Origin of the sequence: Nocardia sp. NPDC004604 (assembly GCF_040609795.1) — a bacterium.
In the GTDB taxonomy this organism is placed as follows: Bacteria; Actinomycetota; Actinomycetes; order Mycobacteriales; family Mycobacteriaceae; genus Nocardia.
Genome location: NZ_JBEXLC010000042.1, coordinates 1 through 56346, shown reverse-complemented (window position 1 = coordinate 56346; position 56346 = coordinate 1). Strand labels below are relative to the sequence as shown.

Below are 56346 nucleotides of genomic sequence, written 5' to 3'. Positions count from 1 at the left end.
CTGTCGAGAACGGTTCGTACACATCGGTTCGACCGTCATATCCATCGGCCAGATCGGTAGGTGCCGGACCCGCGTCACGTTTCGATCGGCCACGCCGGCCGCGCCCGTTCGCACGCTCGGCATCGGCGCGCTCGGCCCGTTCGACACCGTCGCGCAGCAGGTCGCCCGCCACGGTCTGGCCGGAGACGAGCTGTTGATCCTGACTGGCCAGTGACCACGCAGCGGTGGGGATGCCACCGGATTCGGGCGCGCTGTTGTTGGGTGGCACATGTCTTCGCGCCGACCACGCGGGCAGACCGCCGTCGGCCGGTCCGCGCGAACCGTCGCGGCGTGCGGATCTTCGCTGCTCGGATTCGGGATCGACCCCGCGATTCGCGGCTCGGTCGGGAGCCTGCGATCTCGATGGACCGTCCGGCAGCGGCAGCGGCGCCGACTCGGGCGCGAAGCCATTGGTGGACGGTGACCACGCGGTCGAAGGTCCGACTTCCGCCTCGGCCTCGGCCTCCGCGGCGCGCCGCCGGGCGGCTCGGCCACCGGTTCGCGATCCGTTCTGCTGCGGGGCGGGTGCGGCATCCGCACGGTGGCCGGTGCTGCGGCCTATATCGTGCAGCGGCCGGACCTCGGTGGTCTCCTCCACCGGTTCCGCGTGCCGGTGGCGACGACCGGTGCGTCCGGAGCCCGCAGCGGATGCGCCATCCGACAGCGGCGACGCGTACGGGTCCGGCGCCGGCGCATAGGGATCCGACAGCGGTGCCGACAACGGATCCGCGGGAGCCGAGTGCCGCGATGGCGCCACATCCCGGCTCGGCATTTCCCGCCCCGGCATGACCCGGCTGGACCATCCGGGTTCGGGCAATGGATCGGCGTCCGGAGCGGCATAGGCCGAAAGCGGGTCGTATGTGGTGATAGGCCCCGACATCGGCGAGTAGTTGGGCAGTTCGGGCGCCGGTGGTGCATACGGTTCCGGCGCGGGATACGACGCCGGTTCCGGCGCGGCATACGAAACCGGTTCGGGCGCAGACGTTTCGAACCCGGCGGAGCCGTAGCCGCCGGACTCGAATCCGGAGGACCGGTAGCCGGAAGCGTCATACCCGGTGGGTTCGTACGACGGTGGTTCGTATGCCGGTTCCTCAGCGGCCTCGGGTGCGGCATGCGCCGAATGGCCGCCACCGCCGCCGGCCGGAATGGCCGGGAGGTCACCGGTCAGCTCGGCTACCGAGATGCCGCGGCCACTCCGCCGCCGCCGACCACCGCCACCGGATGAGGCCGCGCCCTGCGCACCGTTGCGTGCCAGCAGCTCGGCAACCGATAGCTGCTTGGAATCCTCACTCATGACGACACCGTTTCGATCGGGCCCGATATACCGCCGCCGGGCACCGGCTTACCACCGGCGTCCACGACGACACCCGGCAATGCCCTGGCCCTCGGTCCACCGTTCATATCGGTATCCAGTTTGCGCAAGATGAGCCCTTCGCGCAGTGCCCAAGGACAAATCTCGAGGGTATCCAGCGATAGTGCCCGCATACTCGCCTCCGCGACCAATGCGCCAGCCACCAATTGCTGTGACCGATCGGAACTTACGCCTTCCAATTCTGCACGGTCCGCCGCCGTCATTCTCGAGATGAAGGCGATCAGTTGGCGCAGACCTGAGCTGGTGAGTGTACGGCGCACCCGCAGCCCGGCCGAAGAGGGTGCCGCTCCGGTGAGCCGGGCGAGGGACCGAAAGGTTTTCGATGTCCCCACCGCGAGATCCGGTTTACCGGACTCCATCAGCTGTTTCGTCGGCGTGACCAGTTCCGCGTCGAGCCAATCGCGCAGCACCGCGACGCGACGCTTACCCGGCGGATCCTCACGCAGCCATTCCCTCGTCAACCGTCCGGCGCCGAGTTGCAGCGAGAGTGCGGCATCGGGTTCCTCGTCACCGCCATTGGTCATTTCCAGTGAGCCGCCGCCGATATCGAGATTCAGGATCCGCCCCGCACTCCAGCCGTACCAGCGGCGCACCGCGAGGAACGTCAGCCGCGCCTCGTCGACACCGGAGAGCACCTGCAGCTCGACACCGGTCTCGGCCCGGACCCCGGCCAGGACTTCGTCGGAGTTCGTCGCCTCGCGCAGCGCGGAGGTAGCGAACGGCATCAACTCGACGCATCTGGATGTCTCGGCGATGCTGGCGAATTCGGCGACCGTCGCGATCAGGCGTTCGGCACCCTGGACGGTGATGCGGCCCTGGCCGTCCATGTTCTCCGATAGCCGTAACGTGGCCTTTGTCGAGCTCATGGGCATCGGGTGACCGCCACGATGGGCGTCCACCACGAGCAGGTGAACGGTATTGCTTCCGACATCGAGAACCCCAAGCCGCACATGAACACGGTACTGGGTGAACCGGCACTTTAGACCAGGCGACTGAGCTGTTAGCGTCCTGAGTGTGACGGTAGGCGCAGCAATGAGTGAGCGCAGCGAGCGAACCAGCAAGCACAGCGCGGCGCCGCGCACGACGGAGCCGAGTGCCAGCGAGGCGCAGTCGTGAGCGGCGCCAAGAGACCCCGACCAGCGGGGAAGATCGATCCGGCACCGGAGGTCGATCTCGACTTTCCCCGGGAATGGATCGAGTTCGTCGATCCAGCAAACGACGAGCATGTGATCGTCGCCGATCTGACGTGGCTGCTGTCGCGTTGGACGTGTGTCTTCGGCACTCCGGCATGCCAGGGAATTCTGAGCGACCGCCCCGATGACGGCTGCTGCTCGCACGGCGCATTCCTCTCCGATAAGGACGATCGCAAGCGCCTGACCAATGCTGTGAAAATGCTCACACCGCAGGACTGGCAGCTGATGGACGAGGCGACCGACGCCGAGGGCAAGATCACCAAGAAGGGCTATCTCGAGCTCGACGAGCTGGAGGACGAGCCTGCACTGCGCACCCGCCGATTCGACGGCGCCTGCATTTTCCTGAACCGGCCCGGCTTCGCGGGCGGCGTCGGCTGCGCACTGCACACCATGGCGCTGCGCAAGGGCATCGAACCGCTCGAGGTGAAGCCGGATGTGTGCTGGCAGCTGCCGATCCGGCGCACCCAGGATTGGGTGGAACGCCCCGACGGGGTGCAGATCCTGAAGACCACCATCACCGAGTACGACCGGCGCGGCTGGGGTCCCGGCGGTGAGGACCTGGATTGGTACTGCTCCGGCTCCCCCGACGCGCATGTCGGAGCCCGTCCGGTGTGGCAGTCCTATGCTCCCGAACTGAAGGAACTGCTCGGCGTACCGGCCTATGAGGAACTGGCCAGGCACTGCAAACGCCGGGAGGGGCTCGGACTCATCGCGATCCACCCGGCGACCGTGCACGCGAATCGGATGAAACCCGAAGCGAACATCACAGACCAGTCAGCGTGACATACGCAATCGCCCGCGAGGCGACAGTTGATTTCGTGCATACATGGGTAACTCCATGTACTCGCATCGAAATAGTGCGCGATGGATGTCGTTGTCAAGAGTTGTCAGCGTTGGGTGTCTTGGTTCCGTGAGCCCTCTGAGCTGCGGATACATTGAAATCCTGCCCCTGTTGTAGTTCGCGCCCTAGCCACCGCGCTCGGGCTCCCCGACGGGTCACATCCCACAGCTTGCACAAACACCTTGGCACCGAGGGCATCTCGGCCGGACTCGGCGTCATCAATGTCGCCGACCAGCTCGGCAACACCTCCCCCGTACTCCGCAAATCGTACGTGCGACGGCACCAGCCACACGCCGACGTGCCCCTTGCACTCTGAGGGTCAGGGGCGTGGACGCGATTGCTTATGTGGTCGCCGGGGTCGGCGCGCGCGTTCAGCCTTCACTCGCTCGATCATGTCCGCAGGAATGAACCGGATGATGTCGTCGCGGGAGGCGACAGCCAATTTCCGGAGAACAGATGATGCTTGTGCGTCGACGGTCCTGGTGGAGGTGCCGCGGCGTGCAGCGATGGCGCTGTTCATCCAACCAGCAGCCGCCAGTATGGCAACTTCTTGTTCGGTTTCAGTGAGGGTTTGCCAATGCGAGGGTGTCGGCGTTACGGCCGAATGCGCCGATAAGATCGCTTCGATGGGCAGTGTCCCCGCCGCCACCTGCAGTACTTCATTGCGTTCGGGATGAAGCTGGGAACCGCGCTTCTGCACTGCGGCGAAGCCTTTGGCGCCGATCAGGTCACTTGCGATCCTGATTGCGCTCTCGGTCTCATCCGAAGCCGGGATGAGCCCGTCATTCTCTACCCCCAGGCGTGCCCGGAGGGTAGCTACCCCGCCGACGATCAGACCGATTTCGCTCGCTAGGGCGGTGAGCCGACGTTTGTCGGTATTGCCCGCCGACGTGAGGTCGGCGATCAGATGCGCTGTACCCCAGACGTACACCGTCGCGGCGAAGATGACACCCCAGTGGTCGCAGACATCGATTTGATATCGGAGTGCTCTGCGCACGAATGGCAGTGCATCGGTGAAGCTTTCGTATTTGATCAGGGCGATCGCCCACACGACCTCAGCCCAGGACTTCGCCCACATCGCCCCGGCCTCGGTGATGTGTTCGAGGTGGCGGTCCGCGATCTCGAGCGCTTCTCGTCGTGACCCCAGGATAACCGCGGCGATTGCTTCGAAGAGTGAGGACAGCGCTTCACCGCCTGCGTCGCTTTGCGCGCGGTATTTCTCGCGGGCACGCGAGAACACAGTTATTGCTTGCGGGTCTGCCTGGACGGTCATCAGTTCCAGGCCCCAAGCGAATTCGACAATGGCCGGCAGACCGAGGTCTGTGTCGGGGTCTCGGCGCCAGCGGCGTCGAGTATCGGGCTCGGGTATGCAGGCGGCGACTGCTTGATCGAGCATGCGTTCGGCCTGATCGCGGCGGCCTTCCCACAGGGCGATCCATGCGATCTGGGCCATCGCAGTGATCTGCAGACCGGTGGGGCGTTTGGTTCGGGGCAGGGTGCGGTGCAATGCGCGTTCGTCCCACCGGCGGGCGGTCGACAGCGAGCCGGCGACGAAAGGTGTGCGCAGCCCGATGAGACCGGTGGCGATTTCGAGGCCGACTTCGGACTCGTCGGGCGCATTCAGGCAAGTCTCGATCGCCAGTTGGATGTTGTCCCATGCTCCACGTGCCCAATCCATCAGCGCCTGCTCGGCTGGACTGCACCAGTGTGTTTGCGCATACGCGATCTTGTCTCGGTAATACTGCTGGTGCCGACGGGCGAGGCGGGCAGGTTCGTCGGTTTCAGCTGTCGACCGGTCGACAAGGCGCTCCCTGGCGAACATGCGCAGGCTCTCCAGTAGTGAGTACCGCACCGACGCTGCCGTGATGTGCGCTGACACCAGCGACCGCGCCACCAGTCGGTCCAGCAGTCCGCGTATCTCCCCCCGTTCCAGGCAGACATCGCAGCCGGGGGTGTCGTCGGAGCAGACCGTTTCGATCGCTTCCAAGTCGGCCCCGACGGCTGTCGCCGCGGTGTCCGCAGTGTCCAGGGTCGGATCGTAGCCTGGGGCGAATACCGAAAGCCGGTCGAAGAGCAGTTTCTCCTTCTCGGAGCACAGCTCGTAGGACCAGCCGATGACGTCGCTGATGGTGCGGTGATGTTTGTCTATACCCACCCGCGGACCGTGCGCCCAATGTATGCGCGTGTCGTCGGCGTCGCCGCTCAGCTGGTGCAAGATCATCGGCAACGGCTCATAAAACATCCGCGCTGCCGCGAGCCGGATGTACAGGGGGTTTCCGTGCAAGTGCCGGCATATCCGGCGGACCACTTCCAGTTGTGCGGGCCCGGTGATCGAGTGGCCGGTCATCTCTGCTCGCTGCTGAAACAGCTCCAGCGAATGGTCGGTCGACAGTGGACTCACTTCGACCAAATACTCATCGATCCAGCCGATCTGTTCCCGACTCGTGGCCACGATGGTCAACCCGGGTGCTTCGTCCAGCAACCTGGCGATCACAGGCCCGACACCTGCCAACACATGCTCACAGTTGTCCAGCACCAGCACCGACTGGAGGTCGCGGCCCGCCCCGTCGCGGATAGTCAGCGCAGCCAGCACCCCGTCCCACTCCGAGGGCCCTCCGAAACCGGCGGACAGCACCGCCCCGGCGACAGCTTCTGCCACTGCCGCCGCCTCCGAATCTCGCGCTAGCCGCGCCAACCGCACCCAGAAAACCGGCGCGCGCCGAGCACGGCGCAAACGGCGTACCGCCTCTTCGGCGAGAGTCGTTTTGCCGATTCCTCCCAAACCGGTCAGCGTCACCAACCGAGCGGGCCCGAGCAGCAAACCGCCGATCCGGTCCAACTCACGCTCACGGCCGACGAAACCGATCGCCGGCGCTGGCAGGCCAGCCGAACCATCTCGATATCCTGCTGGCATATCCCCAAATTTAGCCCGGTTGCCACTCGATTACCACGATGCAATCCCCGGACCAGGGACCCGGGTCTGTCCGCGATCTTCTGGGCTGGATCGGCGGCTCAGAGGTTTGCTGCCGGGATATCGGGTCGATATCGGCAGCGGATGCGATGCCGAGGGCATGGCATAGGAAGGCCGCCAAGACCGACCGGCGAGTCGGCGTCGGGCAGCCAGGCCAGGGCCGCGGTGGTCGCTTCGACATCCGGGACCCTAAGGCAAAGCGGGCTGCGTGGCACCTGACCTGCCGCGGACTCGGAAGCAGCGCCGTCGCGCGGTGTGTGGCGACGAGGTGGGTGAGCCGGCCGGTGTCGCGGACGCGGAATCGGTTATCCGTGCCTGGTCCGGGGCTGTTTCCGGCCAGCAGGCGATCGGTTCCCCAGCACCCGCCGATCGAGTTTCGAGGCAGCCGACCCGGAACTAGTCGTTACCCGACTTCGTGGACGATGGCCTCGGCGCGCACTTGCAGGACTGCCTGCAGGACCATCCGGGACACCGACATGTTCGACATGTGCCCTTGCAGTGTGATCACCGCGTGCGCCGCGGCGCGGCGGCATTCCTGGAGCAGATCGACGAACGCTGGCGGAAGCATTGCGGTCTCCGGCAGCGGTTCGTGGAACACGGTACCCAGCTCGTAGCCGAGCGAGCGGGCAGCGGCCCGCAACGTGTCTTCACCCGAATCGCCGTCGCGATCACCGATCAAGTCATCACGTAAGTACCCGTAGGCAAGAGGTAATAGTGCAGTCGTCATAGAAGTCAGTTCCGCTTCTACCGACTACCGCAGACAACCACCTGCGCCAGCCGGATGGGTATGTTCGCCGCAGCTCGCTCGCAAAGCCGAGCCCGGCACTCGTGCCACTCGTATCCAGTTGATGACCGCGACCCCACTGAGCTTCGTTGCCCGACTCGGCTCCACGTCGTTGTGTACCGCAGGGGTCGCGATCGTCGCGCATGGGCATCAACCGCGCGGTGGAACGCTCCACTCGGACGCCCATGCCCGCCGACACCTCTTACCGTCGTCGCATAGGTGAACAGCGCGCATCGGCAAGGAACGAGTTTCTCCAGACCACTACCTAGGTACGGTCGGATCGCCATCACGTGACGGAGGTTTCTTCACCGCCGCTGACATATCACCTCGGCGTGGCAGTGCGCTGGGATGAGACCGGGGTCCCGGAATGTGAAGTTTGGACACTGGTCGAAACGCCGCAGGCTCAGTCGTGGTGAAGCGATCGGTCGGTACTGGGCCTGCGGTGTTTGCTCGAGCACCGGACCGGTAGGGCCTCCATATATGCCCTCCTCGCTGGCCCCGTCCAACCAGGCGAAACCAAAACACATCGCGTCATTCAGCACCCGCCCACGAACACGTCGGCCGGATTCTTGACGAGTAGATGGCAAATGGCCGCCGGATATGCGTTTAGGGGGCACATGGGTAACTCGTCGGGCACGCCCAGCGACCGGTCACGCACCCGACCGGATGCCCGCGACGTGATCTCGCGGCACCGACGACCGGCAAAAGATTCGGGGAGGCGGATGAGCGTGAGGTTTGCATAGCGGGCGATTCACCTACCCGCCATGCGAGCTTTACCCGGATGGGGTTGGATGTGCGGTCATGTTGAAGAAAGCACTCGCCCTGACCACCATCGCGCTCGGTGCCACCGTCGCGCTGACCGGGGCCGCACACGCGGAACCCAATGGTGACCCGGCCAAATACGCCGATTTCACCGCCGACTTCCTGCCCGCCAACACCCCCGAGGCGATCAACGCCCAGGCGAATGGCAAGAACCTGATCATGAGCCCGTATGGCATCAGCCGCACCATCGCCTGCCGCGGCACCAGCGCGGCCGATGTCTACGACTGCATGCAGGAAGACGATCTCGGCTGGATCACCCTGCGCAAGAACGACCTCCCCGGCCTCGGCCCCACCTGGGTTTACCTGCCCTGATTTCCCCCTGACGTAGCGTGCAGCCGAGGTTGTCGGGGCCTCGGCGGCTGCGCCCGTCATCAATTCGCGGTAATTCGCCGCCGTACGCCATGCGCCACCGCTGCGCGGCGGACGATCCGTACGGCTGGCACGCCTCGCTGGCGCCGATCAGGCCTCGAGCTTGTAACCGAGGCCGCGCACCGTCACCAAATGCTCCGGCTTGGCCGGATCGCCCTCGATCTTCGAGCGCAGCCGCTTGACGTGGACGTCGAGGGTCTTGGTGTCACCGACATAATCGGCACCCCAGACCCGATCGATCAGCTGGCCGCGGGTCAGCACCCGGCCGGAGTTGCGCAGCAGGTACTCGAGCAGATCGAATTCCTTGAGCGGCAGGGTCACCTGCCTGCCGTTGACATGCACGGTGTGGCGGTCGACATCCATCCGCACCGGTCCGGCCTCGAGCACACCGCTCTCATTGCCACCGTCCAGTTCATCGCCAGCGCCACGGCGCAGCACCGCCCGAATGCGGGCGATCAGTTCGCGTGCGGAGTACGGCTTGGTGACGTAGTCGTCGGCGCCGAGTTCCAGACCGACCACCTTATCGATCTCGCTGTCACGCGCGGTCACCATGATCACCGGGACACCACTGCGAGTACGCAACTGTTTGCACACATCGGTGCCACTCATACCGGGCAGCATCAGGTCGAGCAGCACGATATCGGCACCGGAGCGGTCGAATTCGGCGAGCGCGGATGGTCCGTCACCGACCACGGTGACCTCGAAGCCCTCCTTGCGCAGCAGGAACGCAAGCGGATCGGCCAGCGACTCCTCATCTTCGACGATCAGAACACTCGTCATCTGCGTGCCTCCACACCATTTGGTCTACCCGGCCCCGTGGGGCGCGGGTGTATTTCTCTCATGCTCACCACGGCGCCGTCGACCTCTTCCTCGCCGCCGGATTCGTGGTGGGCAGGTATTCGCAGGGTGAACGTCGACCCGGTGCCCAGCTTGCTCCACAGGGTGATTTCACCGTTGTGGTTGGCTGCCACGTGTTTGACGATAGCCAGGCCGAGCCCGGTACCGCCGGTGGCGCGCGAGCGTGCCTTATCGGATCGGAAGAAGCGTTCGAACACCCGCTCCTGGTCTTCCTTGGCGATGCCGATACCACGATCGGTCACCGCCATCGCGACGTGATCGCCGCGCAGTGAGCGGCTCACCGAGACATGGGAGCCGGTCGGCGAGTACGCGATGGCGTTCTCCACCAGATTGGACAGCGCAGTAACGAGCAGCGTTTCGTCGCCGAGCACCTCGAGTCCGCTCGGGCGATCGGTGCTGACGGTGATGCCAGCGGCCTCGGCGGCGGTGCGGGAGCGGTCGACCGCCTGCATCACCACCGTGTCGACGTCCACCACCTCGAGTTCGGGCAGCTTTTCCGCACCCTGCAGCCGCGATAGCGCAATCAACTCGGTGACCATCTTGCCCAGGCGCCGGGATTCGCCGAGTACCCGCTGACCGAAGTGCCGGACCGCCTCGGGATCCTCCGCCGATTCCAGCATGGCCTCGGCCAGCAGGCTCATCGCGCCGACGGGGGTTTTGAGTTCGTGACTGACATTGGCGACGAAGTCCCGACGGGTGGCCTCCATCCGCGCCTGCTCGGAATCGTCGTCGGCGAACAGCACGGTGAAGCTGGTTTCTTCGCGCGATAGCTGCCTGGCCACTCCGCGCACGGCGATCCGGCTGCGGCCGGGCATCGGATTTTTGGCGGTGAGATCGAATTCGGCGGACTCGCCGGTAGCGAGCACCTTCTCGACCGCCGCCCAGGCACGCTCGTCGAGCAGCCGATTGCGAACCAGGCCCAGCTCCTCTGCGCGCGGGTTGACCAGCACCACATCGCGGTACTCGTCGACGACGGCGATACCGCTCTCGGACGCGAGCACGATCAGGTCGAGGACCTGGGACATGGTGAGGCCGGAATCTGCCTGCCTGCGGGCGGCCTGCCTGGCGTTCATGAACGGGATAAGTAGCCCGCCGACTGCCAGGCCGACGACAGCCGCGAGGACTGCCAGAAGGACGGCCTGGGGAACACTCACCCTTGAATCGTACGGTCGCCGACCGACAACCCAACTCGGGGTACGTGAAGTTTCGCGCAGGTCATGGGTACTTCGAGCCTTGTTAGCCGATCGTTTACGAGTTGTTACCCCCCGCCGCCGCGAGCATCAGTCGTCTTCGCCCGCCAGCGCCGCGCCTACCGCACGACCGTGCTTGTCCACCCATTCACCCAAGGCATAGATCGGGGTCAGCAGGTCGCGTCCGGCTTCGGTGAGCTCGTACTCCACCCGCGGCGGGGCCTCGGCGTAGCGGTGGCGCTCGATGAGGGTCATGGACTCCATCCGGCGCAGGGTCTGGGTCAGCATCTTCTGACTGATGCCGCCGATGGCCGCGCGGAGTTGGCCGGGACGCATCGGGCCATCGCGCAGCATGTACACGATCACCGTGAGCCAACGGTTGCCGAACAGGTCGACACCGAGTCGGGCCGGGCAGTCGGCCTCGTAATCGCCGTATGGCGCGAATTCCACCGGCTGTGCGGATTCGACCGTCATGACACCAGCCTGCCACCGCTATTGCGCACCTTCGGGTGCCTATCGGAATCCCTAGCGTCGCTTCCGAATACATCCCGAGCTAGGAGTTGGTATGCGAATCGGAATCATCGGGGCCGGAGCGATGGCGAGGGCACTGGGTGGCGGCTGGGCCGCGGCCGGACATGAGGTCGTCATCGGTGCGCGGTCCCGCGTGGCAGCGGACGAGCTAGCGGCATCCATCGGGCACGGGGCACGCGGCGAAAGTATCGGCGCGGCGGCCGAATTCGGGGCGGTCGTATTGCTCGCGCTTCCGGTAAGTGCCCTTGACGAAGTGCTCGGCGAAATCGGCGGCTCACTCGCCGGACGAACGGTGATCGACTGCACCAATGCGTTCCTGCCGGACGCGGCCGCGCCGGAGGGGGTGCTGGCCTTCGTGCTGTCCGAGGACGCGGTCGCCGCACGCATCGCGGCAACGGTTCCGGATGCGCATGTGGTGAAGGCGTTCAATGTCTGTGCGGCCGAGGTGTGGGAATCGGAGAGCCGCGTCTTCGAAAACAGCAGGCTGGCGGTCCCGATCTGCGGCGACAACGCGGACGCGGTGCGACAGGTCGCAGTGCTCGCCGAAGATCTCGAGCTGCAACCGATTTCGGCGGGCGGACTGCATCGCGCCAAATACCTCGAGGCCACCTCGGTATTCACCGTCGGCCTCTGGTTCGCCGGTGCGGATGCCCGCGCGATCTTCCCGCCACTGGCGGCGGCATTCGCCGTGGCCGACTAGGGCCGAGTGGCCCAGGTCCGAGCGTGCACCCCCGCCCATACCCCGCGGGTTCGAGCATGAATGCGCGAGAAGTGCACGCTCGGGCCGGATTCGGCTTACCAGCCCGGGTTCCCCCGCACCGGGATATTGACGAAACTCGGCGCACGGACACCCGACCGCGCGGCAGCCGGAAACAGCAACGCGCCGCGACCGATGCCGGTCGCGGCGCGTCGTCGGCCTCAGCCGAAGGAAATACCTACTTGCCGCCCTGGCTGGCGACGGCCGCGGCACCCGCGGCGGCGGCCTCGGGGTCGAGGTATTCGCGCGGGCGAACCGGGCGCAGGTTCTCGTCGAGCTCGTAGCGCAGCGGGATGCCGGTGGGGATGTTCAGGCCCGCGATATCGTCATCGGAGATCTGGTCCAGGTGCTTGACCAGTGCGCGCAGCGAGTTGCCGTGTGCCGCAACGAGGACGGTCTTGCCGGAGAGCAGGTCCTTGGAGATGGTCGACTCCCAGTACGGGACCATCCGGTTCACCACGTCGAGCAGGCATTCGGTCTTCGGGACGTCGATGCCCTGGTAGCGCGGGTCGCCCTCCTGGCTGTACTCGTTCGCCGGGTCGATCGGCGGCGGCGGGGTGTCGTAGCTGCGCCGCCACAGCATGAACTGATCGTCGCCGTACTGGTCGCGGACCTGCGTCTTGTTCTTACCCTGCAGATCGCCGTAGTGGCGCTCGTTCAGGCGCCAGTCGCGCACGACCGGGATCCAGTGCCGGTCGGCGGCGTCCAGCGCGATATTCGCGGTGCTGATCGCGCGCCGCAGCACGGAGGTGTAGACGATATCGGGCAGAATGCCGTGTTCGGCCAGCAGTTCCCCGGCGCGCTTCCCCTCGGCCATGCCCTTATCGGTCAGGTGCACATCCACCCAGCCGGTGAACAGGTTCATGGCATTCCATTCGCTCTCGCCGTGGCGCAGCAGCACGAGGGTGTACGTCATGCCCGCCATTCTGGCATGCGCGCGAACCGCGCTCGCACCCGTTCCCGCCGGTCAACCGACCACTCAGGAGACGGCGTCGGCGGTATCGTGCCCCGCGGCCAGGACGCCGGCGCCAACGAGGGTGGCGCCGTTGGTGATTCGGGACGGCACCACCCGCAGGTCGTGCAGGAAGTCCAATCCGGCGTGCCGGATCAGCGCCGCACGCAGCGGTTCCCAGAGCGGTTCACCCGACTGCGCGAAGCCGCCGCCGATCACCACCCGATCGATATCGAGGGTCGACGCGGCGGAGGCGATGGCCGTGCCGAGCGCCGTTCCGGCCCGGTGCAGCGCGGCGAGCGCGATCTCGTCACCGGAGTGCGCGGCCTTGGCGAGTCCGGCGCCGGTTTCGCCGCGCCAGCCCTGCTCACGCGCCCAACGCACCGATGACATGCCACTGGCGATCGCCTCCACACAGCCGACGCCGCCGCATTCGCACGGCACATCCCAGCCCGGCACCACGATATGGCCGACATGCCCGGCATTGCCGGTGCGACCGAGCACCACCCGGCCATCGGCGATGATGCCGCCGCCGATGCCGGAGGAGACCGTCATCGCCAACCCGTTCGGCACCCCGCGCAGCGCACCGACATGATGTTCGGCCAAGGCCAGACAGGCGCCGTCGATGGCGAATCGGACCGCGGCGGAAGGAAAGAGCCGCTGTACCTCGGCGACGATCGGAAAGCCCCACTTCCATTCCGGAATGTTCAGCGGACTGGTCATACCGGTGCGCACATCGACGGGTCCGGCCGAACCGATTCCGATCGCCGAGACCGTCGCATCTCCCGCCACCTCGCGCAACAGCTCGCGGCAGGCCGACCACACCGCTTCGCGAGGCACGTCGACGCGTCGCACATCGCGCACCTGCCGACCCGCGTAGACCACGCCGACGGCGAACTTCGTGGCACCGATATCCAGAGCAAGAACCATCATCGTCGTGCGGCCTCCTATACCTCGCGGCCCATTCACACAATGCGCCACAGCGCGATTGTCGCCTACACCGGACGTGTCGGTGCGCGATCGCTCAGGGCTGGTCCGCGGCTTCGACCAAGTGCTCGAAGGCGCGCAGGTTCTCGAGTGATTCGCCGCGCGAGACCCGCCACTTCCATTCCTTCCGAATGGACTCGGCGAAGCCGAGTTCGAGCAGGGTGTTGAAGTCGGCGTCCACGGCCTCGAGGACCTGGCCGAAGACCCGGTCCAGTTCGTCGGGGGTGACGGCGTGGGTGGCCATGCGGCCGACCAGGTAGATATCGCCGACCCGGTCCAGGGTGTAGGCCAAACCGTAGAGGCGGCGGTTGCGCCGCAGCAGGAATTTGTAGACGCCCTCGAAGTTCTCATCGGGCTTGCGGCAGACGAACGATTCGATCCGCACGCCGTGCTTGCCGACGGTGAGCATGACGGTGGTCTTGAGCTTGCGCTCGCCGGGCAGGATGACGACGAAGGTGTCCTGGCTCGGGTGGGTGTACTCGATCTCCCGGTCCCGCAGCGTTTCGTCGATCAGCTGCGCGGTCGCGGCCGTACTCATCGGTGCGCTCCCGTCCGGCGCCGCCACAGCGCCCGCGATCTGGCCTGACTGCTCTCGCCGAGGAGAGCGGCACTGCGTTCACCAGCGAGGCTAGCCCGTTCACCGGGCGGTTCGGCCCGCGCGCTATCGAGGACCAGGCTGCGGCGGGCACTGAAACCCGAGCGGATCGCGCGGAAATCGGCCAGCGCCGCAGAATAACTGGTGAGCAGTCCGTCGGCGGTGTGTTCCCAGGAGAAGTGCGCGGCGTGCTCGACCGCGTGCAGACCCATCCGGTGTAGTCGCCCGGCATCGTCGAGCAGGTGGCCGAGGGCGTCGGCCCAGTCCGGCGTCTGGTGTCCGGGCACCAGCAGACCGGTCTCGCCATTGCGCACCGCCGTGCCGAGTCCGCCGACATCGGCCGCGAGCACGGGGGTGCCGCTGGCCTGGGCCTCGATGGCGACCAGCCCGAACGATTCGTTATAGCTGGGCACCGCGACCAGATCGGCGGCCCGGTACACCTGGACGAGCCGGTCCGGCGGCTGCGGCGGCAGGAAGGTGACGTGGTCGGCGATGCCGAGCGCGGCGGCGAGTTCGATCAGCACATCCGGACGCTCCAGTCCGGTGCCGGACGGTCCGCCGACGATGAGCACCCGCAGCTTGCGCGCCGGATTCCGGTGCAGCAGTTCGGCCGCGGCTCGGACCAGCACATCGGGGGCCTTGAGCGGCTGGATGCGGCCGATGAACGCGACGATCTGCTCGTCGGCGCGCAGGCCCAATTCGGCCCTGGCGGCGGCCTTTTCACCCGGACGGTAGCGGGTCAGGTCCGCACCGGGCGGCACCACGTCGATGCGCTCGGGATCGGCACCGTACAGCTCGACGAGCTGACGCGCCTCCTCCGCGGTATTGGCGACCATCCGATCGGCCTCGGCGATCACCTGCTTCTCGCCGATCTCCCTGGTCGCAGGTTCGGGACAGTCCCCTTCGGCCAGCGCCGCATTCTTCACCGCGGCCAACGTGTGCGCGGTGTGCACCAGCGGCACCCGCCAGCGGTCGCGCGCCAGCCAGCCGACCTGACCGGAGAGCCAGTAATGCGAATGGACGAGGTCGTAGTGGCCGGGCAGATGTCTGGCCTCTTGGCGCAGCACCTCGGCGGTGAACGGGCACAGCTGGGTCGGCAGATCGCGCTTATCCAGTCCCTCGAACGGTCCGGCCACCACATTGCGCACCAAGACCCCGGGGGCCGCCTCCTGAACCGGCGGAACATTCGAGGAGGTGGCCCGGGTGAAGATCTCGACCTCGGTGCCGCGTCGGGCCAGCTGAATGGCGGTTTGCAGCACGTAGACGTTCATGCCGCCCGCATCACCGGTACCCGGTTGAGCAAGTGGTGAGGTGTGCACCGATAGCACGGCAATCCGATTGGGCCGTAGGTCCGGGCGTTGACTCACACTTCCATAGTGCACGGTGCATTGCCGAACTCAGACGCCGTATCCGAGCCAAGTGACGGCTGTCACAGCGTTTCGTGCGGCTTCTCATCCGCCGGTGCGACTATTCGCCCGGCTAGAGCACGGAACCAAGTCTGTTCGAGCCGGGCCCGCGGCGCCAGCGAATTTCGGACGGCTAATTCAGCTCGTCGATGAACGCGCCGACCTCGGCGACGAACCGGGCGCGATCCTCGATGAACAGCCCGTGCTGCGCGTCCTCCCAGAACGAGGCGCTGGCATCGGGCACGGCGTCGACGATGTAGCGGCCGTTCTCGATGGGCACCACCGGATCCTTGGTTCCGTGCAGGACCAGCACCGGAATATCGAGGGTGCGCAGCGTTTCGGTGTTGTCGACGGTGCGGTAGAACAGCGCCTTGCGCACCCGAGGCGGTGTGCACAGGCTCGCCCCGAACAGTCGCTGCGCATCGACACCCTTATCCGGGCCCGGCCCGGTATTGGCGTTGCCGAAGGCACCGAATGCGCGCACCGCACGTCCGGCGCTTTCGTCGAAGACGCCGGGCATGGCCTCCTGCATGGCCGAACCGGTCTCCGCGCCGGGCGCTCGGCCGATATTGGCCATCGAACCCGAGTAGATGACACCCGCGACCGCGCCGGTGCCGTACGCGGTCAGGTAATCGGTGAGCACGATGCCGCCGTAGGACCAGCCGAGCAGCACCGCCCCGGTTTCGACGCCCTCGGCCGCCAGCACCGCGGCGATATCGGCGGCCCAGTTCTTCGGATCGTCGTAGCCGGTCTCCGGTGCGTCGGAGTAGCCGTGACCACGCAGGTCGACGGCGATCACGCGGAAGCGCTCGGCCAGTTCGTCCGCGGCCGCACCCCAGCACTGCAGGTTGGCCGACCAACCGTGCACCAGCACCAGCGGCCTGCCCGCCGCCGGGCCGCTGACCCGATAGACGATGTTCGTTCCGTCCGCACTGACCGCATCCCGAATAGCCATGCCCCGAGGCTAGTAGCGCCCGAGCCCGGGGCGTGATCCGGGCAACAGCCGGGCTCGCCAGCAAATGTGGAGCGCGGCGACTGCATAGGATCGGCAATATGAGCATTCGCACCGCCGTCGTCACCGGAGCCAGCTCGGGAATCGGGGAAGCCACCGCCCGGGAACTCGCCAAGCAGGGTTATCACGTGTACGTCGGTGCGCGCAGGCTCGACCGACTGCAGGCCCTGGCCGACGAAATCGGCGGTACCGCACTCGAACTCGATGTGACCTCGGATGACTCCGTGCGCGCGTTCAACGATGCGATCGACGGCGCCGATGTGCTCGTCAACAATGCGGGCGGCGCGAAGGGCCTGGCCCCGGTGGCCGAGGCGGACCTGGACGACTGGCGCTGGATGTGGGAAACCAATGTGCTCGGCACGCTGCGGGTGACCAAGGCGCTGCTGCCGAAGCTGATCGCCTCCGGCGACGGCCTCATCGTCACCATCACCTCGGTCGCCGCCTTCGAGGCCTACGACAACGGCTCCGGCTACACCTCGGCAAAACATGCCCAGGCGGTGCTGCACCGCACACTGCGCGGCGAATTGCTCGGCCAGCCGGTGCGGCTCACCGAAATCGCGCCCGGCGCCGTCGAAACCGAATTCTCGCTGGTCCGCTTCGCCGGGGACGCGGAGCGCGCCGCGAAGGTCTACGAGGGCATCGACCCGCTGGTCGCCCAGGACATCGCCGAGATCATCGGGTTCGTCGCGTCGCGACCGTCACATGTGAACCTGGACCAGATCATCGTCAAGCCCCGTGACCAGGCCGGGCCGGGTCGCTTCGCGCGCCGCGGCTGACGGAATCGGCGATACTCCATCTGGATTCGAGCGGTCGCGATAGCTGTAAATTCGCCCCGATCGCTGGCGGCGGTTAGCATCGCGAGTTTGAAACACATATAGACCAGATTGGAGTTGTTCGGCTCATGCTCAAGGGTTTCAAAGATTTCCTGATGCGCGGGAACGTTATCGATCTTGCGGTCGCGGTGGTCATGGGCACCGCGTTCACCGCGGTCGTAACGGCGGTGACAAAGGGAATCATCAATCCATTACTCGCGGTCATGGGCAAGACCAATGAGTTGGGGCTCGGCATTCAGCTGGCCGCCGATAAACCCGCCACCTTCATCGCGGTCGGGCCGATCATCACCTCGCTCATCGACTTCGTCATGGTCGCCGCGGTCCTGTACTTCGTGCTGATGGTGCCGATGAAGACCCTGAAGAACCGGTTCGGCACCGCCAAGGTGGCCGAGCCGACCGAGGTCGAACTGCTCATCGAGATCCGGGATCTGCTGGCCAAACAGCAGGCGGATTCGATCATCGATGCCGAAACGTTCGGCAAGGACGGCTCGCTGGTCAAGGATGGCGCCGCCCGGTAATCACCTGGCGTCGAATACGATTCGCCCCCGCCACGATTGCGATCGTGCGGGGGCGAAATTTATCGGCTAGCGCGGCGGTCCCGGGGCCACCGGGGTAGCGGAAATGCTGGCACCGGAGGTTCCGTCCGAGGCGGACAGCGACTTCCACTGATTCCAATCGATGGTCCAGTCGTAGAGGTCACCGTCGGCGGCGGACAACTGGATCGAGGTGCCGGTCACCTCGACCGGATCGCCGTAGAGCGCGGTCGGGAAGAATGCCTGCGCGTCAGTGGGCGACAAATTGATGCACCCGTTGGTGACATTCGAGGAGCCCTGTGCCGAAACCGATTCCGGGTTGGCGTGGATGAATTCGCCATTGTTGGAGATGCGTACGGCCCAGCGTTCGCGAACGTTGCTGTAGAACGGCGGATTCGACATCAGGAAGTCTTCGTACTTCTCGGTGACCACGTGCACACCCGTACGGGTGACATTGCGTGCCTGATTGCCCTCGCCGTAGCTGACCGCGAAATCGAAGACGGTCTGTCCATCGCGCACCACCTGCATGCGGTGACTCGGCGCGCTCGCCTTGACGATCTGGCTGCGGCCGATGCGGAAATCCGAAGTGAGATCGGTGTATCCGTAGTTTCCGCCGCCGAGATCCAGGCCGTAGAGCTTGGCCGCGACGTGCACGGTGGTGCCGGGCACCCAGTAGTCCTTGGGCCGCCAGTGCACGCGGGAGCCGCCGTTCTCGTCGGGGAACCAGGCCCATGCGCCCTCGGTCGGCGGGGTGGTGGTGACCGTGAGCGCCTTCTCCACCGCGGCCTTGTTCTGCACGGATCCCTTGAACTGCAGGATGATCGGCGCGGCGATGCCGACGTCCTGGTTGTCGGCGATATTGAGCGTCGCGGGGAAGGTGTTCTTCGGCGCGAGCGTGGTGAAGGCGCCATCGATCGGAACCGGCTTGCGGTCGGCGCCGATCGCGGTGCCGGACCAGGTGTATTTGGCGTTGTAGCCGAGCGGTTCGGTGATCTGGTAGCTGCGCTTGTCCGGGGCGAGTTCACCGGTGACCTGCTTGCCATTGGCATTGGTCAGTGCGATCTGGTCGATGGTGCCGTTGGCGACGGTGACCGAGACCGGGGCGGTCGGGTTGACGTTCTTGGCATCGGCGGCCGGTGCCAGTGTGACCTTGGCGACCGGGGTGTTGTCTGCGGCGGCGTCGGCTTTGCCGCCTTTATCGGTCGTGCATCCGGCCACCAGCGCGACCACGACGAGCAGCACGGCGGAGACGGCGACGGCAGGTCTATGAATGCCTGGACGAATGCTCACCGCATCGAATTTACGCGGCGAGAACCGTTCGCTCGGCTAGCGAAGAGTGTGGTGTACGTTGCACCCGTTTAAAGGTCGACTCCGATGGGTACCGGCTCCGGTTCCAGCCGGATCCCGAACCGATCGGCCACCCCATCACGGACCGCGCGGGCCAGCGCGACCAGATCGGCGGCGGTCGCGGCACCGCGGTTGGTCAGCGCCAGCGTATGTTTCGTGGACAGCCGGGCCGGGGCGTCCGGCCCCGGGAAGCCCTTGGCGTAACCAGCCCGCTCGATGAGCCAGCCCGCGGAGAATTTCACACCCTCGGGCGCGGGATAGGTGGGGATAGTGACATCGCCCACATGAGCGGTGATGGCGGCCTTCACTTCGGCGACGCGGTTGTCCGCGATGACCGGATTGGTGAAGAACGAGCCAGCGCTCCAGGTGTCGTGATCGGCGGGGTCGAGCACCATGCCCTTGCCGGCCCGCAGCTTCAGCACCGCGGACCGGACCTGGTCGGCGGGACGGGTGTCACCGTTGGTCGCACCGAGTGCGTTGGCGAGTTCGCCGTAGCGCAGTGGTGCGCTCGATCCGTCGGGGTTGAGTGCGAACTCCACCGCGAGCACCACGGCGGTATCGCGGTGCTTGAGCGCGCTGGTGCGGTAGCCGAAGCCGAGTTCGGACGGGTCGACCCAGCGGATCTCACCACTCGCGCGATCCAGCAGCCGCACCCGGCGCAGCAGACTCTCGACCTCGACACCGTAGGCCCCGACATTCTGTACCGGCGTCGCACCGGCCGAGCCGGGAATGCCCGACAGACACTCGAGCCCGCCGAGCCCGGCCTCGACCGTGGCCGCGACCACGGTGTCCCAGTTCGCGCCCGCCTCCACGCGGACGCCGTCCGCATCGATCTCGACGCCGTCGTTGGCCACCCGAACCACGACGCCGTCGAAACCGTCGTCGCCGATCAGCAGGTTGGAGCCGCCCGCGAGCAGCAGCAGCGGAATGCCCGTCGCGTCCAGCGCGCGCACCGTCTCGACCAGCGCTTCGGTTGTCGCGCACTCGGCGACCGTCGCCGGACCGCCGACCCGCAGCGTGGTCAGGTCGGCCAGCCGGACCGATTCACGCATCCGCGCACCGCTATCGGTCAGCAGCTCGCGCAGTTGATCCGACGACACCACCCGTGAAGTTCGCACGCTCCAGACGGTAGCCTGTTCGACCATGGCTACACCGCTGGCGTACACGGCCCGCTACTCGTATCCGGTCGCCGTCGTGCGCGCGGCCTTCGCCGATGAGCAGTACTGGAAGGACCGCGTCGCCGAGGTGGGCGGCGACAATGCCCGGCTCGATTCGGTCACCGTCAGCGGCGACCAGGTCGAGGTCGAGATGGTGCAGTCCATCTCCGCCGAACTGCTGCCACCCGCGATCACCGCGGTGCGCCCCGGCGATCTGATCATCCCGCGCACCGAGAACTGGACCGCCGATTCGGCCACCTTCACCGCACGCGTCGAGGGTGCGCCCGCCGAGGTCCGCGGGACCATCACCCTCTCAGCCGACGGCTCCGGGTCGGTAGCTCAGACCAACGGCACCATCGAGGTGAAGGTCCCGCTGTTCGGCGGCAAGATCGAGGCCGCGATCGCCGAGCGGCTGACCGAACTGCTCGTATCCGAGGAAGAGTTCACCAACAACTGGCTCACCCAGCACTGAGTTCGACACTGCACCGCCGCGCCACCCATAACAGCGCGCTCGCCCCGAGCTTCGTCCGACAAACCCGCCCCCAGGGCCGAGCGCTCCCGAACCGCTCGCATCCAAGGAAGAGTCCACCAACAACTGGCTCACCCAGCACCGAGTTCGACACTGCACCGCCGCGCCACCCATAACGGCGTGCTCGCCCCGAGCTTCGTCCGACGAACCCGCCCCCAGGGCCGAGCGCGTCCCGAACCGCTCGCATCCAAGGAAGAGTCCACCAACAACTGGCTCACCCAGCACCGAGTTCGACGCCGGACCGCCGCGCCACCCATAACGGCGTGCTAGCCGCGAGCTTGGTCTGACGAGCTCGCCCCAGGGCCGAGCGCGTCCGGGGCAGACACCCACCAGCGGAATGATGCGAGTCCGGCGAGCAGTGCTCCGATGGCATTGACGAGGACATCGTCGACCGACGAGTGACGGCCGATGCTCGAGGCGAACTGCAGCATCTCCACCGCGCTCGACAGGCATGCGCCGACCAGCAGCAGTCGCCACGGGTCGGCGAACCACGCCCACCGTAGGGGCAGTAGCGAGCCGAGGGCGGCGAATACCAATAGGTTTCCGCCGAGCTGCTCGATGATGCGGTCGTCGCGCAGCTGATCGGTTAGATCGCGCAGCGGCACCGGATTCAGCGAGCGACCGCTGCCCGCCGGGGTGAGGAGCATCCACAGCCACGGCGCGGTGCCGACCACCATGCCCACCTCAGCGAGGGCGGTGCGCCATTCGCCGCGACGCCGCGCCAGCCACCACGCAACCAATCCGGCGAGCGGTAGTGCGGCCATCGACGCCAGTATCACCGCGCCCCACGCCGCCCACGTGCCGTTCATCCCACAAGTCTGGCCGGACAATGTGGCGATTCCGCGTGTCGCCGGTGTGGGGTTTGTGGCCAAGCCCCACAGTCAGCGCCGGGCGATGGGGCGGCAAGCGCTGCCGGTAACGTAGACGCTCATGGCTCGCCGACTGGACTATTCAGCCCGCTATCCGCTGCACACCACAAAAGAGCTGTACGCGGCGATGTCGACCCGTGAGTACTGGGAAGACCGGTGCGCGGAGCTGTCGAAGTACTCGCCGGGCAACGAGATCGCCAGCCTCGAGGTCAGCGACTCCGGCATCGATGTCGTGCTCAACCACATCCTGCCGCGCGAGATGCTGCCGGAGATCGCGCAGGCGGTGATGCGCAAGGACATGGTCATCACCCGCAAGGAGAGCTGGGGACCGTTCGACGAGAACGAGTCCGTCGGCAAGTTCTCGGCCTCCATTCCGGCCGGGCCGGGCAGCCTCGGCGGCACGATTCGGCTGTTCCCCACCGACACCGGCTGCACCGTGCGGTTCTCCTCCGAGGCCAAGGTGTTCATCCCGATGGCCGGCCCGCGGCTCGAACAGCTGATGCTGGTGAACCTGGTCGACCTGTTCCGCGGCGAGGCCGAACAGACCGTGAAGTGGCTGGAAGAGCAAAACCCGACCCATTGAAACCGGTCGGCACCATCACCAGGGGCACCACCGGTGTCAACCGACTTCGACGCAGCGACCGCTGGCTGATCCACGACGAGCTGATCGCCACGCGCCTGCGCGAGGCCGCCGATCCCCTGGTCATCGACCTCGGCTACGGCGCGAGTCCGTGGACCACGCTGGAGTTGGCGGCCCGACTGCGCACGGTCCGCCCCGATTTGCGGGTGGTCGGGCTGGAGATCGATCCGGAACGGGTGGTGCCCGGCCGCGACGGCGTCACCTTCGCCCGCGGCGGCTTCGAATTGGCCGGTCTGCGACCGCATCTGGTGCGCGCGTTCAATGTGCTGCGGCAATATCCGGAAGCGGCCGTGCCCGATGCGTGGGCCACCATCCTGTCCGGCCTTGCCGCGGACGGTCTGCTCGTCGACGGTACCTGCGATGAGCTGGGCCGCCGCTGCGCATGGGTGCTGCTCGACCGCACCGGACCGCTGTCACTGACCCTGGCCTGGGACCCCTTCACCGTCGAGCGCCCGTCCGATATCGCCGAGCGCCTGCCAAAGGCGTTGATCCACCGCAATATCCCCGGCGAACCAGTCCACACACTGCTGACTGCCGCCGACCGCGCCTGGGCGCGGGCCGCACCACTGGCACCGTTCGGCCCACGAGTCCGCTGGCGCACCGCCGCGGAATACCTACGCCAAGAGGGCTTCCCGGTGTGCAGCTATCGCCGCCGCATGCGCGACTGCGTACTCTCCGTGCCGTGGTCCACGGTCGCCCCAAATTAATCGCGCACCGAAATACCGGCCGGGCACGCACCGTATCGATCACACGCCGGTGAGGGCACGGCGCACTCGGGCCGCCGCCCGGGGCGGCAGACGCACACTCGCGGAACGGATTTCGTCGATATCACAACGGCGGATGGCGACCGCGTCGCCGACCACCTCGTCCAGCGCGGACTGTCCGATATCGGCCTCGGCCAGATCGAGCACCGTGCGCACGGGTGTCGTCACCAGAAACGGACCCGCGGATTCGAGATCGGCGGGGACCAGTGCGCGCCGCAGCACCACCAGCCTCGGCGTAACCGGCGGTCGGCCCGCGCCGACCGATAGGTGCAGAAATCGCGGACGTAGTCGCCCGAGTCCATGCAGATCCGCCGCGCTCTGATGGGATACCGCGGCGGCACCGTCGAACCAGGCGGCCCACATGGCGTATTCATCGAGCGGGCCAGCGGGCCAATCGGTCAGGCGCAATAGCCCCACCCCGGCCCGCGTCACCGATCCGTCGCCGAGTCCGGCGCGCACTCGCGCCTCACATCCGGTGCGCAAGACCTGTCTGGTGGTGAAGAACCCCGCGTGGCGCCCGGCCAATCGCCGCAGCACACGCCACCCGTGCTCGGCGGAATCGAGGGAGCGGCCCGCCGCGTCGCCAGCCATGTCGACCAGGCTACGCTCGAATCTTGTGTCACATGTCACAATCGAACCCCTCACCGCGCCCACAGAGCGAGCTCAGAAAAGTCCGGAAGAATCGAGCGCATGAGTACGAAGAGCCCATCCACCCTGAAGGTGAACCGGCGTGCCCTGGTGATCGCCCTAGTCGTGGTCGCGATTCTGCTCGCTACCGTGCTGGTCGGCGGGGAGGCGTATGCCAGACATCAAGTTTCGCGTTGCATCAGCACGCAATTCGAGAAGGATATGGGCTCGAAGATCGATGTGAGCTTCGGCCCCAAACCGATGCTGATCACCTGGATCGACGGCAAGGTCGGCCAGGTGAAGGTGGACAGCGCCGACACCAAATTCGGCCCCGCCGTCGGCATGGTGGTTCATGCCAGGTTCAACGATCTCGAGATCACCGATAGCGGCCGTACCGGCGGCACGATCGGCAGCTCCTCGGCCGATGTCACCTGGGGCAACGACGGCATCCGGGAGACCCTCGGCGGCCTGGTCAGCGGCGTATCGTCCTCCGCATCGACCGGAATGCTGACCCTGGATGTGCTCGGCGGGATCGCGCAGTTGCAGGTAAAGCCGCAGGTGAAGAATGGCGCCGTGGAGATCGAGACAATGTCGGCGGCACTGCTCGGCATCGGACTGCCGACCGATCTGGTGTCGGGCATCGTCGGCGTCTTCACGCAGAGTCTGCAGAGCTACCCGCTCGGCATGAAGGCCACCGAGATCAAGGTCACCGATAACGGCATCGCGGTGAAGTTGGCCGGCGGTCGCACCGAACTCCCCGCCGCCCAGGGCAATAACGTCAGCTGCTGAGGTATCCGGACAGCAATGCCGTTCGTCCCCTACGGAGTTCGCCAGGCCCGAACCCTGCCGCGCCGGATTCCCGCTCTCCGAGTAGCTCTGTCACGAGGTGCCATTGATGAATGAGCCTGGCAGGGAACACTCCGGGGAACTGAGCGCCCCCTGGCACGCTGTCCCGGTCGCGGAATTGGTGGCGGACACCACCTCGCCGCACCTTCTCGCCGGATCGGCCGACCCGAAGAGCGCCACCCCGGAGCTGAGGCGCTGGCCGACGTCATGTCCGAATGGGTGAACGCCTGACAGACAACCGAATTCGCGGACCGTGCTCAACGTGCACCGTTTTGTCCGATCCAGCAACTTCTGCCATGTCGGACCACCCGACACCACAACCCCATTCGCCGACTACGCGCGACGTGCACATTCCTGCCCGATCGAGCGATCACTGCGATGTCGGACCACCCAACACACAACCGCACCCGCCGACTGCACGTGCACATTCCTGCCCGATCCGGCGACTACCACCATGTTTGGGGCGAAAGGTGCACGCGGTATCGACGGATCGGGCGAGCGAGCTTCGGATCAGTCCGGGAAACCGTCGAGCACCGCACCGGATTTCGAGAGACCGAGTCGCGTGGCGCCCGCGGCGATCAGCTCCGCGGCGGCCTCGGAGGTGCGGATGCCGCCGCTGGCCTTCACGCCGAGCCGCCCGCCGACCGTCTCGGCCATCAACCGAACCGCGTGCACGCTCGCCCCACCGGCCGGGTGAAATCCTGTGGAGGTCTTCACAAAATCGGCACCGGCGCGCTCGGCGACCCGGCATACCTCGACGATCGCGGCGTCGGGCAGCGCCGCCGATTCGATGATCACCTTGAGTACCGCACGGTCACCCACGGCCTCACGCACCGTCACAATGTCGGAGAGCACCGCGGTGTAATCGCCTGCGAGCGCGGCACCGACGTCGATCACCATATCGACCTCGGCCGCGCCCTGTTCGACGGCGAGGCGCGCCTCGGCACCCTTGATCAGCGAATGGTGTTTCCCCGATGGGAATCCGGCGACGGTCGCGACCACCAACCCGGGCGCGCGCACCGGCAACATAGACGGCGATATGCAGATCGCGTACACGCCGAGTTCGCGTGCCTGCGCGACCAACGCGTCCACCTCGGCGTCCGTCGCCTCCGGCGCCAGTAACGTGTGGTCGATCATGGCGGCCACTTCGGCCCTGGTAAGCGACGCGGAATTTGCCACAGGGTGAGAGTCTGGCATACCGGTGGCGAATTCCATTGCGCGCCTCGGATGCATCGCGCACACTCGATAATGTCGGTGGAGCCGCTGCGACTGCCCTGCCGACAGCTGCGCAGCTGCGGATGGCCCAATTTTCGTTCAGGAGGAGACGACACCGTGCTGATCCGTCGCGAACGTGCCGACGATGCCACCGCGATCGCGGCCGTCCACCGCAGCGCCTTCGGACCGCATTACGCGAATGGCGATACCGATCGGCGGGAAATGGCCGAACTCACAGGTGAACTCGCCGATGTGGCCGATCCACCCGAAGTCGATCTCGTCACTCGGCTGCGCAGCGATTCCGGCTGGATCCCCACCCTCTCGATGGTCGCGGTGGAACACGATGCCGTAATCGGCCACGTCTGCCTCACCCGCGCCGGTGTAGGCCCGTTCCCTGTGCTCGCACTCGGCCCGATCGGCGTCCTAGCCGAACATCAGGGCCATGGCGTAGGCGCGGCCATGATGCACGCCGCCCTCGGCGCCGCGGACGCCCTCGACGAACCCCTCATCGGCCTACTCGGCAGCCTCGACTTCTACCCCCAATTCGGATTCGTCCCCGCCGCCCGCCTCAGCATCACCCCCGACACCCCCTCCTGGATCTCCCACTTCCAGATCCGCCCCCTCTCCGCCTACGACCCCCAGATCACCGGCGAATTCCACTACGCCGAACCATTTTACGACCTATAACAGCGCCCCCCAGCTTCCGCAATCACACTGAAGTCCAGCAACACAGATTCACCCCCCCTCACCCCACACCCCATCAACCCCTGCCCCAAGCGATGTTTCATGATCAGAATGCGCTGATGCAGGCAAACGCCGAGAGCCCTCTGCATCAGCGCATTCTCGCGAGAGGGCGTTGTGGGGGAGCTGGAGCGGAAGGGTGGAGGCGGTGCCGGGCGGGGTTCAGTGGGCGCCAGCGTTCCGGAGCCACAGGCGCATAACTTGGACCGTTCACCAACCGCGTCGGCGACACCTCTCGCATACCTAGTTCAAGATCACCATGCAATCACGCAGGCAAACGTCGAGAGCGACGCGGCATCAGCGCATTCTCGACGAAGCCAGCTTGGCTCGCGACATCGACGACGCGGCTTGCGTAGCTACTTCAAGACCATCATTCGATGGTGGGGCATGCGTCGAGAGTGGGGCTGGGGAGTGCATTTTGAGGGTTAGTCGTGGTGGAGCATGGTGTAGATGTAGGAGCGTTCGTGTTTGCGGGAGACCCAGGTGCCTTCGGGAGGTAGGGGGCCTTGGCCGGGGTTGTCGAAGGGGCGGCTGAGGACTTCGCCGGAGTCGGTGCAGATGGACCAGCCGAAGTCGGGGAGGCGGCGGCACCAGAGGTCGTGGTCGACTTGTTTGTAGGAGGGGTGGCCGTAGGCCCAGCCTTCGCGGACGAATTCGTAGGTCAGGCCATCGAGCTGTCGGACGAACTTCACACGCGTCACGGCCGCATCCTCACATCGGGCCCTCGAGCCGTACGCGGGCCACTCATGTTTATTATCCGGCGTCGGCGAGCACCGCGCGAGCAAACCTGTTGCGCGGGCGTCATGGGCGACCTGGGAGGATGAGGCCATGAGTTCCGCTCCACCCGCTCTGGACGACCGCCGCTTCGTGCTCACCCTCGGCTGCCCGGACCGTCCCGGCATCATTGCGAGGATCACCTCGTTCATCGCCGAATTCGGCGGGTCCATTGTGGAGGCCGGTTATCACTCCGTGCCGGGAGCGTCCGGCCCGGAGGCGGCAGCTCGTGTCGGCCAGGGAGCGCCGCGGGATACCGCCGCCGATACCGGCTGGTTCTTCACCCGTCAGGCGATCAAGGCGTCGACGGTGCCGTTCGGCATTGCGGAACTGCGTGACCGCTTCGCGGGCGTGGCGGCCGACTTCGGCCCGGAGACGGAGTGGCAGCTGCTCGACTCCGGTGAACGCCGCCGCGCCGTTCTGCTGGTCAGCAAGGACGGCCACTGCCTGCACGACCTGCTGGGCCGCGCCACCAGCGGCGAACTGCCCGCCACCATCGAAGCGGTGATCGGCAACCACCCGGATCTCGCCGGTATGACCGAAGCACACGGCGTCAAGTTCCACCACGTGCCCTTCCCCAAGGATCCGGCCGAACGCGGCCCCGCCTTCGACGAGGTCCGCGCCCTGGTCGACGCCCACGACCCGCACGCCGTCGTCTTGGCCCGCTTCATGCAGGTGCTGCCCGCCGAACTCTGCGAACACTGGGCGGGCAAGGCGATCAATATCCACCACAGCTTCCTGCCCTCGTTCGTCGGCGCCCGCCCGTATCACCAGGCCTTCGCACGCGGCGTCAAGCTGATCGGCGCGACCTGCCATTACGTCACCGCCGAACTCGACGCGGGCCCGATCATCGAACAGGACGTCATCCGCATCGACCACGCCGACGAAGTCCGCGATATGGTCCGCCAGGGTCGCGATATCGAACGAGTGGTCCTGGCCCGCGGCCTCCGCTGGCACCTGGAGGGCCGAGTCCTGGTCCACGGCCGCCGCACCGTCGTCTTCTCCTGACCCACCGAAATCGGCTCGATACGCCGACGACCATATGATTCGCCTCGACAAGTAAGCGCTCGACAACGCGACAGCCGGTCGAGCTGGCTGGCGACTGCGGGCTCACCTGCCCGCAATCAGGCAGCTGGACAACAGCTTCCAGCCTGCTCATCTGTCTAATGTTGCGCCGCAGCAGAACTCGAGCAGCGGCACCCGGCCACAGGCGGTCGACCGAGCAGCATACGGCGGCTTGTCCCCGCAGCTTTTGGCGTGGTCGCCCGCCTGCGGTCGCGCCGCAGGCGGCGATCGATCAGCGGCATCCGGTGGGCAGGGGCGTGCGGTGGCTCAGCTGACGGCTGCGGCGGGCTGGTGGACGGACTCGAGGATCAGTGCTAGTTCCTCGTTGAAGCGATCGAACATCTCGGCATTGCCGAGGTGGCCCTGGGGTAGGACCTCGTATTTGACCAGACTGCCGGTTTCGCTGAGCATCTCGGCGATTCGTTCTGAATGCACCGGCGGTGTCATGTCGTCGAACTCGCCTGCCAGGATCGTTGTCGGCACAGTGAGATTGCGTGCGGATTCGCCGAGATCCAGTTCGGCGAGCAGGATTCCGAATTTCGCACGTACTCGGGCGGGGCAGGAGCGGACGATGGCGAGGCTGTAGTCGACCACGTCACCGGCCGAGCGCGGGCTCATGATCTGCCGGGTGAAGGCCCACTTCACGGGGGCGATCGGCGGGAAGACGATCGGTGTGCCCAGGCCGAGGCGGCCGATGAAGTGCGGCAATGGGATTCGCAGGTGCAGCAGCGGGAGCGGCGTATTGAACAGCGGTACGACGGTAGTCTCGGCGACCAGCTGCCCCGGTGCGGTGTTGGTCAGCAGTACCGCGCTGGCCTGCTTCGCGACCCGGTCGGGATAGCGTCCGGCCCATGCCTGCAGCGTCATGCCGCCCAGGCTGTGGCCGACCAGCACGGCCCGTTCGCCGGGGTGCAGGGTCGCATCGAGCACGGCGGCCAGATCGTCGGCGAGCAGATCGGTGGTCAGTGGACTGGAACCCAGTTCGCTCTCGCCGTGGCCACGCACGTCATAGGCGATGACGCGGTATTCCCCGGCGAACGCGTTGATCTGCGCGTTCCAGTATTCGATGGCGCAGGTCCAGCCGTGCACCAGCACGATCGCCGGAGCATGGGCCGGTCCGTAGGCGTGCACCCGCAGCCGCGCACCATCGCGAGTGACCACGGGAACGACCTCGTACGGCGCCGTCGGCGGGTTCAGCGCCGCGATCGCATAGGTACGCGACCGCAGGTCGGCGCGGTGTGTACGGACCAGCCCCCGGACCTGACCAGGGAAGTCCCTACCTGCAGGCACCATTGCACGCATCGGACACTCCTTTGTGTAACTGTCAGAAACAGTAACCCGGAGTGCTAGCTAGTGCAAGCACCAAAAGTTATCCGGCGTTCCGCCGTCGGCGAGAAGCGAGCGCAACCGCCACACCCAATCCCCCGATGCGCACCAGCCACTCGAGGGGACCGACCGCACACGACTACAACAGGCGCGGCACGCGCTGAACCCCTCCAACTTCAGCCGCATCGACCAAATCGGTACCGGTCACGATGATGACCCGCGCAACGGCCGCACCCTCGCAATCACCCCAACGAGCAACGACCCCTGACCACCCAAAAAGCACCCACCAAACGCAACCACGACGAGCGCGGCCCGCGGAATCTCGTTTGCTTTGGGCACAGCCGAGTAGATGCCGGTCGCCACGACAGAGGCAGCGCGACGGTCACACTCACTCGATCACCCCAGCAAGCAAACGGCCCAAGGCCATCCAAGGGGGTACCCGGCCCAAATCATGGCGGTCACGCTGATTCAGAGGGGACGACGGCCGCATCCATCACCCCGATAAGCAACTCCCTGCGACCCGGCCGAAGCGCCCCGCCCCACTACCTGCGCAGCGCACGCTGAATCCCATCCACTCATCGGCGACATCGTTCGAGCAGACAACACTCACGACGATGAGGACACGCCCGATCATCCCCGGGCCAGGGGCACCGCTACCAGCGCGGCCCGCGCTGAATCTCATCCACCTTCGGTCGCACGTCCGCCAGATACACGCCGGTGGCGATGATGGAGACCAAGGCGAGCAAGCTGGTGACGCTGAGGGAGAGGAGCAGGAACAGGAGAGCTGCGCCGAGGATTGCTATCCAGATCGGTTTTGTCAGCTTGTCCACTGCTGTGAAGGCGTCGGGGCGTTGGCGGATGGCGTGGATCAGCGCGAAGATTGTCGCGCCGAGCGCCAAGAGCCGCAGCCCGTCCAAGATCCAGCTGGCCAATCCGTGCGCTGTGTCCACCAGCCCATCATAGAAGCAACGGCCCCGCACACGCCGGGTGTGCGGGGCCGTCGGGGCGGAATATGAAGGGCGTCAGGCCTTCTTGGGGGCCGCCTTCTTGGCCGGAGCCTTCTTGGCGGCGACCTTCTTGGCCGGAGCCTTCTTGGCGACACCGTCGGTGGCGGGCTCGGTCTCGGTGGTCACCTCGACGACCTCGGCCTCGACGACCGGGGCGGCCGCTTCCTCGACCTCGTCCTTGGCCGGACGGCCGATCAGCTCGTTGACCTTGGCGAGCGCATCCTCGGCGCGGGTGGCCGCATCCTTGTAGAGGGTCTCGACCCGCTCGATCTGATCCTCGACCAGATGGTTGGCGCGCAGCCGATCGACGGTCTCCTCGCCGCGCACGGCCAGGTCCGCGTACAGGTCCAGGACCTGGTTGTAGTACTTCTCGGCGAGCGCCCGCAGCTCCTCCGGGGTGAACTTCTCGCGCAGTTCGGCCAGGTCCTCCGGCAGCTCGGAGGGCAGCCCGGACAGCCGCTCGCGCAGCGACTCGAACTGGGCACGCACATCGGCGGGCACATTGACGAAGCGCTCACGGGCCTCTTCGACCCGGCCGCTGACATCGGTGGAGGCAGCGCGCTCGCGCACCTGGGTGACGGCGTCGACAAACGCGGTGTACACCGCGTCACCGGCGCCGACGGTTGCGAACAGTGGCTTGATACTCGAGTTTTCGGTCATTCTTCGTTCTCCTGGCGTGGCGGAGTAGGTGTTGTGCTCGGAACGTCGCTGTCCCATTCAGTCCCCCCTGGTTCGCTTCCTCCGTTTTCCCGGCGAAACGATTCATAGATGTCCAGCAGCACCTGCTTCTGCCGTTCGCTGATCCACGTATCGGCAAGCAGGGCATCCCGGACCGGACTGTGCGGCCGCTGCTCGAGATAGCCAGCCCGTACGTACAACACCTCCGAAGAGACCCGCAGTGCCTTGGCGATCTGCGCGAGTACTTCGGCGGACGGATTGCGCAATCCGCGCTCGATCTGGCTGAGGTATGGATTACTCACTCCCGCCAGGGCGGCGAGCTGACGCAACGAGACTTGCGCGGCTTCTCGCTGTGCCCTGATGAAACCTCCGATGTCGTGCGCCGCATTCGCGACACGCGCCGCCTTTTCGCCGACGCCGCCGGATCTCTCCTGCGATTCGTCGGTGTACTCGGCGGAACCTTCGGGCTGGTCTGCCATCACTCACCTTCTGGCGGTTGTACGTTTCCAATTCTAAAGCAGAGTGCTAACTATTGCAAGCACTCTGTTAGCACCTTTCCAGCAAACATTCGGCGTGCTATGGTCAGCCGCCGAACAGCACCTGAGAAATCGCGTAGATCGCCAGCCCCGCCAGTGATCCCACGACCGTGCCGTTGATGCGAATGAATTGCAGATCTCGCCCGACCTGCACTTCGATCTTCTTGCTCGCCTCCTCGGCATCCCACCGGGCAACAGTATCGGTCACCAGCGTGGTGATCTCCGCGGCATAGTTTTCCACCAGATACCGTGCGCCGCGGTCGATCCACCCGTCGACTTTGGCCCGCATCTCGGCGTCGTCGCGCAACCGCTCGCCGAGCTGCTGCACGTTCTCGGCCACCTTGCGCCGCAGCGTGGAGTCGGGATCATCGGCTGATTCCAGGATCAGCCGCTTGGCCGCGCGCCACGTCGCCTCGGCCATTCCGGTGATCTCCTCGCGACCCATGATCTGCGCCTTGATCCGTTCGGCCTTTTTGATCATCGCGTCGTCGTGTTGCAGGTCGTAGGCGAATTCCTCGAGGAACCGATTCGCCGCGAGCCGGACCTCGTGTTCCGGATCGGCCCGCACCTTCCAGGTGAACTCGACCAGCTCCCGATAGATCTTTTCTGAAAGCAGAATGTTTACGAATTTCGGAGCCCATTGCGGCGCGTCCCGCAAAACGATCCGGTCGATCGTCTCCTGCGAGCTGAGCGCCCACTGGTGCGCGCGCTCGGCGAGCATGTCCAGCAGCGGCAGCTGCCGATTGTCGGCCAGCAGTTCGGCGAGCACCCGGCCGATCGGCGGACCCCACAGCGGTTCGGCGATCCGCTTGACGATGGTGTTGTCGATGACCTGCTCGACGTCCTCGTCCCGCAGCACCCCGACCACCGCGCGCAGGATCGTCGAACTCTCCTGGGCCACCCGGCCCGCATGTCCGGGATCGGCCATCCAGCGCCCGACCCGCCAGGAGATCTGCGCCGAATTCACCTTCGCCGAAACCACGTCCGGGGCAAGGAAATTCGAGCCGACAAAGGAGCCGAGGCTGGCGCCGAGCTGATCCTTCTTCTTCTTGATGATCGCGGTGTGCGGGATCGGCAGGCCCAGCGGATGCCGGAACAGCGCGGTTACCGCGAACCAGTCGGCGAGTGCGCCGACCATGCCCGCCTCGGACGCGGCCCGCAGGTAGCCGACCCAATCGCCGCCCGACCCGCGCGATTCCAGCCACCGGCAGAACAGATAGATCGCCGTCGCGAACGCCAACAAGCCGGTGGCCAGCGCCTTCATCTTGAACAGGTCGCGGCGCTTGCCCTCGTCGTCGACGAAGGCCGCGAAACTGGTCGGCCGCGCTGGCGCGTCGAGCACCGCGGTATTGGAGCCGGGCCCTTCGCTGGCCCGCCCGTCACCCACCGCTGCCCGCGCCGTGCGGTCTTCGGCCGATTGCGCCGGTCCGGCCGCCACCACCTCCACGCCCGTCGTTCGCGCTGTTGTGTTGCCGGGAGCTCTCTCCATGACACCCATTCTGCTGCGTGTCGCGGACTGACCTCCGGCCCGATCGCAAGCGACATGCAACCGACACCGAGCGGTCGGATTGTGTGCAACCTGTCGCAACCACTACCCAAACGCGCATGTTGGTCGTTGCCTGGACCTAAGCTGGTGGTTCCAGGATGCCGAACAACCGAGGGAGTCACGCTGTCCACCGAAGACCTTGTCGATGTCGGCGAGCTCGCCGAACGACCGGCAGCGGTGCGCACCGGCCGGACGGACGGTCGCAAGCGCCGATGGCGACAGCACAAGATCGACCGCCGCGAAGAGCTGGTCGACGGCACCCTCGCGGCTATCCGCACGCGCGGCAGCAATGCGGGCATGGACGAGATCGCCGCGGAGATCGGCGTCTCCAAGACCGTGCTGTATCGGTACTTCTCCGATAAGAACGACCTGGTCCACGCGACCATGCAGCGATTCATCGAGACCACCCTGATGCCGCGGGTGTACGAGGCGATCAGCCTCGACGCCGACGAGTACCACCTGGTGCGTTCGGCGCTGGCCGCCTATGTGGGCACGGTCGACGAGGACCCCGAGGTCTACCGGTTCATCATGGGCAACGGCTCGACCGATCAGTCCTCACTCGCCGAATTCGAGAAGCTCTTCGCCGACGTCGTCACCACGGTCATCATCGATCGCAGCGCCGAGCACGGCTTCGCGACCGAAGGTGCGCTGCTGTGGTCGTATGTGCTGGTCGGCGGCATCCAGTTGGCTACGCACTGGTGGACAACGGATAAGGCGATGTCGCGCGAAGAGGTCATCGACTATCTGACCATGATGGCCTGGAGCGCCATCGAGGGAATGGCGCGCGCCGGTGGTTCCCGCGAGATCTTCAACGCGCAGCCGCACATCCTGCCCAAGCCGCCGCAGACCGGTGCCTGACCGCTAGCTGGCGGTCGCCGACCTGATCAATTGCCCGACTTCGAGCCGCTAACAGGCCGCTAGCTGGGGCGCTAGCTGAAATAGTGACGGCGGTCTCGACATTGCCGCATCGTTGGCTACTCTGAAGCCCGAGCGGTGCATGGGTGTCCCACATCACCGCCCTCGCGTCGGCACCAATGGAGGTCCCTCGATGGCGAAGCAAGTGCCGACTTCTCGGCTTGCTCGTGGCACCAAACTGGGTGCGGTGGCAGCCAGTTCGGTCATCCGAACCCAGCGCACGCGGCTATCGATGCGGGGCAGATCGGCGGCCGTGCGCGCGAAGATGGCCGAGGAATCGATGATCCGCACCACCGAACAGGTGGTCATGGTCCTGGGGACCATGAAGGGCGTGGCAATGAAGCTGGGCCAGATGATGTCGGTACTCGATCTCGACCTGGTGCCCGAGAGTCATCGGGAGCGCTTCCAGAAGCGACTGGCCGTGCTACGCAATGCGGCGCCGACGGTGTCGTTCGAATCGATGCGGCAGGTGATCGAGGAGGATTTCGGCCAACCGCTGGATGCGGTCTTCGCCGAATTCGAGCCGGAGCCCATTGCCGCGGCCTCCATCGGGCAGGTGTATCTCGGGCGACTGCGCGACGGACGCCAGGTCGCGGTGAAGGTGCAGTATCCGGGCATCGACGCCGCGGTGCGCGCGGATCTGAAGAATCTGGCCATGTTCCGGCGCGTGCTGCAATCGGCGATGCCGTGGGTGACCCCCGCCGTACTCGACGAGTTGCGGCTGAATATGGAGAGCGAACTCGACTACCACGCCGAGGCCGATACCCAATTGCAGATCGCCGAGCTCTATGCCGGACATCCGTTCATCATGGTGCCGCGCTCACTGCCCGAACTCAGCACGACGCGGGTGCTGGTCAGTGAATATGTGGCGGGCAAGGGATTCGAGGAGATCCGCCAGCTGCCCGCGGCCGAGCGCAATCGGATCGGCGAGATCATCTACCGGTTCTATGTCGGTTCGCTGTTCGGTTTCAATGAGTTCTGCGGCGACCCGCATCCCGGAAATGTGCTGCTGGCCGATGACGGCCGGGTCGGCTTCCTCGACTTCGGTCTGTTCAATCGGATGGATCCCGAACATGTGCGATTCGAGACGATCTGCCTGCGCGCGGCGGCCGAGGATCGCGCGGAAGACCTGCGGCAGTTGATGATCGAGCGCGGTGTGATCGACTCGCCCGAGGAGATCGGTGCCGAGGAATGCCTGGAATATGTGCTCGCGGCCTCGGAATGGTGTCTGGTCGATGAGGAGCTGACCATCACACCGGAGCTGGCCAGCGGTGCGTTTCTGCTGGCGGTGGATCCGCGGGCCAGTGAGTTCGCCGGAATGAAACAGCAGAATCTGCCGCCGGAGCACCTGTTCTCGCGCCGCGCCGACTTCCTCACCTTCGGCATGCTCGGCCAGCTCGAATGCACTGCGAACTGGCACAAGATCGCCCGCGAATGGCTCTACGACGAACCGCCGGTCACCGAATTGGGTAAGGCGCACCGCGAATGGCTGGTCGAGCATCGGCCGACGCCGACCAAAAAGCCGCGGCCGCGCGCGAAGAAGTCCACCGCGCGCGGTTCCGGCGCGCAATAAGGTCCACGACAGCAGCTATCGAACGGAAGACCATGACAGACAACCGAGAATTCGACCTAGTGCTGTTCGGCGCAACAGGTTTCGTCGGCAAGCTCACCGCACAGTATCTGCTCGGCGCGGCGCCCGCCGAGGCGCGCATCGCGCTGGCGGGGCGCTCGCTCGACAAATTGACCACCGTCCGTGACGAACTCGGCCCGGCCGCGGCGAATTGGGGTCTGGTCGTTGCGGATTCGACCGATCAGGCCGCACTCGACGCATTGGCCGCACAGACCACCGTCGTGGTGACCACCGTCGGCCCGTACCTGCGCTACGGCCTGCCGCTGGTGGCCGCGTGCGCCAAGGCCGGTACCCACTACGCCGACCTCACCGGTGAGCCACTGTTCATCCGCGACGCGATCGACAAGTACCACGAGCAGGCCGTGGAAACCGGTGCGAAGATCGTGAATTCCTGTGGCTACGACTCGATTCCCTCCGATCTGAGCGTGTACCAGCTGTACCGGCGCACGGTCGCGGACAACACCGGCGAGCTCGAGGACACCACCCTGATCGCATCGCTGAAGGGCGGGGTCAGCGGCGGCACCATCGACTCGGGCCGAGCCATGATGGAGGCCATCGCCGCCGACCCGGCGAAGGGTTCGGTAATGAGCCACCCGTACTCGCTGAGTCCGGACAAGTCGATGGAACCCGATGTGGGCCGCCAGACCGATCAGGCGCTGCAGCGCGCGAGCACCATCGATCCGAGTCTGGACGGCTGGGTCGGCACCTTCGTCATGGCCGCGCACAACACCAAGATCGTGCGCCGCACCAACGGTCTGCTCGGCTGGGTCTACGGCAAGCACTTCCGCTACCGCGAGGTGATGAATGCGGGCAAGTCGGCCACCGCGCCGCTGGTGGCCGCCGGAATGGCGGGCGGCATTGTCGCGACGATGGCCGCGGGCGCGGTACTGTCGCGAGTCGCGGTGGGGCGCAAGCTGCTCGACCGAATCGTGCCGAAGCCGGGTACCGGGCCGAGCGAGCAGGCGCGCACCAGTGGGTGGTTCACGATGAAGACCTACGCGCGTACTTCCTCGGGTGCAAAATATGTCGCCACCTTCTCCGGCACCGGCGATCCCGGATACCAGGCAACCGCGGTAATGCTCGGCCAGGCCGGACTGTGCCTGGCCTTCGATGGTGCGAAGCTGTCCGAGTTGGCTGGCATCCTCACCCCCGCCGCGGCAATGGGCGATGCGCTCACCGATCGGTTGCGGGCGGCGGGGATGACCATCGAGGTCGAGCGCATGTGAGCCTGGCACGCCCCACCATGAACGCCACTCGTCCGCGTAGTCGTCGCTGACTCGCGGACGGGTGGGTGGACCACCTCGCGGCCCGTACGGCCGATACCGCGGCGGGGCAGGGTAATTGGAGATCGTGCGCCACATCACAATGGCGCGCGGCCGGGGCCGGGGCCAAGCCAGGTACACAGGTCCCTACCGAGCGGTAAAGTGCCGACCGAGTGCGGTGGGTGGACCGAGCGAAGGGGGCGACCCAGATGGCGGTACCTGATACCGGGCAGCGGATGGCCAGACGGCTATACGCCGCCGCCACCGGGACCAGCGGCGGCGAACCCTTCGAATTGGCGGCGGATGTCGCCGAAAACCTCGCCGCCGCATGCGACAAACTCGTCGACGATCTGCAAAAAGCCACCGCCAACGGACATTTCGTGACCGAGGTCAACGGCTTTCCCGACCTACCGACCGGACGCGGTCTGGCAAGGGGCTTCGCCGACAAAGGCACCCAATTCCTCGACACGATTACCGCATTCCTGGAAACCGCCCTGCTGTACAAGGCCGCCTACCTGGCCGCGGGCAAGCGATTCGAGGATGCCGAGGCCGCCAATCGCGCCGCACTGCAACTGATCACCGACTACCTGGAGTCGGGCGATCAGGTCGGCGACGGAAGTCACTGAGCCATGGCAGATTCCGCAACCAAGGCCACCGCCGACGCCATCCGGGCCCAGCAGCGCGCCCTCGCCGACTCCGCCGGATCGGCAAGCGGCGGAACCGATCCCGCCTACGCACCCGAGCGCGAACTGTTCGGCGCCTATACCCATCAGGAGATCTGGGATCTGGTGCACGAGGTCATCGATCCCGTCGCGCTCGGCCGGATCGCCGATGCCTGGCGCGCCAATGCCACCGCGGTCGCCGAGGCGTTTCAAGCGTTTTCCGATGCGACCAACCGTGAATTCGCGCACTGGACCGGCCGTTCGGCCGACGCCGCTCTGCGCGCCACCCGCGAATTCGTCCGCGCCGGCGCCGAGACCCATGACGTCTGCCGCGCGGTGCAGCGCCTGATGGAACTCAATTCCGATGCGGCACAGGTCATCCGATCGGCGATTGCGCCGCCGTCGCAGTATCGTGCACTGGAAGATCCGGCCGCCGAAGCCATTCACGGCGGACAACGCAGGATGGACCACGACATGGCCGCTGCTACGGCGCAGGCCGATGTCCAGGACACGATGACCTATGTCTACAGCCCGACCATGCCCGCCTCCGGCGATCGTGTCCCCCGGTTCACCCCACCACCAAACGGTCCACAGATCGCGCGGCCGAACCCCGGCGGTGGGGGCGGCGCACGGTGAAGTGGATATTCACCCCGGACGAGTTCACGCACGTCTGGGAAAGCGAAACGAGCCTCGACCGCCGTCCCTATCCGGTCAATCTGGCGCCTGCCGCCACGGTCCGCACCGAATCCGAGCACACCGCCCTGCGCCTGCATCAGCGCTTCGCCCGCCAGGCCGACGTGGATCTGGCCGCCGCGCTGATGCTGTGCGCGCGCACCGATGCCACCACGATCACCATCTCCGGTGAATCGGGCGGCAAGCGGATCCTGGTGTTCGCCGCGGTGGTGCACAACCACGCGGGCATCCTGGTCGCCGATATCGACAAGGTGACGGTGCGCATGTGCCACGCCCGCAGCCTGGGCAAACAGCTGATCGAGATCATCGGCTCGGCCCAGCCCGGCAAGCTGGCACCGATGCGGGAACCGCAGGACGCGGTGCTGAACTCCGACGGCGACGCGGCCGCGAGCAACGGCCATCGCCGCGCCGCCCGATTCCGCCAGACCCTGCGAAAACCGGTGGACGGTCGCGGATTCATCACCGTGACCGTGGAACCCGAGAACCCGATGTCGCCACCCACTCGCCACCGCAGCTGGCTCGACTTCACCGGCGACGGACGCTATCTGCTCACCACCTCGCACGATCTGGCCCTGGCCCCGGTGACCGACGAGGAATTCGCCGACCAATTGCTTCGCTTGGCCCAGATCCGCTGAGCGCGCCATACGATATTCGAATGGCGAAGAAATGGTCTCTGCCGCCCATCGAGGCCCTGCGGGCCGACGGTTTACGCATCGCTGATCTCGACACCTCCGGCACGCCCGGATACAAAGGCGATAAGGCACAGGGCCTGGAACTGCTGACCGAACGCACCGCGGTACTGGGGGATCTGCAGGAAAAGCTCTACGCCAGCGGCCGTTCCGGCGATACCCGCAGTGTGCTGCTCGTACTGCAGGGCATGGATACCGCGGGCAAGGGCGGCATCGTCCGCCATGTCATCGGTTCGGTGGATCCCCAGGGCGTCGACCATGCCTCATTCGGGGTGCCGACCGAGGAAGAGAAGCGCCACCATTACCTCTGGCGTATCCGCAAGGCACTGCCGCGTGGCGGACAGCTCGGTGTCTTCGACCGCTCACACTATGAGGACGTGCTGGTCGTACGGGTGCACAACCTGGTGCCGCCGGAGGTCTGGGAGCCGCGCTACGACGAGATCAACGCCTTCGAGCGGGAACTGCTCGACGAGGGCACCACGCTGGTGAAGGTCGCCATGTTCGTCTCCCTCGACGTGCAGAAGGAGCGGCTGCGCGAACGCCTGGAGCGACCGGACAAGTACTGGAAGTTCAACCCCGCCGATATCGATGAGCGCGGCTACTGGCCCGCCTACCAAGAGGCCTACCAGGTGATGCTGGACCGCACCTCGACCGACTACGCCCCCTGGCACGTCATCCCGGCCGACCGCAAATGGTTCTCCCGCCTCGCAGTCACCGAATTGCTCATCGATGCACTGGACCGGCTCAAGCTCGACTGGCCCCCGGCGCTATTCGATGTCCAGGAGCAGCAACTGCGCCTAGAACAAGCCTGAGCACGCGTTCTGCCGGGGCCAAGGTTCCTCTCAGGTTGACCACGGATGATGTGGGCCGTGCCCGTCCACGCCTTGGGTGAGTTCCGGATCTACCATCGTGGCGGCAGAGAACCGGCAGGCAAGCGAAAGGCGTGGTGAACGCACGGTGAGCAATAAACCGGGTGGTAAGAAGAATCCGCTCTTGGCGGCGGAGCGCGCCGACCGCAACCGCAAGATCCTCATCCAGGTGGGTGTGGCCGTCGTGCTGATCGGGCTGATCGCCGCGATCGGCATCGGTATCGCGGTAAAGAACTCCAAGAAGAACGATTTGGGCGCCACCCCGTCCATCGCAGCCACCGCCGCCCAACTGCTCAACGGCGGCACCGCGACGATCACCGATAACGGCGCGATCCGCATCGGCAAGCCGGATGCGAAGGTCACCATCCGCGTCGTCGCCGACCTGCAGTGCCCGGCCTGCAAGGCCTTCGAGGCGGCCAATTCTCAGGTGATCAAGGACGCCGTCGACAAAGGCACCGCCGTCGTCGAGTACAACGTGATCTCCTTCCTCGACAAGGCCTCCACCACCAAGTACTCCTCGCGCGCGGCCAATGCGTCCTACTGTGTCGCCCAGACGGATCCGTCGAAGTACCTCGGCTGGCTGACCACCATGTTCGAAAAGCAGCCCGCCGAGGGCGGCACCGGTCTGACCGACGATCAGCTGATCGAGATCGCGACGGGCGCTGGCTACACCGATGCATCGGTGGCGCAGTGCATCAAGGACAACAGCTACAACAAGTACATCGAGGCCAAGACCAACGATGTGATGAAGAGCGGAATCCAGTCGACCCCGTCGGTCTTCGTCAATGGCAAGCAGATCCAGTCCAGCCAAGAGCTGATGACCCTCGGTGGCCTCGCACCCGCGATCGCCGCCGCAGCCGGCCAGTGAACGACACCTCCGCCAGATCCGCCTGGGTGCTGCTGATCGGCGGGCTGGCTGGCTGGCTCGCCTCGGTCACCCTGACCATCGAGCGGTTCAAGCTGTTCACCGATCCCGGCTACACCCCCTCGTGCAGCATCAATCCGGTTCTGTCCTGCGGGAATGTGATGACCACCGAGCAGGCCGCCCGGTTCGGATTCCCCAATCCGATCATCGGCATCGTCGGCTTCTCGGTGGTGGTCACCCTCGCGGTACTCGCCGTCTCCGGGGTGCGTTTTCCGCGCTGGATCTGGGGCGGGCTGTGGGTGGGGACCGTGCTCGGCACGATCTTCATCTGCTGGCTGATCTTCCAGAGCCTGTACCGGATCGGCGCGCTGTGCCCGTACTGCATGGTGGTGTGGGCGATCATCACCCCGCTGCTGGCGGTGGCGACCGAACAGGTGTGGGGTGGTTCGCGCGGCCCGCTCAGGGTGGTTGTCGAATGGCGCTGGACTTTTGTGGCGATGTTCTACGCGGTGGTGCTGCTGCTGGTCTTCCTCAAGTTCCAGGATTACTGGCTGTCGCTGGTCTAGGCGAGATCAGTTCGGTGTGCCCAGCGCGAGCACCACGCTGACCGTCCGGTGCGCACCACCCACACCGGTGACGCCGAGCAGCACGGTGTCATCCGGCTTGTGCACATTCATGGCGGCCCGCAACGCCTTCGCATTGGTGATGTCACGGCCGTCGATCGAGGTGATCACATCCCCGTCGATGAGTCCTGCCGCATATGCCGGTAAGCCGTACAGCGCGACATCGACCCGGGCCCCACTGGGTTTCGCATCCGAGATCAGCACGCCGAGCGTCGCCGTCGGCCCGATGTGCACCGTCTCGGTGGGTGTACCGGAACGAATCTGGTACACCACCCGCATGGCCGTATCGATCGGCACCGCATAGCCGTTCGGTGTGCGTCCGACCTCACGCGCGGTCTCCCCCGATGCGGCGGTGATGACGCCGACCACCGTGCCACCGGGATCGGCGAGCGCACCACCGGACTGTCCCGCAGTGACGGGCGCGGCGATCTCGACCATTCCGGTCAGCGACTTGCGGGTCAGATCCGAGGTGTTGAGCGCGACGATCGTGCTGCTCAGATCGGTGATATCGCCCTGGACCGAGGTCGGGGTGCCGCCGGTGCCGCCCGCATTTCCAATGGCCAGCACCTGCTCGTGTATGCGCAGATCGGCGGAGTTGCCGACGCGCGCGATCATCAGCTCGGCCGCGCCCGAAAGTTCCAGCAGCGCGATATCCGCGCTGGAGTCGTAGCCGAGCACCCTCGCGTCGTAGACGGTGCCGTTGCCGACATCGGTGACGGTCACCGTATCGGCGCCCTTCACCACGTGATGGCTGGTCAGCACCTGGCCGTCGGTGGTGAGCACGATCCCGGATCCGGCCGCACCGAGCCCGAACGGGCGCGAGGAGGTGCTGATATTCACGAGTGCCGGTTGCACGGCCTGCGCGACCGCCGCCGGATCCAGCGGTGGCAGCGGTTCGAGCAGGGCGGATGCGGAGTCGTCCGCGCCGGACGGCCAGGTCCATTCCGACAGCTCACCGCGGCAGCCGAAGAAGGCCGCGACCGCGAGCACGAGGGCGAACAACAGCGCGAGCGCGCGCCCGCCGCCGCCGACGCGCTGCCCCTCGGGCGCGCGGTGCCGTTCGTCGTCCATCGTCTCCGCCTCCGGCTGGGCCTTTGACCAGTTCCATTGTGGCCAGGAGATGTCCAACAGGCGCTGCGTTTGGCAAACCTGCGCATCCGACGGTAGGCATGTACGCATGAGCGTTGCTGCCGCGTATGCGATGTCCGCGCCCGAGGGGCCGTTCGAGCGGCTCGTCATCGAGCGGCGCGAGCTCGGGCCGCGCGATGTGCTGATAGATGTCGCGTACGCGGGCATCTGCCACTCCGATATCCACATCGCCCGCGATGAATGGGGTAGGACGAAGTACCCCTGCATCCCCGGCCATGAGATCGCGGGCATTGTCGCCGCGGTCGGCTCCGAGGTGACCAAGCATCGGGTCGGCGACCGGGTCGGCGTCGGGTGCATGGTCGACTCCTGCGGCGTCTGCGGTCCGTGTCTGGCCAATGAAGAGCAGTACTGCGATAACGGCGCCACCATGACCTACAACACCCCGGTGGACCCGTCCGTTCAGCCCGGTGGTCACACCTTGGGCGGCTACTCGACCCGGGTCGTGGTGACCGAGAACTTCGTGCTGTCCATTCCGGAGGGCATCGGACTCGATGTGGCGGCGCCGCTGCTGTGCGCGGGTATCACGGTGTTCTCCCCGCTGCGGCACTGGAACGCGGGACCGGGCAAGCAGGTCGCGATCATCGGCATGGGTGGACTCGGACACGTCGGGGTGAAGATCGCCGCGGCAATGGGGGCCGAGGTCACCGTGCTGAGCCATTCGCTGAGCAAACAGGACGACGGCAAGCGCTTCGGCGCGCAGCACTACTACGCGACCGGTGACAAGCAGACCTTCCGCGATCTGCGCAACCGATTCGACCTCATCCTCAATACCGTCTCGGCCGACCTGCCGATCGACAACTACCTGCGGCTGCTGAAACTGGACGGCACCTTGGTGATCCTCGGCATGCCCGAAAACCCGTTGAGCGTCAGACCTTTCACCATCGCCGGGTACCGTCGCGCGCTGGCGGGCTCGATGATCGGCGGCATCGCACAGACCCAGGAGATGCTGAACTTCTGCGCCGATCACGGGATCGGCGCGGAGATCGAACTGATCTCGGCCGATGAGATCGACGGCGCGTACGACCGGGTTGTCGCCAGTGATGTGCGGTACCGGTTCGTGATCGACGCGTCGACGATCTGATACCGACACTTCGGGGGCATATTCGGTGCGCGCGGCCGAGTCGAGTCGTGCGGCGGACGCGCGCATGTCGTTGCGCGAATTCGTGTTCGGTTCAGTAGCTTGGCGGTGTGCCTGCGGATGAAGATCGAACGCCGCCCGCCGAAACGGCGGTGGTTACCGCCGATGTGACGGCGGGGCCGCCGCCATGGCTGTTGCGGGCCTTCCTGCTGGCCGCGGCGACGGTGGCCGGGCTGGTATTCGGCTTCTGGGTGCTGCAGAAGTTGCAGGGATTTCTGCTGGTTCTGCTGGTTTCGCTGTTCCTGGCGTTCGCCATCGAGCCCGCGGTGAATTGGCTTGCCGCGCGCGGAGTGCGGCGCGGGCTGGCGACCGGGTTGGTCTTCCTGCTGCTGACCGCGGCCACCGTCGCATTCGTGTGGACGCTCGGCGCGCTGCTCATCGATCAGGTCACCACGTTGGTCAAGAACGCGCCCAATAATGCGGATCAGGTCATCGGCTGGGTCAATCGCACCTTCAAAACCCATCTGTCCAGCGACGATATCCAGAAGTACCTCGGTGAGTGGAGTTCCACCATCGACCGCTATCTGGTCGGACTGGCGGGCAATGCCTGGGGCATCGGCACCGCTGCGATCGGTGCCATCTTCCAGGCCCTCGGCGTGCTGCTGTTCACCTATTACTTCGCCGCCGACGGACCGCGATTCCGCAATGCGGTCAGCTCACTGCTGCCGCCGAACCGCCAGCGACATGTATTGCGTGCCTGGGATATCGCCGTCGAAAAGACCGGCGGCTACATCTATTCGCGCGCGCTGCTCGCGCTGTGCTCCACGATCGCGCACTATGTCGCACTGCGCGTGCTCGATGTGCCGTCGGCATTCGCGCTCGCACTGTGGGTCGGCGTTGTCTCGCAGTTCATCCCGACCGTCGGCACCTACCTCGCCGGTGCGCTGCCGGTGCTCGTCGCGCTGGTACACAACCCATCCAGCGCGCTGTGGATTCTGGGCTTCATTGTGGTGTACCAGCAGTTCGAAAACTATGTCCTGCAGCCGAGAATCACCGCGACCACGTTGGATATGCATCCGGCCGTCGCATTCGGCGCGGTCATCGCGGGTGCCGCGATCCTCGGGCCGACCGGTGCACTGCTGGCGATTCCGGTCACCGCGACGGTACAGGCGTTTGCTGGCGCCTATATCCGTCGCTACGAGGTCGAAGCGGATACCGACGCCGATAAGACCGAGCGGCCGCCGAAGAAGCAACGAAAGTGGATCCGGCAGTTGACCATTCGTTTCACCGGCAGCAGGCGGCCGCCGACCGGATAACACCAGGCTATGCGCCGCCGATGCCCTGGAGTGCGGCGATCAGCGCCAGACCGATCTTGCCCAGCTGCGCTCGGCTGTGGTGCGCGGTGTCGTATTCGACCTGAATCGTGAGCCGTTCACCGACCGTGAACATGGTCAGCTTGGGTGGCATACCGGGGCCCATCGCATACACATCGTCGCGAATGATCCGGATGCCATCGGGGGTCGAATGTGCGGGCAGGCGACCGATATTGGAGATGGCGAGGGTCGGTGCCGCGGACAGGATCGCGGCGGTCGGCTCGTCCGGTACGCGTTGCGCCGCGAGTAGGAAGACCGCCGCTTCGCGCCGCTCCTTGGCGGCGCGCATACCCGCAGCCACCTGGTGCGCGACCTCGATCGGGCTCGAATCGTGCGAGACCATCGCGGGAGTGCCCACGCCCGAGGCGCAGTTGAGCATGGTGCTCGCGGGCAGATCCACCTCGGACCGCACATCAACGGCATGCCCGCAGAACATCGGCAGCGGGCCGGTAGGCGGCTCGAGCTGGGACCGGAATGCGATCAGGCCCGCGCCACCGAGCAGGCTGTTGACCGAAAGATCGTGTGCGCGAGCCGTATCGATGAGCACCCGGGTTTCCTCGGCGTCCAGTTCGATGCGCTGTACCGCGAAACGACCGAGCGGATCGACACGGCTGCCGTCCACCGGCAGGGTGCGCGGGGCGGATTCCGGCCCCATGGTCGCGGCACCGGACCGGAGCTGGTCGAGCCAATCGGCGACCTCCGTGTCCGAGATGACCTCGCCGAGTCGGTCATCGATCGCCTCGGGCAGCCCCTGGTCCGAATCCGATTGCGGCAGTGCGGTCCCCGTCGCGTGCGCGGTGTAGCGCTGCCACATCTGCTCGAGCAGTGCGAAAGCCGATCTGCCGTCGGCGATGCCGTGATGAACGACCAGGACGATCTGATCACGATCGCGGTCGCGCAGTAGATGGGCGCGGAACAGGCCGTCGCGCCAATCCCGTGGCCCGTTCACCAGATTCAGATATTCGGCTTCGCCGCCGTCGGCGACCTCGAGGCGCGGTCGGTATGCGTCGTCTCGAACGAAGTGCAGCACATTCTCCGCATCGGCCACCGGCCTACTGCGCAGCAGCGGATGTGCGGCCGACAGTTCATCGAGTACGCGACGCAGGATTTCGATATCGAGCGAACCGTGCACGGTGGAGCCGATGAACAACGGCATATCGCCGGTCGGCACGCTGCCGAGCCTGCTGCCGGAGTCGAAGTAGGTCAGCTCGAAGGGGGAAATCGGTCGCTGCGTGGTCATCTCGTACCTCATGTGTCGGAACGGGCGGTGCCCTCAACATACATCTGTTTCAAACGCTTGTCACAGACAAATGTTTGAAACATTCGTCACAAACAGGTGTATGCCGGACTGATAGGGTGCGGCTGTGGGAACCCGAGAAGATCTACTCACCGCGGCCAAGCAATGCCTGGCCGAACGCGGTTACGCGCGCACCACCGTGCGCGATATCGTGGCCGCGTCCGGCAGCAACCTGGCCGCCATCAACTACCACTTCGGCACCCGCGACAAGCTGCTCAATCAGGCGATGATGGAGTCGAGCGCGGCCGCGGTGCAACAGATACTCGAGTCACTGCCCGACCGCGCCGGCGCCGATCCGGCCGCCCGCCTGCACGATTTCCTGCAGCGGCTGATCACTTCGTTCACCGAGAATCCCGCGGTGTGGTCGGCCAATGTGGAAGGTCTTGCCCAGGCGCTGCACTCTCCCGAACTGCGCGCCGAGTTCGGCTCCGCGCAGGCCGCGGCGCGCACTGGACTCGCCGAACTGTTCGGCCTGGTCGAGCCGGACTCTCGAATCGGCGATGTCCTGCAGACCATGATCGGCGGCCTGCTGGTCCAACATCTGGTGGACCCCGATCACGCTCCCACCGCTGCCGATATCACCACCGGACTGCGCGCGATCGCCGCGTTTCTGCCCCCGACTCGGCCACGGCCCGCGCCGTAGCCGCAGGGGAACGAGCGTAAACACCCTGGCCGCAGGCGAAGGACGGCGAACGTGATGTCCTACTGCTCGCGCACGCTCGGCGAATGCAATGCCCCAGCCGCACGCCGCACGCTCGGCGAACGTAATACTCCAGCTGCACGCGCACGCCCGGCGAACGTAATACTCCAGCTGCACGCGCACGCCCGGCGAACGTAATACCCCAGCCGCACGCGCACGCCCGGCGAACGTAATACCCCAGCCGCAGCCGCCTACCCCGCGAACGTAATGCCCAGACCACAGGCTCATACCTCGCGAACACGCAGGCCGGATATCGCATTGTGCTGCGGACCGGTGGCAGATGCTGGACCGATGGCGATTCTGCTTGCGCTGGTTTCGATGTGCTCGACGCTGGTCGGCGGGCTGGTGGCGGTGCGGATCGGCGACCGCAGACATCTGGTGCTCGGGTTGGCGGCGGGCGTCATGTTGGGGGTTGTCTTCTTCGACCTGCTGCCCGAGGCATTGGCGCAGCAGGGGCACAGCGCACTCGGGGTTCCGCCGGCGCTCATCGCCACTGTGGTCGGCTTCGTGACCATCCACGTGATCGAACGCGCGGTTGCCATCCATACCGGTCACGAACGCGAATTCGGTGCACACAAGCACGGTTTCGAATCCGTCGGACTACTCGCAGCGGCCGGGCTGATCTTCCACAGCACCCTCGACGGCCTCGGCATCGGTCTGGGCTTCCAGGCCGGGGCCACCGTCGGCGTCGCGGTCGCCATCGCCGTCATCTGTCACGACTTCGCCGACGGCTTCAACACTTTCACCATCACCACCCTCTACGGCAGTGCCCGCAAGCGCGCCATCACCCTGCTCGCCCTGGATGCGATCGCACCGGTCGTCGGCGCGGTAATCGGTACCGTCATCCGTCTTCCCGCCGAAACCGTCGGCCTCTACCTCGGCTACTTCGCCGGTTTCCTGCTCTACCTGGCCACCGCCGATATCCTCCCCGAGGCACACGCCGAACACCCCTCCCGCCTGACCCTCGCCTGCACCGTCACCGGCGCCACCTTCATGCTCGCGGTCGCCGCCCTGAGCCACTGAACCCCCGTGTCGAACGCGCCACGGGATCAACGCCTTTCGAGTTGTGGCAGCACCTCATGGGCGAGCCAACTCATCGCGTCGGCGAATGCAGGAGCCGGTACCGGCAACCAGACCGAGCAGGCGTCGAGTCCGGCGTCGGATAGCGCGCCGAGTTCGTCGGCAATGCTCGCGGCCGATGGTCTCGGGCCGCCGAGCAGCCGTCCGGGATCACGGTCGATGGCATCGAATCCCGGTGGGACCACGAATGCCACGGAGGTCAGTCGCAACGGTTTCGGTTCAAAGCCCGAAGCCTCGGCGAGTTCGGTGAGCCGGTTCCGGATTCGATGCAGCTCGGCGGGATCGGCGACCGCACCGTGCCACGCGCTGCCGAAGCGCAAGGTTCTACGCATCGCGGCATCACTTTGCCCGCCGACCCACACCGCTGGTCCACCGGCCGTGTACGGCGCGATGCCGATGCGCGGCTCGGCCGCACCCCGCCACAACGATGTGAGCAATTCCAGATGCTCGTCGGTGCGGCGTCCGCGCGCACCAAATGCCACTCCGACCGCATCGAATTCACTTCGGTCCCAACCTGTCCCGACACCGAGCGTGAACCGGCCACGCGACAGCCGGTCCAGCGTTGCGGTTTGGTGTGCCAGCACGACCGGGTTGTACAGCGGCAGGATCAGCACGCTGGTCGCGATGCCGATGCGCGAGGTCGCACCCGCGATCGCCGACAACATGATCAGCGGATCGTGGGTGACTCCGAGCTCGCCCGCGAGCACATGACTGCCCGCAATAATGTGGTCGAAGCCCAATTGTTCTGCGGCACGGGCTGTTTCGACGATGTTATCCAGGTCGGTTGCGGCATCGGGCCATAACCGATGCGGTGCGATGCCGAGTCGAAGGGTTCTCGCGTCAGCCGGTGCTCCTGAGGACATGCTGTTGGGCTCCCGATTGCAGTATTGCGGCGTAGGTCACCGGATCAACATCGGGAACCGGGCGGTTCATCCCGCACGCTGCGGTGGGGCAGCAGTCAGTGGGCCAGCACGCGGAGCACGGCGTCGACCGATTGGTCGGCGAGGTGGTCGGTCAGCGGTAGGTGACCGAAGAGGGCTCGGTAGTAGATCGGGGCGACGAGGGCGTCCAGAACGAAATCCAGGTCGGTGTTCGGATCGATTTCGCCACGGCGGATCGCTGATCGCAGTGCGATAGCGGTGGTATGTCTGCGCGGTTCGAAGACCGTGGCCAGGAAATGCGCGCGTAGGTCCGGGTCATTGGCGAGATCGGCCACCAGAGCCGGCAGTACGTGGCTCAGTGAGGTATCGCGCAGTGCCGCAACCAGATTCCGCACTGCGATGGTCAGGTCGGCGCGCAGGTCACCGGTATCGGGCGTTGGTTGCAGTCCCAGCAGGTCGGCCACGACATCGACAACCAGGTGCCGTTTCGATGGCCAGCGGCGGTAGATCGCGGGCCGGTGCAGACCGGCCCTGGACGCTACCCTGCCGATGGACAGTTCGGCATAGCCGTTCTCGTCCAATAGCTCTCGGGCCGCCGCGAGGATCGCGATATCGATTCGGTCTTCGCGGGCGCGGCCGGGCATCAGAACACCGGACGTGGCATGAGTACAACGCGCCAACCATCCGGATCGGGGAAGGTCAAGCCACCATTGGCGGCCCAGTACGGATTCTCGGCGGGGACGGGCTGCACCCCGAATTCGCCGAGTCGCTGTGCCACGTCGAACATCTGCGATTCGTTCGAGAAGTACAGCACCAGTAGGTTTTCCGCACTGGGCGCCGTGCCGGGACTGCCGTCCACATGCGTGGTGAACTCCAGGTGATATCCGGTCCCGGGCAGTCCGAGCATTACTCCGTCATAGCCCGCGTGGTTTTCGAATCGGTAGAGCTCGCGCAGTCCTAACCCCTCGACGTAGAACCGCACGACCTCCGCCAGCCGATCGGTGGGCCGGGCAATACGAACCTGCGCCACCGGCAACGACTCGGGCCAAGCCTGATCAGCCATGCCTCAAGGATACGGTACGGACCGTACCGATTTGAATATGTCGTCGATCACGCCCAGCGAAAAGCCGCCTCCATATCGCGAGATATGAAGGCGGCCTTCTTCTTCGGTGCTACTCCGCCGCGGCCGCCCGCCGCCTGACCCGGCGCGCCGCCGCGACCATATTGCGCAGCGAGGGCTCCAGCTGCCAGTAGTGACGGGTCTTCAAACCGCCGTCCGGATTCGCCCACAGCCGTTCCGGCGTCACGGCTGCGGCTGCGGCGGTGAGCAATTCGTCGAGCTCATCGATGTCGGGAATGCGCGCCGAACGGCTTTCGTAGACACCGGGACCGACACCGTGGCTCAGGCCGTGGCCCGAGGCGGAGTCCTCCTTGAGCGCCTTCAGCACCCATTCGATCGAGCGGGTGGCCACGATCGCGGTGACATCGGCATCGAGTTCCTCGATCGCATCGACCACCTCGGTGCGCCCGGAATAGCCGATATGCGTGTGGATCTGGGTATCCGGCCTGACTCCGGAGGTGGCCAAGCGGAATGCCGCGACCGCCCAGCGCAGGTATTCGGCGCGCCCCGCCGGGCGCATGGGTAGCAGCTCGCGAATGGCGGGCTCGTCGACCTGGATGATCGAAATGCCGGCACGTTCGAGATCGACGACCTCATCGCGAATGGCCAGCGCGACCTGGTCGGCCGTTTCGAAGAGCGGCTGGTCCTGGCGCACGAACGACCGGGCGATCATGGTGACCGGACCGGTGACCATGCCCTTGACCGGCCGATCGGTCAGCGACTGGGCGTAGCTGATCCACTCGACCGACATCGGCGCGGGCCGCGAGACATCGCCGTAGATGATCGGCGGTCGCACACAACGCGATCCGTACACCTGCACCCAGCCGAAGTGCGTGGTCGCGAAGCCGTCGAGCAGCTCGGCGAAGTACTGGATCATGTCATTGCGCTCGTGTTCGCCGTGCACCAGCACATCGAGCCCGATGTCCTCCTGCAGGCGGATCGTGGCCTCGATCTCGGCCTCGATCTTCTTGCGGTATTCGTCGTAGGACAGTTTGCCCTGGCCGAGGTCGTAGCGGGCCTGGCGGATCCTGGCGGTCTGCGGGAACGAACCCAGTGTGGTGGCGGGCACCAGCGGCAGATTCAGCTTGCGCTGCTGGGCTTCGCGACGCACCTCGTACGGTTCGCGGGTCCGCATATCGGGCGTGATCGCATAAACCCGTTGCCGCACTGCATGTTTCTGCTTGAAGTGCACCTCGGTCGGCCGTTTGCGCCACTTGTCCGACGGTCCCTCGGTGAGCGCCTTGGCCAGCGAAACCACCTCGCCCACCTTCTGCCGCGCGAAGGCGAGGCGGTCGGCGACATGGCCCTCGATGTCGTATTCGGCGAGCACGTCATAGGGCACGTGCAGCAGCGTCGTACCGGTGGACACCACCAGATCGGGGCACACCTCGGCCAGCTCGTTGAGGTATTCCAGCGTCACGTAGCGATCCGCGCGCCAGACATTGAGGCCGCTGATCACCCCCGCGTACAGGCGCTTGCGCCGAATGCCGGGAACCGCGGCGAGCTCTTCGGGCTGGATCCGATAGCTGGCCAGATCCAGTCCGATGGCCTCGACATTGGTCTCGGCCAGAATCCGCAGCGCCTCACCGAAATCGCCGTACTGCCCGGTGACCAGCATGCGCGGACGCAGCGCTGCCGTCGAAAGCCGTTGGTAGGCCCGCTCGAAAGCAGCCAGCTCGGCCGGGGTGCGCTCACTGGTGAAGCACGGCTCGTCCAACTGCACACAGGTGGACCCGCGCTTGGCGAGGATCTCGAACAGCTCCTCGTACACCGGAAGCAGCTTGTCGAGCAGACTCAGCGTGTCGAAACCGCCTGCCTCACCGGGGATATGGCCCGCCTTGGACAGCAGCAACAGCGACACCGGACCGACGACCACCGGGCGCAGCTCGATATCGCGAGCCTTCGCGCGGTCCCATTCGTCGAGCAAAGCCTCCGGGTGCAGCGAGAATTCGGTGTTCTCATCGAGTTCGGGCTGGCGGTAGTGGTAGTTGGTGCCGAACAACCGCACCAGCTCCAGCGGCGGCAGATCCGGGCGGCCGCGCGCCATCAGGAAGTAGAAGTCCAGCGGGTGCAGTTCGTCCCGGAACGGCTCGAACCGCGCGGGCACCGCACCGAACAGCAGCGCATTGTCGAGAATGTGGTCGTAGAAGGAGAAGGTATTGCCCGGCACCTGGGTCAGACCGGTGGCGGCGAGACCGTTGTACTGCCGCTCCTGGATATCGCGCCCGACCGCGAGCAACTCGTCACGGGAGATCCCGCCGTGCCAGTAGCCCTCGAGCGCCCGCTTGAGTTCCCGATGCGGCCCGATCCTCGGGTAACCGAGAATGCTCGACCCGTAACCGTCCTGGACGTTGACCATGAGCGGGGTACTCCCTTTCGATCACCTGCGCGGTGTCCTCGACCCAGACCCCGCAACAGCGCTGCGCTCTCGGTTTCGGCCGAGCCGCTAGTCAAGACCCGACCTTCTTGCAGCCTATGCCGATAACGGCACCGGCTTTGTCTGATTTGCGGCGCCTACGGCACCGGGTATTCGGGGCCCCGTATCTCGCGACCGAGTGGTCGAGACTCGCGACTACGTACGTCGAGTCGCTTCGACCGCCGCGGCCGCGAGACGGGCCAACGTCGCTCGTAAGGCTCACTCGTCGGGGTTGCTCGCGTGCCGACGCAACCACCATCACGATGCCGAGACCAGGAGCGACGCGATCAGATCAAACCTTGTACTGGTAGAAGCCCGCGCCGGTCTTCTTGCCGAGCAGTCCGGCCTCGACCATGCGCATCAGCAGCGGCGGCGCCGAGTACAGCGGCTCCTTGAACTCCTGGTACATGGAGTCGGCAATGGACTTCACGGTGTCGAGGCCGACCAGGTCGGTCAGTGCCAGCGGCCCCATCGGGTGGGCGCAGCCGAGCACCATCGCCTTGTCGACGTCTTCCTTGGTGGCGAAGCCGGATTCGACCATCCGGATGGCCGAGAGCAGGTACGGCACCAGCAACGCGTTCACCACGAAGCCGGAGCGGTCGGCCGAGCGCACGACCTGCTTGCCGAGCACATCGCTGGCGAAGGCCTCGGCGCGCACGGACACCGCCTCGCTGGTCTTCAGCGTGGTGACCAGCTCGACCAGCGGCAGCACCGGCACCGGGTTGAAGAAGTGCATGCCGACCACGCGCTCCGGGTTGGCGGTGGCGACCGCGATCTTCATGATCGGGATGGAGGAGGTGTTGGAGGCCAGCACCGCGTCCGGATCGGTGACTACCTTGTCGAGTTCGGCGAAGATGGCGGTCTTCACCTTCTCGTCCTCGAGCACCGCCTCGACCACCAACTGGCGGTCGGCGAAATCGCTGAGGTCGGAGGTGAACCGCAGCCGCCACGCGGCCTGTTCGCGTTCGCGCTCGGTGATCTTGCCGCTGCTCACGCCACGGTCCAGCGAACGCAGGATGCGAGCGCGGCCCGCCGCGGCTAGTTCCCGAGTCTGCTCGTAGACGAGCACGTCGATATGCGCCCTGGCACACACCTCCGCGATTCCCGCACCCATCTGTCCGGCACCGATGATGCCGACGCGCTGAATCTTCTCGCTGCTCACGTCCCGCTCCTGCTGTTTTTGTCTGGCTGTCGGGTGGCTGGTGGCGAAGGCCGCTCCGATAAGAGCCGACCTTCGATGGTCCAAGGTATAGGGATGCCCTCCCGGCTGGGGCTGTTCAGCCGGGAGGGCGGTACACCCCTACTGGAGTAGAGGATTAGCGGTATTCACGTCGGGAACCTCATTCCCTGAAGCGAGCACCCGGTTCAAGCTCCGAAACTGCCTTAGCGACAACCACGGAGGGAGTCTTACGACCGACCGTTCGCGGCCGGCTCGCTTCCGAGTACTCGAAGCGCATGCGCCGAAGGCGCGAGTCTCGAGTGCTCGGAAGCGAGCCTTCGGGGCCGCGAACACGCCGTGCGAAGGCGCGGCTAGTGAAATTGCCCCTCTTCGGTGGAACCCCTCAGGGCCGCCGTCGAGGTGTTCGGGTCCACGGTGGTGGCGATGGTGTCGAAGTAACCGGCACCGACCTCACGCTGGTGCTTGATGGCGGTGAAGCCACGCTCGGCGGCGGCCTTGAACTCGCGCTCCTGCAGGTCGACGAAGGCGGTCATACCCTCGCGGGCGTAGCCGTAGGCCAGGTCGAACATGCCGTAGTTGAGCGAGTGGAAGCCGGCCAGGGAGCTGAACTGGAACTTGAAGCCCATGGCACCCAGCTCACGCTGGAACTTCGCGATGGTCGCGTCGTCCAGGTGCGCCTTCCAGTTGAAGGACGGCGAGCAGTTGTAGGCCAGCAGCTGGTCCGGGAACTCGCCACGGACGGACTCGGCGAACTTGCGGGCGACCTCGAGGTCCGGCACGCCGGTCTCCATCCAGATGAGGTCGGCGTAGGGGGCGTAGGCCTTGGCACGCGCGATGCACGGCTCGATGCCGTTCTGCACACCGAAGAAGCCCTCGGCGGTGCGGGTGCCGTCCAGGAACTCACGGTCGCGCTCGTCCACGTCCGAGGTGATCAGGGTGGCGGCCTCGGCGTCGGTGCGCGCGATGATGACCGAAGGCACGTCGGCGACGTCGGCCGCGAGGCGCGCGGAGGTCAGGGTGCGGATGTGCTGCTGGGTCGGGATCAGCACCTTGCCGCCCAGGTGGCCACACTTCTTCTCGGAGGCCAGCTGGTCCTCCCAGTGCACACCGGCGGCACCGGCGGCGATCATGGCCTTCTGCAGTTCGTAGGCGTTCAGCGCGCCACCGAAACCGGCCTCGGCGTCGGCGACGATGGGGGCCAGCCAGTTCTGGACCGAGGTGTCGCCCTCGACCTTGGCGATCTCGTCGGCACGCAGCAGCGCGTTGTTGATGCGACGCACCACGGACGGCACCGAGTTGGCCGGGTACAGCGACTGGTCCGGGTAGGTGTGGCCGGACAGGTTCGCGTCACCGGCGACCTGCCAACCGGACAGGTAGATGGCCTTCAGGCCGGCGCGGACCTGCTGGACCGCCTGGTTGCCGGTGAGGGCGCCGAGGGAGTTGATGTAGTCCTCGTTGTTGACGAGGTCCCAGAGGATCTCCGAGCCACGACGGGCGAGGGTGGCCTCTTCGACGACAGTGCCCTGCAGCTTCGACACCTGCTCGGCGGTGTAGTTGCGGGTGATGCCCTTCCAGCGCGGGTTGGTGTCCCAATCCTGCTGGATCTCGGCAGCGGTCTTCGGGGTGCCGACGTTCGACATCTCTGACTCCACTTCTTCGTTTCGGTGCCCCACGGTCGAGCATCACTCGAACTGCTGTGGCGGCAATTTGCAGGCTTGCTAGGCCCATGGGGTGTACTTCCACACGATGGCACACCAGGAAATAGCCGTCTACCTGTTGCAAGTGTGAATCCCAGCTAGGTTTCGACAGGCCTTTGCTAACTTTGCGAAATTAGCCCGCAAATTGCACGCGTGAAACCTACCCGCCGGTAGCGCTGACATGCGGTTTTAGCGTAACGCCCGTACTGTTAGAGATCGCACCGGGTACGGCCATCCGACGCGCCCGGCATTCCGTGCTGTGAGGACCTTCACACGCACTTATGTGGCCGCCGCCACCTCCCAACGAGTGACCGAGCACACGATCGGGCAGACTGGTGCGACATCCGAACTCTCGGGCAGGCATCCAGTTCACCGCTGGACGCCCGATAGGCAAAAATGACATAGACCTTTTTAGCTTTTTGTTCTAATATTTGAACTTTATTCGCTAAATCTTT

56 protein-coding genes (1 of these 56 only partly in view) are annotated in these 56346 nt (G+C 65.9%); 25 read left to right on the top strand and 31 right to left on the bottom strand.

Annotated features, from left to right (window positions below):
- A protein-coding gene (locus tag ABZW16_RS17415) for a hypothetical protein (RefSeq protein WP_354956915.1) crosses the window boundary here: on the bottom strand, window positions 1–1333 show its 5' portion. It extends 401 nt beyond the left edge of the window; 1333 of the gene's 1734 nt are visible here — the first part of the coding sequence; it begins with the start codon at window positions 1331–1333; its stop codon lies beyond the left edge, outside the window.
- A complete protein-coding gene (locus tag ABZW16_RS17410) occupies window positions 1330–2361 on the bottom strand; it encodes a Ppx/GppA phosphatase family protein (RefSeq protein ID WP_354956914.1) in 1032 nt (343 codons plus the stop codon). Before ABZW16_RS17410 ends, ABZW16_RS17415 begins: the two co-directional genes overlap by 4 nt.
- Before the next feature lie 162 nt (window positions 2362–2523).
- On the opposite strand from ABZW16_RS17410, the gene ABZW16_RS17405 reads away from it, so the two are divergent.
- Window positions 2524–3387: a hypothetical protein gene (locus ABZW16_RS17405; RefSeq protein ID WP_354956913.1), complete on the top strand. Its 864-nt coding sequence runs from the start codon at window positions 2524–2526 to the stop codon at window positions 3385–3387.
- A 227-nt stretch (window positions 3388–3614) separates the two neighbouring features.
- Complete coding sequence (locus ABZW16_RS17400; RefSeq protein WP_354956912.1) at window positions 3615–3761, top strand: hypothetical protein; 147 nt, start codon at window positions 3615–3617, stop codon at window positions 3759–3761.
- Between the two features lie 3 nt (window positions 3762–3764).
- Here the strand turns inward: ABZW16_RS17400 and ABZW16_RS17395 are convergent, their stop codons facing one another.
- Window positions 3765–6359, bottom strand: a complete 2595-nt coding sequence (locus tag ABZW16_RS17395; RefSeq protein WP_354956911.1) for a LuxR C-terminal-related transcriptional regulator — start codon at window positions 6357–6359, stop codon at window positions 3765–3767.
- 460 nt (window positions 6360–6819) lie between these two features.
- The gene (locus ABZW16_RS17390) at window positions 6820–7143 is read right to left on the bottom strand and encodes a hypothetical protein (RefSeq protein WP_354956910.1); all 324 of its coding nucleotides are present in this window, start codon (window positions 7141–7143) and stop codon (window positions 6820–6822) included.
- A gap of 858 nt (window positions 7144–8001) precedes the next feature.
- Between ABZW16_RS17390 and ABZW16_RS17385 the strand changes: the two genes are divergently transcribed.
- Window positions 8002–8334 carry a hypothetical protein gene (locus ABZW16_RS17385; RefSeq protein WP_354956909.1) on the top strand — a complete coding sequence of 111 codons (333 nt, stop codon included), beginning with the start codon at window positions 8002–8004 and terminating at the stop codon, window positions 8332–8334.
- Between the two features lie 147 nt (window positions 8335–8481).
- Here ABZW16_RS17385 and ABZW16_RS17380 read toward each other — a convergent pair whose 3' ends face one another.
- From ABZW16_RS17380 to ABZW16_RS17370, 3 genes are all read right to left on the bottom strand, one after another.
- Window positions 8482–9171 (bottom strand): response regulator transcription factor, encoded by a 690-nt coding sequence (locus ABZW16_RS17380; protein WP_040696229.1) that lies wholly within the window; start codon window positions 9169–9171, stop codon window positions 8482–8484.
- A complete protein-coding gene (locus ABZW16_RS17375) occupies window positions 9168–10403 on the bottom strand; it encodes an ATP-binding protein (protein WP_354956908.1) in 1236 nt (411 codons plus the stop codon). The genes ABZW16_RS17380 and ABZW16_RS17375 overlap by 4 nt, the downstream gene beginning before the upstream one ends.
- Window positions 10404–10529: 126 nt before the next feature.
- Window positions 10530–10913 carry a helix-turn-helix domain-containing protein gene (locus ABZW16_RS17370; protein ID WP_354956907.1) on the bottom strand — a complete coding sequence of 128 codons (384 nt, stop codon included), beginning with the start codon at window positions 10911–10913 and terminating at the stop codon, window positions 10530–10532.
- Window positions 10914–11004: 91 nt separating this feature from the next.
- Between ABZW16_RS17370 and ABZW16_RS17365 the strand changes: the two genes are divergently transcribed.
- A complete protein-coding gene (locus ABZW16_RS17365) occupies window positions 11005–11670 on the top strand; it encodes an NAD(P)-binding domain-containing protein (RefSeq protein ID WP_354956906.1) in 666 nt (221 codons plus the stop codon).
- A 235-nt stretch (window positions 11671–11905) separates the two neighbouring features.
- On the opposite strand, the gene ABZW16_RS17360 is transcribed toward ABZW16_RS17365, so the two are convergent.
- From ABZW16_RS17360 to ABZW16_RS17340, 5 genes are all read right to left on the bottom strand, one after another.
- The gene (locus ABZW16_RS17360) at window positions 11906–12652 is read right to left on the bottom strand and encodes a phosphoglyceromutase (RefSeq protein ID WP_354956905.1); all 747 of its coding nucleotides are present in this window, start codon (window positions 12650–12652) and stop codon (window positions 11906–11908) included.
- A gap of 54 nt (window positions 12653–12706) precedes the next feature.
- Window positions 12707–13612 (bottom strand): ROK family protein, encoded by a 906-nt coding sequence (locus ABZW16_RS17355; protein ID WP_354956904.1) that lies wholly within the window; start codon window positions 13610–13612, stop codon window positions 12707–12709.
- Window positions 13613–13703: 91 nt separating this feature from the next.
- Window positions 13704–14204 (bottom strand): YbjN domain-containing protein, encoded by a 501-nt coding sequence (locus ABZW16_RS17350; RefSeq protein ID WP_354956903.1) that lies wholly within the window; start codon window positions 14202–14204, stop codon window positions 13704–13706.
- Complete coding sequence (mshA, locus tag ABZW16_RS17345; protein ID WP_354956902.1) at window positions 14201–15628, bottom strand: D-inositol-3-phosphate glycosyltransferase; 1428 nt, start codon at window positions 15626–15628, stop codon at window positions 14201–14203. The genes ABZW16_RS17350 and mshA overlap by 4 nt, the downstream gene beginning before the upstream one ends.
- 172 nt (window positions 15629–15800) lie before the next feature.
- Window positions 15801–16622 carry an alpha/beta hydrolase gene (locus ABZW16_RS17340; protein ID WP_354956901.1) on the bottom strand — a complete coding sequence of 274 codons (822 nt, stop codon included), beginning with the start codon at window positions 16620–16622 and terminating at the stop codon, window positions 15801–15803.
- Between the two features lie 98 nt (window positions 16623–16720).
- Between ABZW16_RS17340 and ABZW16_RS17335 the strand changes: the two genes are divergently transcribed.
- Together ABZW16_RS17335 and mscL are read left to right on the top strand one after the other, a co-directional pair.
- Window positions 16721–17455, top strand: coding sequence for an SDR family NAD(P)-dependent oxidoreductase (locus ABZW16_RS17335; RefSeq protein WP_354956900.1), 735 nt, complete (start codon window positions 16721–16723; stop codon window positions 17453–17455).
- 125 nt (window positions 17456–17580) lie between these two features.
- Window positions 17581–18030: a large conductance mechanosensitive channel protein MscL gene (gene mscL / locus ABZW16_RS17330; protein ID WP_354956899.1), complete on the top strand. Its 450-nt coding sequence runs from the start codon at window positions 17581–17583 to the stop codon at window positions 18028–18030.
- 66 nt (window positions 18031–18096) lie between these two features.
- On the opposite strand, the gene ABZW16_RS17325 is transcribed toward mscL, so the two are convergent.
- On the bottom strand, window positions 18097–19335 hold the full coding sequence (locus ABZW16_RS17325; protein ID WP_354956898.1) for an Ig-like domain-containing protein: 1239 nt from the start codon (window positions 19333–19335) through the stop codon (window positions 18097–18099).
- A 68-nt stretch (window positions 19336–19403) separates the two neighbouring features.
- Window positions 19404–20495: a UDP-N-acetylmuramate dehydrogenase gene (locus ABZW16_RS17320; RefSeq protein ID WP_354956920.1), complete on the bottom strand. Its 1092-nt coding sequence runs from the start codon at window positions 20493–20495 to the stop codon at window positions 19404–19406.
- A gap of 40 nt (window positions 20496–20535) precedes the next feature.
- Between ABZW16_RS17320 and ABZW16_RS17315 the strand changes: the two genes are divergently transcribed.
- Window positions 20536–21021 (top strand): DUF2505 domain-containing protein, encoded by a 486-nt coding sequence (locus ABZW16_RS17315; RefSeq protein ID WP_354956897.1) that lies wholly within the window; start codon window positions 20536–20538, stop codon window positions 21019–21021.
- A gap of 323 nt (window positions 21022–21344) precedes the next feature.
- Here ABZW16_RS17315 and ABZW16_RS17310 read toward each other — a convergent pair whose 3' ends face one another.
- Window positions 21345–21887 carry a VanZ family protein gene (locus tag ABZW16_RS17310; protein ID WP_354956896.1) on the bottom strand — a complete coding sequence of 181 codons (543 nt, stop codon included), beginning with the start codon at window positions 21885–21887 and terminating at the stop codon, window positions 21345–21347.
- 121 nt (window positions 21888–22008) lie between these two features.
- Here ABZW16_RS17310 and ABZW16_RS17305 point away from each other — a divergent pair, with 121 nt between their 5' ends.
- Together ABZW16_RS17305 and ABZW16_RS17300 are read left to right on the top strand one after the other, a co-directional pair.
- A complete protein-coding gene (locus ABZW16_RS17305; RefSeq protein WP_354956895.1) occupies window positions 22009–22530 on the top strand; it encodes a DUF2505 domain-containing protein in 522 nt (173 codons plus the stop codon).
- Complete coding sequence (locus ABZW16_RS17300) at window positions 22500–23294, top strand: class I SAM-dependent methyltransferase (protein WP_354956894.1); 795 nt, start codon at window positions 22500–22502, stop codon at window positions 23292–23294. The genes ABZW16_RS17305 and ABZW16_RS17300 overlap by 31 nt, the downstream gene beginning before the upstream one ends.
- Before the next feature lie 39 nt (window positions 23295–23333).
- Here the strand turns inward: ABZW16_RS17300 and ABZW16_RS17295 are convergent, their stop codons facing one another.
- On the bottom strand, window positions 23334–23942 hold the full coding sequence (locus tag ABZW16_RS17295; RefSeq protein WP_354956893.1) for a hypothetical protein: 609 nt from the start codon (window positions 23940–23942) through the stop codon (window positions 23334–23336).
- A gap of 99 nt (window positions 23943–24041) precedes the next feature.
- On the opposite strand from ABZW16_RS17295, the gene ABZW16_RS17290 reads away from it, so the two are divergent.
- Window positions 24042–24767, top strand: coding sequence for a DUF2993 domain-containing protein (locus ABZW16_RS17290; protein ID WP_354956892.1), 726 nt, complete (start codon window positions 24042–24044; stop codon window positions 24765–24767).
- A gap of 567 nt (window positions 24768–25334) precedes the next feature.
- Here the strand turns inward: ABZW16_RS17290 and deoC are convergent.
- Window positions 25335–25961: a deoxyribose-phosphate aldolase gene (deoC, locus tag ABZW16_RS17285; protein ID WP_354956919.1), complete on the bottom strand. Its 627-nt coding sequence runs from the start codon at window positions 25959–25961 to the stop codon at window positions 25335–25337.
- A gap of 195 nt (window positions 25962–26156) precedes the next feature.
- Between deoC and ABZW16_RS17280 the strand changes: the two genes are divergently transcribed.
- Window positions 26157–26726 (top strand): N-acetyltransferase, encoded by a 570-nt coding sequence (locus tag ABZW16_RS17280; protein ID WP_354956890.1) that lies wholly within the window; start codon window positions 26157–26159, stop codon window positions 26724–26726.
- 479 nt (window positions 26727–27205) lie between these two features.
- Here ABZW16_RS17280 and ABZW16_RS17275 read toward each other — a convergent pair whose 3' ends face one another.
- On the bottom strand, window positions 27206–27481 hold the full coding sequence (locus tag ABZW16_RS17275; RefSeq protein WP_354956888.1) for a hypothetical protein: 276 nt from the start codon (window positions 27479–27481) through the stop codon (window positions 27206–27208).
- A gap of 127 nt (window positions 27482–27608) precedes the next feature.
- Here ABZW16_RS17275 and ABZW16_RS17270 point away from each other — a divergent pair, with 127 nt between their 5' ends.
- Window positions 27609–28562 carry a formyltetrahydrofolate deformylase gene (locus tag ABZW16_RS17270; RefSeq protein WP_354956886.1) on the top strand — a complete coding sequence of 318 codons (954 nt, stop codon included), beginning with the start codon at window positions 27609–27611 and terminating at the stop codon, window positions 28560–28562.
- 324 nt (window positions 28563–28886) lie between these two features.
- Here ABZW16_RS17270 and ABZW16_RS17265 read toward each other — a convergent pair whose 3' ends face one another.
- The 5 genes from ABZW16_RS17265 to ABZW16_RS17245 form a co-directional block, all read right to left on the bottom strand.
- A complete protein-coding gene (locus tag ABZW16_RS17265; RefSeq protein WP_354956881.1) occupies window positions 28887–29921 on the bottom strand; it encodes an alpha/beta fold hydrolase in 1035 nt (344 codons plus the stop codon).
- 677 nt (window positions 29922–30598) lie between these two features.
- The gene (locus ABZW16_RS17260; protein WP_354956879.1) at window positions 30599–30895 is read right to left on the bottom strand and encodes a DUF2516 family protein; all 297 of its coding nucleotides are present in this window, start codon (window positions 30893–30895) and stop codon (window positions 30599–30601) included.
- A 72-nt stretch (window positions 30896–30967) separates the two neighbouring features.
- Entirely contained in the window at window positions 30968–31612 is a 645-nt protein-coding gene (locus tag ABZW16_RS17255) for a heparin-binding hemagglutinin (RefSeq protein ID WP_354956877.1), read from the bottom strand.
- Window positions 31609–32109 (bottom strand): helix-turn-helix transcriptional regulator, encoded by a 501-nt coding sequence (locus ABZW16_RS17250; RefSeq protein ID WP_354956875.1) that lies wholly within the window; start codon window positions 32107–32109, stop codon window positions 31609–31611. The genes ABZW16_RS17255 and ABZW16_RS17250 overlap by 4 nt, the downstream gene beginning before the upstream one ends.
- Before the next feature lie 103 nt (window positions 32110–32212).
- Window positions 32213–33655, bottom strand: a complete 1443-nt coding sequence (locus tag ABZW16_RS17245) for a DUF445 family protein (RefSeq protein ID WP_354956873.1) — start codon at window positions 33653–33655, stop codon at window positions 32213–32215.
- A 234-nt stretch (window positions 33656–33889) separates the two neighbouring features.
- Between ABZW16_RS17245 and ABZW16_RS17240 the strand changes: the two genes are divergently transcribed.
- The 9 genes from ABZW16_RS17240 to ABZW16_RS17200 all read left to right on the top strand — a co-directional run bounded on the left by ABZW16_RS17240 (window position 33890) and on the right by ABZW16_RS17200 (window position 41863).
- Complete coding sequence (locus ABZW16_RS17240; protein ID WP_354956918.1) at window positions 33890–34570, top strand: TetR/AcrR family transcriptional regulator; 681 nt, start codon at window positions 33890–33892, stop codon at window positions 34568–34570.
- 190 nt (window positions 34571–34760) lie between these two features.
- Window positions 34761–36200 carry an AarF/UbiB family protein gene (locus ABZW16_RS17235; protein ID WP_354956871.1) on the top strand — a complete coding sequence of 480 codons (1440 nt, stop codon included), beginning with the start codon at window positions 34761–34763 and terminating at the stop codon, window positions 36198–36200.
- Between the two features lie 32 nt (window positions 36201–36232).
- The gene (locus ABZW16_RS17230) at window positions 36233–37483 is read left to right on the top strand and encodes a saccharopine dehydrogenase NADP-binding domain-containing protein (RefSeq protein WP_354956869.1); all 1251 of its coding nucleotides are present in this window, start codon (window positions 36233–36235) and stop codon (window positions 37481–37483) included.
- Window positions 37484–37728: 245 nt separating this feature from the next.
- Entirely contained in the window at window positions 37729–38145 is a 417-nt protein-coding gene (locus tag ABZW16_RS17225; protein ID WP_354956867.1) for a hypothetical protein, read from the top strand.
- A gap of 3 nt (window positions 38146–38148) precedes the next feature.
- The gene (locus ABZW16_RS17220; protein WP_354956865.1) at window positions 38149–38817 is read left to right on the top strand and encodes a hypothetical protein; all 669 of its coding nucleotides are present in this window, start codon (window positions 38149–38151) and stop codon (window positions 38815–38817) included.
- A complete protein-coding gene (locus tag ABZW16_RS17215) occupies window positions 38814–39509 on the top strand; it encodes an ESX secretion-associated protein EspG (protein WP_354956863.1) in 696 nt (231 codons plus the stop codon). The genes ABZW16_RS17220 and ABZW16_RS17215 overlap by 4 nt, the downstream gene beginning before the upstream one ends.
- Window positions 39510–39529: 20 nt before the next feature.
- Entirely contained in the window at window positions 39530–40375 is an 846-nt protein-coding gene (locus tag ABZW16_RS17210; protein WP_354956861.1) for a polyphosphate kinase 2 family protein, read from the top strand.
- 145 nt (window positions 40376–40520) lie between these two features.
- On the top strand, window positions 40521–41300 hold the full coding sequence (locus ABZW16_RS17205) for a thioredoxin domain-containing protein (RefSeq protein ID WP_354956859.1): 780 nt from the start codon (window positions 40521–40523) through the stop codon (window positions 41298–41300).
- Entirely contained in the window at window positions 41297–41863 is a 567-nt protein-coding gene (locus tag ABZW16_RS17200) for a vitamin K epoxide reductase family protein (RefSeq protein ID WP_354956857.1), read from the top strand. Before ABZW16_RS17205 ends, ABZW16_RS17200 begins: the two co-directional genes overlap by 4 nt.
- Window positions 41864–41869: 6 nt before the next feature.
- Here ABZW16_RS17200 and ABZW16_RS17195 read toward each other — a convergent pair whose 3' ends face one another.
- Entirely contained in the window at window positions 41870–42991 is a 1122-nt protein-coding gene (locus tag ABZW16_RS17195; RefSeq protein WP_354956855.1) for a trypsin-like peptidase domain-containing protein, read from the bottom strand.
- A 106-nt stretch (window positions 42992–43097) separates the two neighbouring features.
- Here ABZW16_RS17195 and ABZW16_RS17190 point away from each other — a divergent pair, with 106 nt between their 5' ends.
- Both ABZW16_RS17190 and ABZW16_RS17185 read left to right on the top strand, forming a co-directional pair.
- Window positions 43098–44150: an NAD(P)-dependent alcohol dehydrogenase gene (locus ABZW16_RS17190; protein ID WP_354956853.1), complete on the top strand. Its 1053-nt coding sequence runs from the start codon at window positions 43098–43100 to the stop codon at window positions 44148–44150.
- A 107-nt stretch (window positions 44151–44257) separates the two neighbouring features.
- Window positions 44258–45463: an AI-2E family transporter gene (locus tag ABZW16_RS17185; RefSeq protein ID WP_354956851.1), complete on the top strand. Its 1206-nt coding sequence runs from the start codon at window positions 44258–44260 to the stop codon at window positions 45461–45463.
- A 7-nt stretch (window positions 45464–45470) separates the two neighbouring features.
- Here ABZW16_RS17185 and ABZW16_RS17180 read toward each other — a convergent pair whose 3' ends face one another.
- On the bottom strand, window positions 45471–46760 hold the full coding sequence (locus tag ABZW16_RS17180) for a condensation domain-containing protein (protein WP_354956849.1): 1290 nt from the start codon (window positions 46758–46760) through the stop codon (window positions 45471–45473).
- A gap of 124 nt (window positions 46761–46884) precedes the next feature.
- Between ABZW16_RS17180 and ABZW16_RS17175 the strand changes: the two genes are divergently transcribed.
- Together ABZW16_RS17175 and ABZW16_RS17170 are read left to right on the top strand one after the other, a co-directional pair.
- A complete protein-coding gene (locus ABZW16_RS17175) occupies window positions 46885–47460 on the top strand; it encodes a TetR/AcrR family transcriptional regulator (protein ID WP_354956847.1) in 576 nt (191 codons plus the stop codon).
- A 348-nt stretch (window positions 47461–47808) separates the two neighbouring features.
- The gene (locus ABZW16_RS17170) at window positions 47809–48540 is read left to right on the top strand and encodes a ZIP family metal transporter (protein WP_354956845.1); all 732 of its coding nucleotides are present in this window, start codon (window positions 47809–47811) and stop codon (window positions 48538–48540) included.
- A 26-nt stretch (window positions 48541–48566) separates the two neighbouring features.
- Here the strand turns inward: ABZW16_RS17170 and ABZW16_RS17165 are convergent, their stop codons facing one another.
- From ABZW16_RS17165 to aceA, 6 genes are all read right to left on the bottom strand, one after another.
- Window positions 48567–49460 carry an LLM class flavin-dependent oxidoreductase gene (locus ABZW16_RS17165; RefSeq protein WP_354956843.1) on the bottom strand — a complete coding sequence of 298 codons (894 nt, stop codon included), beginning with the start codon at window positions 49458–49460 and terminating at the stop codon, window positions 48567–48569.
- 95 nt (window positions 49461–49555) lie between these two features.
- On the bottom strand, window positions 49556–50122 hold the full coding sequence (locus ABZW16_RS17160) for a TetR/AcrR family transcriptional regulator (RefSeq protein ID WP_354956841.1): 567 nt from the start codon (window positions 50120–50122) through the stop codon (window positions 49556–49558).
- Window positions 50122–50541 (bottom strand): VOC family protein, encoded by a 420-nt coding sequence (locus ABZW16_RS17155; RefSeq protein ID WP_354956839.1) that lies wholly within the window; start codon window positions 50539–50541, stop codon window positions 50122–50124. Before ABZW16_RS17155 ends, ABZW16_RS17160 begins: the two co-directional genes overlap by 1 nt.
- Before the next feature lie 109 nt (window positions 50542–50650).
- On the bottom strand, window positions 50651–52957 hold the full coding sequence (gene metE, locus ABZW16_RS17150; RefSeq protein WP_354956837.1) for a 5-methyltetrahydropteroyltriglutamate--homocysteine S-methyltransferase: 2307 nt from the start codon (window positions 52955–52957) through the stop codon (window positions 50651–50653).
- Window positions 52958–53306: 349 nt separating this feature from the next.
- Window positions 53307–54176 (bottom strand): 3-hydroxybutyryl-CoA dehydrogenase, encoded by an 870-nt coding sequence (locus ABZW16_RS17145; RefSeq protein WP_354956835.1) that lies wholly within the window; start codon window positions 54174–54176, stop codon window positions 53307–53309.
- A 368-nt stretch (window positions 54177–54544) separates the two neighbouring features.
- A complete protein-coding gene (aceA, locus tag ABZW16_RS17140; RefSeq protein WP_354956833.1) occupies window positions 54545–55834 on the bottom strand; it encodes an isocitrate lyase in 1290 nt (429 codons plus the stop codon).
- Between the last annotated feature and the right edge of the window lie 512 nt (window positions 55835–56346).

What these genes read in the sequence shown, in the direction of transcription:
- ABZW16_RS17395 (WP_354956911.1), bottom strand. Translation starts at nt 6,359, where the DNA reads ATGCCAGCAGGATATCGAGATGGTTCGGCTGGCCTGCCAGCGCCGGCG.
- ABZW16_RS17390 (WP_354956910.1), bottom strand. Translation starts at nt 7,143, where the DNA reads ATGACGACTGCACTATTACCTCTTGCCTACGGGTACTTACGTGATGAC.
- ABZW16_RS17385 (WP_354956909.1), top strand. Translation starts at nt 8,002, where the DNA reads ATGTTGAAGAAAGCACTCGCCCTGACCACCATCGCGCTCGGTGCCACC.
- ABZW16_RS17380 (WP_040696229.1), bottom strand. Translation starts at nt 9,171, where the DNA reads ATGACGAGTGTTCTGATCGTCGAAGATGAGGAGTCGCTGGCCGATCCG.
- ABZW16_RS17370 (WP_354956907.1), bottom strand. Translation starts at nt 10,913, where the DNA reads ATGACGGTCGAATCCGCACAGCCGGTGGAATTCGCGCCATACGGCGAT.
- ABZW16_RS17365 (WP_354956906.1), top strand. Translation starts at nt 11,005, where the DNA reads ATGCGAATCGGAATCATCGGGGCCGGAGCGATGGCGAGGGCACTGGGT.
- ABZW16_RS17360 (WP_354956905.1), bottom strand. Translation starts at nt 12,652, where the DNA reads ATGGCGGGCATGACGTACACCCTCGTGCTGCTGCGCCACGGCGAGAGC.
- ABZW16_RS17355 (WP_354956904.1), bottom strand. Translation starts at nt 13,612, where the DNA reads ATGATGGTTCTTGCTCTGGATATCGGTGCCACGAAGTTCGCCGTCGGC.
- ABZW16_RS17350 (WP_354956903.1), bottom strand. Translation starts at nt 14,204, where the DNA reads ATGAGTACGGCCGCGACCGCGCAGCTGATCGACGAAACGCTGCGGGAC.
- ABZW16_RS17340 (WP_354956901.1), bottom strand. Translation starts at nt 16,622, where the DNA reads ATGGCTATTCGGGATGCGGTCAGTGCGGACGGAACGAACATCGTCTAT.
- ABZW16_RS17335 (WP_354956900.1), top strand. Translation starts at nt 16,721, where the DNA reads ATGAGCATTCGCACCGCCGTCGTCACCGGAGCCAGCTCGGGAATCGGG.
- mscL (WP_354956899.1), top strand. Translation starts at nt 17,581, where the DNA reads ATGCTCAAGGGTTTCAAAGATTTCCTGATGCGCGGGAACGTTATCGAT.
- ABZW16_RS17315 (WP_354956897.1), top strand. Translation starts at nt 20,536, where the DNA reads ATGGCTACACCGCTGGCGTACACGGCCCGCTACTCGTATCCGGTCGCC.
- ABZW16_RS17310 (WP_354956896.1), bottom strand. Translation starts at nt 21,887, where the DNA reads ATGAACGGCACGTGGGCGGCGTGGGGCGCGGTGATACTGGCGTCGATG.
- ABZW16_RS17305 (WP_354956895.1), top strand. Translation starts at nt 22,009, where the DNA reads ATGGCTCGCCGACTGGACTATTCAGCCCGCTATCCGCTGCACACCACA.
- ABZW16_RS17295 (WP_354956893.1), bottom strand. Translation starts at nt 23,942, where the DNA reads ATGGCTGGCGACGCGGCGGGCCGCTCCCTCGATTCCGCCGAGCACGGG.
- ABZW16_RS17290 (WP_354956892.1), top strand. Translation starts at nt 24,042, where the DNA reads ATGAGTACGAAGAGCCCATCCACCCTGAAGGTGAACCGGCGTGCCCTG.
- deoC (WP_354956919.1), bottom strand. Translation starts at nt 25,961, where the DNA reads ATGATCGACCACACGTTACTGGCGCCGGAGGCGACGGACGCCGAGGTG.
- ABZW16_RS17270 (WP_354956886.1), top strand. Translation starts at nt 27,609, where the DNA reads ATGAGTTCCGCTCCACCCGCTCTGGACGACCGCCGCTTCGTGCTCACC.
- ABZW16_RS17265 (WP_354956881.1), bottom strand. Translation starts at nt 29,921, where the DNA reads ATGCGTGCAATGGTGCCTGCAGGTAGGGACTTCCCTGGTCAGGTCCGG.
- ABZW16_RS17255 (WP_354956877.1), bottom strand. Translation starts at nt 31,612, where the DNA reads ATGACCGAAAACTCGAGTATCAAGCCACTGTTCGCAACCGTCGGCGCC.
- ABZW16_RS17250 (WP_354956875.1), bottom strand. Translation starts at nt 32,109, where the DNA reads ATGGCAGACCAGCCCGAAGGTTCCGCCGAGTACACCGACGAATCGCAG.
- ABZW16_RS17245 (WP_354956873.1), bottom strand. Translation starts at nt 33,655, where the DNA reads ATGGAGAGAGCTCCCGGCAACACAACAGCGCGAACGACGGGCGTGGAG.
- ABZW16_RS17235 (WP_354956871.1), top strand. Translation starts at nt 34,761, where the DNA reads ATGGCGAAGCAAGTGCCGACTTCTCGGCTTGCTCGTGGCACCAAACTG.
- ABZW16_RS17230 (WP_354956869.1), top strand. Translation starts at nt 36,233, where the DNA reads ATGACAGACAACCGAGAATTCGACCTAGTGCTGTTCGGCGCAACAGGT.
- ABZW16_RS17225 (WP_354956867.1), top strand. Translation starts at nt 37,729, where the DNA reads ATGGCGGTACCTGATACCGGGCAGCGGATGGCCAGACGGCTATACGCC.
- ABZW16_RS17220 (WP_354956865.1), top strand. Translation starts at nt 38,149, where the DNA reads ATGGCAGATTCCGCAACCAAGGCCACCGCCGACGCCATCCGGGCCCAG.
- ABZW16_RS17210 (WP_354956861.1), top strand. Translation starts at nt 39,530, where the DNA reads ATGGCGAAGAAATGGTCTCTGCCGCCCATCGAGGCCCTGCGGGCCGAC.
- ABZW16_RS17195 (WP_354956855.1), bottom strand. Translation starts at nt 42,991, where the DNA reads ATGGACGACGAACGGCACCGCGCGCCCGAGGGGCAGCGCGTCGGCGGC.
- ABZW16_RS17190 (WP_354956853.1), top strand. Translation starts at nt 43,098, where the DNA reads ATGAGCGTTGCTGCCGCGTATGCGATGTCCGCGCCCGAGGGGCCGTTC.
- ABZW16_RS17180 (WP_354956849.1), bottom strand. Translation starts at nt 46,760, where the DNA reads ATGACCACGCAGCGACCGATTTCCCCCTTCGAGCTGACCTACTTCGAC.
- ABZW16_RS17170 (WP_354956845.1), top strand. Translation starts at nt 47,809, where the DNA reads ATGGCGATTCTGCTTGCGCTGGTTTCGATGTGCTCGACGCTGGTCGGC.
- ABZW16_RS17165 (WP_354956843.1), bottom strand. Translation starts at nt 49,460, where the DNA reads ATGTCCTCAGGAGCACCGGCTGACGCGAGAACCCTTCGACTCGGCATC.
- ABZW16_RS17160 (WP_354956841.1), bottom strand. Translation starts at nt 50,122, where the DNA reads ATGCCCGGCCGCGCCCGCGAAGACCGAATCGATATCGCGATCCTCGCG.
- ABZW16_RS17155 (WP_354956839.1), bottom strand. Translation starts at nt 50,541, where the DNA reads ATGGCTGATCAGGCTTGGCCCGAGTCGTTGCCGGTGGCGCAGGTTCGT.
- metE (WP_354956837.1), bottom strand. Translation starts at nt 52,957, where the DNA reads ATGGTCAACGTCCAGGACGGTTACGGGTCGAGCATTCTCGGTTACCCG.
- aceA (WP_354956833.1), bottom strand. Translation starts at nt 55,834, where the DNA reads ATGTCGAACGTCGGCACCCCGAAGACCGCTGCCGAGATCCAGCAGGAT.